The organism is Phenylobacterium kunshanense, from assembly GCF_003254525.1.
Classification (GTDB): domain Bacteria; phylum Pseudomonadota; class Alphaproteobacteria; order Caulobacterales; family Caulobacteraceae; genus Phenylobacterium; species Phenylobacterium kunshanense.
Genome location: NZ_QFYS01000014.1, coordinates 1 through 53,751 on the forward strand (window position 1 = coordinate 1; position 53,751 = coordinate 53,751).

General features: G+C 69.5%; 53 protein-coding genes, 1 tRNA gene and 1 riboswitch. Of the genes, 33 read left to right on the forward strand and 21 right to left on the reverse strand.

What is annotated here, in order from left to right; all coding sequences use genetic code 11:
- Positions 1 to 349: 349 nt before the first annotated feature.
- The 3 genes from DJ019_RS20060 to DJ019_RS20070 all read right to left on the reverse strand — a co-directional run bounded on the left by DJ019_RS20060 (position 350) and on the right by DJ019_RS20070 (position 3,420).
- Positions 350 to 424 (reverse strand) — tRNA-Val (locus tag DJ019_RS20060).
- Positions 425 to 458: 34 nt separating this feature from the next.
- Positions 459 to 1,172, reverse strand: coding sequence for a phosphoglycolate phosphatase (gph, locus tag DJ019_RS20065; RefSeq protein ID WP_111278561.1), 714 nt, complete (start codon positions 1,170 to 1,172; stop codon positions 459 to 461).
- A complete protein-coding gene (locus DJ019_RS20070; protein ID WP_111278563.1) occupies positions 1,162 to 3,420 on the reverse strand; it encodes a transferrin receptor-like dimerization domain-containing protein in 2,259 nt (752 codons plus the stop codon). The genes gph and DJ019_RS20070 overlap by 11 nt, the downstream gene beginning before the upstream one ends.
- Before the next feature lie 111 nt (positions 3,421 to 3,531).
- Here DJ019_RS20070 and glmU point away from each other — a divergent pair, with 111 nt between their 5' ends.
- The 7 genes from glmU (at position 3,532) to DJ019_RS20105 (ending at position 13,321) form a co-directional block, all read left to right on the forward strand.
- A complete protein-coding gene (gene glmU / locus DJ019_RS20075; protein WP_111278565.1) occupies positions 3,532 to 4,884 on the forward strand; it encodes a bifunctional UDP-N-acetylglucosamine diphosphorylase/glucosamine-1-phosphate N-acetyltransferase GlmU in 1,353 nt (450 codons plus the stop codon).
- Positions 4,881 to 5,567 (forward strand): ribose-5-phosphate isomerase RpiA, encoded by a 687-nt coding sequence (rpiA, locus tag DJ019_RS20080; protein WP_111278567.1) that lies wholly within the window; start codon positions 4,881 to 4,883, stop codon positions 5,565 to 5,567. The genes glmU and rpiA overlap by 4 nt, the downstream gene beginning before the upstream one ends.
- 10 nt (positions 5,568 to 5,577) lie before the next feature.
- Positions 5,578 to 6,957: a glutathione-disulfide reductase gene (gene gor / locus DJ019_RS20085; protein WP_111278569.1), complete on the forward strand. Its 1,380-nt coding sequence runs from the start codon at positions 5,578 to 5,580 to the stop codon at positions 6,955 to 6,957.
- A 27-nt stretch (positions 6,958 to 6,984) separates the two neighbouring features.
- Positions 6,985 to 8,166 carry an O-antigen ligase family protein gene (locus tag DJ019_RS20090; RefSeq protein WP_111278571.1) on the forward strand — a complete coding sequence of 394 codons (1,182 nt, stop codon included), beginning with the start codon at positions 6,985 to 6,987 and terminating at the stop codon, positions 8,164 to 8,166.
- Positions 8,167 to 8,248: 82 nt separating this feature from the next.
- The gene (locus DJ019_RS20095) at positions 8,249 to 9,634 is read left to right on the forward strand and encodes a class II 3-deoxy-7-phosphoheptulonate synthase (RefSeq protein ID WP_111278572.1); all 1,386 of its coding nucleotides are present in this window, start codon (positions 8,249 to 8,251) and stop codon (positions 9,632 to 9,634) included.
- Between the two features lie 123 nt (positions 9,635 to 9,757).
- A complete protein-coding gene (locus DJ019_RS20100; protein WP_111278573.1) occupies positions 9,758 to 11,842 on the forward strand; it encodes a catalase in 2,085 nt (694 codons plus the stop codon).
- Between the two features lie 123 nt (positions 11,843 to 11,965).
- Positions 11,966 to 13,321: an MATE family efflux transporter gene (locus DJ019_RS20105; RefSeq protein WP_111278575.1), complete on the forward strand. Its 1,356-nt coding sequence runs from the start codon at positions 11,966 to 11,968 to the stop codon at positions 13,319 to 13,321.
- Here the strand turns inward: DJ019_RS20105 and DJ019_RS20110 are convergent.
- Together DJ019_RS20110 and DJ019_RS20115 are read right to left on the reverse strand one after the other, a co-directional pair.
- Positions 13,318 to 14,220 carry a cobalamin biosynthesis protein CbiG gene (locus DJ019_RS20110; RefSeq protein ID WP_111278577.1) on the reverse strand — a complete coding sequence of 301 codons (903 nt, stop codon included), beginning with the start codon at positions 14,218 to 14,220 and terminating at the stop codon, positions 13,318 to 13,320. The genes DJ019_RS20105 and DJ019_RS20110 overlap by 4 nt on opposite strands.
- Before the next feature lie 70 nt (positions 14,221 to 14,290).
- Positions 14,291 to 15,292, reverse strand: a complete 1,002-nt coding sequence (locus DJ019_RS20115; RefSeq protein ID WP_111278579.1) for an NADP-dependent oxidoreductase — start codon at positions 15,290 to 15,292, stop codon at positions 14,291 to 14,293.
- Between the two features lie 84 nt (positions 15,293 to 15,376).
- On the opposite strand from DJ019_RS20115, the gene DJ019_RS20120 reads away from it, so the two are divergent.
- Positions 15,377 to 16,300 (forward strand): Gfo/Idh/MocA family protein, encoded by a 924-nt coding sequence (locus DJ019_RS20120; RefSeq protein ID WP_111278581.1) that lies wholly within the window; start codon positions 15,377 to 15,379, stop codon positions 16,298 to 16,300.
- Between the two features lie 53 nt (positions 16,301 to 16,353).
- Here DJ019_RS20120 and DJ019_RS20125 read toward each other — a convergent pair whose 3' ends face one another.
- Entirely contained in the window at positions 16,354 to 19,095 is a 2,742-nt protein-coding gene (locus tag DJ019_RS20125) for a TonB-dependent receptor (RefSeq protein WP_111278583.1), read from the reverse strand.
- A gap of 518 nt (positions 19,096 to 19,613) precedes the next feature.
- Between DJ019_RS20125 and DJ019_RS20130 the strand changes: the two genes are divergently transcribed.
- Positions 19,614 to 20,303, forward strand: a complete 690-nt coding sequence (locus DJ019_RS20130; protein ID WP_111278585.1) for an aspartate/glutamate racemase family protein — start codon at positions 19,614 to 19,616, stop codon at positions 20,301 to 20,303.
- Here DJ019_RS20130 and DJ019_RS20135 read toward each other — a convergent pair.
- The 3 genes from DJ019_RS20135 to xth are packed head-to-tail and all read right to left on the reverse strand — an operon-like array spanning position 20,296 to position 22,488.
- Entirely contained in the window at positions 20,296 to 20,991 is a 696-nt protein-coding gene (locus DJ019_RS20135) for an NnrU family protein (RefSeq protein WP_111278587.1), read from the reverse strand. The genes DJ019_RS20130 and DJ019_RS20135 overlap by 8 nt on opposite strands.
- Positions 20,992 to 21,035: 44 nt before the next feature.
- On the reverse strand, positions 21,036 to 21,659 hold the full coding sequence (locus DJ019_RS20140; RefSeq protein WP_111278589.1) for a hypothetical protein: 624 nt from the start codon (positions 21,657 to 21,659) through the stop codon (positions 21,036 to 21,038).
- Positions 21,660 to 21,708: 49 nt separating this feature from the next.
- Positions 21,709 to 22,488 (reverse strand): exodeoxyribonuclease III, encoded by a 780-nt coding sequence (xth, locus tag DJ019_RS20145; RefSeq protein WP_111278591.1) that lies wholly within the window; start codon positions 22,486 to 22,488, stop codon positions 21,709 to 21,711.
- A 114-nt stretch (positions 22,489 to 22,602) separates the two neighbouring features.
- On the opposite strand from xth, the gene DJ019_RS20150 reads away from it, so the two are divergent.
- Positions 22,603 to 23,253 (forward strand): glutathione S-transferase family protein, encoded by a 651-nt coding sequence (locus DJ019_RS20150; protein ID WP_111278593.1) that lies wholly within the window; start codon positions 22,603 to 22,605, stop codon positions 23,251 to 23,253.
- 6 nt (positions 23,254 to 23,259) lie between these two features.
- Entirely contained in the window at positions 23,260 to 24,093 is an 834-nt protein-coding gene (locus DJ019_RS20155) for a hypothetical protein (protein ID WP_111278595.1), read from the forward strand.
- Positions 24,094 to 24,095: 2 nt separating this feature from the next.
- On the opposite strand, the gene erpA is transcribed toward DJ019_RS20155, so the two are convergent.
- Complete coding sequence (erpA, locus tag DJ019_RS20160) at positions 24,096 to 24,428, reverse strand: iron-sulfur cluster insertion protein ErpA (RefSeq protein ID WP_111278597.1); 333 nt, start codon at positions 24,426 to 24,428, stop codon at positions 24,096 to 24,098.
- A gap of 82 nt (positions 24,429 to 24,510) precedes the next feature.
- Here erpA and DJ019_RS20165 point away from each other — a divergent pair, with 82 nt between their 5' ends.
- From DJ019_RS20165 to DJ019_RS20225, 13 genes are all read left to right on the forward strand, one after another.
- On the forward strand, positions 24,511 to 25,689 hold the full coding sequence (locus DJ019_RS20165; protein ID WP_111278599.1) for a deoxyguanosinetriphosphate triphosphohydrolase: 1,179 nt from the start codon (positions 24,511 to 24,513) through the stop codon (positions 25,687 to 25,689).
- Positions 25,690 to 25,695: 6 nt separating this feature from the next.
- On the forward strand, positions 25,696 to 25,929 hold the full coding sequence (locus DJ019_RS20170; protein ID WP_111278601.1) for a hypothetical protein: 234 nt from the start codon (positions 25,696 to 25,698) through the stop codon (positions 25,927 to 25,929).
- Positions 25,930 to 26,032: 103 nt separating this feature from the next.
- Positions 26,033 to 26,860 (forward strand): cell division protein FtsN, encoded by an 828-nt coding sequence (ftsN, locus tag DJ019_RS20175; protein WP_111278603.1) that lies wholly within the window; start codon positions 26,033 to 26,035, stop codon positions 26,858 to 26,860.
- Positions 26,857 to 27,882 (forward strand): beta-N-acetylhexosaminidase, encoded by a 1,026-nt coding sequence (nagZ, locus tag DJ019_RS20180; RefSeq protein ID WP_111278605.1) that lies wholly within the window; start codon positions 26,857 to 26,859, stop codon positions 27,880 to 27,882. Before ftsN ends, nagZ begins: the two co-directional genes overlap by 4 nt.
- Positions 27,879 to 28,709 carry a segregation and condensation protein A gene (locus tag DJ019_RS20185; RefSeq protein ID WP_111278607.1) on the forward strand — a complete coding sequence of 277 codons (831 nt, stop codon included), beginning with the start codon at positions 27,879 to 27,881 and terminating at the stop codon, positions 28,707 to 28,709. Before nagZ ends, DJ019_RS20185 begins: the two co-directional genes overlap by 4 nt.
- The gene (gene scpB, locus DJ019_RS20190) at positions 28,706 to 29,353 is read left to right on the forward strand and encodes an SMC-Scp complex subunit ScpB (protein WP_111278609.1); all 648 of its coding nucleotides are present in this window, start codon (positions 28,706 to 28,708) and stop codon (positions 29,351 to 29,353) included. The genes DJ019_RS20185 and scpB overlap by 4 nt, the downstream gene beginning before the upstream one ends.
- A 105-nt stretch (positions 29,354 to 29,458) precedes the next feature.
- Entirely contained in the window at positions 29,459 to 29,659 is a 201-nt protein-coding gene (gene tatA / locus DJ019_RS20195; RefSeq protein ID WP_111278611.1) for a twin-arginine translocase TatA/TatE family subunit, read from the forward strand.
- A 70-nt stretch (positions 29,660 to 29,729) separates the two neighbouring features.
- Positions 29,730 to 30,242, forward strand: a complete 513-nt coding sequence (gene tatB, locus DJ019_RS20200; protein WP_111278613.1) for a Sec-independent protein translocase protein TatB — start codon at positions 29,730 to 29,732, stop codon at positions 30,240 to 30,242.
- The gene (gene tatC / locus DJ019_RS20205; protein WP_111278615.1) at positions 30,239 to 31,132 is read left to right on the forward strand and encodes a twin-arginine translocase subunit TatC; all 894 of its coding nucleotides are present in this window, start codon (positions 30,239 to 30,241) and stop codon (positions 31,130 to 31,132) included. Before tatB ends, tatC begins: the two co-directional genes overlap by 4 nt.
- 71 nt (positions 31,133 to 31,203) lie before the next feature.
- Positions 31,204 to 32,484 (forward strand): serine--tRNA ligase, encoded by a 1,281-nt coding sequence (gene serS, locus DJ019_RS20210; protein ID WP_111278617.1) that lies wholly within the window; start codon positions 31,204 to 31,206, stop codon positions 32,482 to 32,484.
- On the forward strand, positions 32,481 to 33,254 hold the full coding sequence (gene surE, locus DJ019_RS20215; protein WP_111278619.1) for a 5'/3'-nucleotidase SurE: 774 nt from the start codon (positions 32,481 to 32,483) through the stop codon (positions 33,252 to 33,254). Before serS ends, surE begins: the two co-directional genes overlap by 4 nt.
- Before the next feature lie 2 nt (positions 33,255 to 33,256).
- Positions 33,257 to 33,913: a protein-L-isoaspartate(D-aspartate) O-methyltransferase gene (locus DJ019_RS20220; RefSeq protein WP_111278621.1), complete on the forward strand. Its 657-nt coding sequence runs from the start codon at positions 33,257 to 33,259 to the stop codon at positions 33,911 to 33,913.
- 109 nt (positions 33,914 to 34,022) lie between these two features.
- The gene (locus tag DJ019_RS20225) at positions 34,023 to 35,840 is read left to right on the forward strand and encodes a LysM peptidoglycan-binding domain-containing protein (protein WP_111278623.1); all 1,818 of its coding nucleotides are present in this window, start codon (positions 34,023 to 34,025) and stop codon (positions 35,838 to 35,840) included.
- Here DJ019_RS20225 and DJ019_RS20230 read toward each other — a convergent pair.
- Positions 35,837 to 36,676 carry an ATP-binding protein gene (locus DJ019_RS20230; RefSeq protein ID WP_111278661.1) on the reverse strand — a complete coding sequence of 280 codons (840 nt, stop codon included), beginning with the start codon at positions 36,674 to 36,676 and terminating at the stop codon, positions 35,837 to 35,839. The genes DJ019_RS20225 and DJ019_RS20230 overlap by 4 nt on opposite strands.
- A 109-nt stretch (positions 36,677 to 36,785) precedes the next feature.
- On the opposite strand from DJ019_RS20230, the gene yajC reads away from it, so the two are divergent.
- The 6 genes from yajC to DJ019_RS20260 all read left to right on the forward strand — a co-directional run bounded on the left by yajC (position 36,786) and on the right by DJ019_RS20260 (position 41,470).
- Positions 36,786 to 37,088 carry a preprotein translocase subunit YajC gene (gene yajC, locus DJ019_RS20235; protein ID WP_111278625.1) on the forward strand — a complete coding sequence of 101 codons (303 nt, stop codon included), beginning with the start codon at positions 36,786 to 36,788 and terminating at the stop codon, positions 37,086 to 37,088.
- Positions 37,089 to 37,109: 21 nt separating this feature from the next.
- Positions 37,110 to 38,711, forward strand: a complete 1,602-nt coding sequence (gene secD, locus DJ019_RS20240) for a protein translocase subunit SecD (RefSeq protein WP_111278627.1) — start codon at positions 37,110 to 37,112, stop codon at positions 38,709 to 38,711.
- Positions 38,712 to 38,725: 14 nt separating this feature from the next.
- Positions 38,726 to 39,688, forward strand: coding sequence for a protein translocase subunit SecF (gene secF, locus DJ019_RS20245; protein WP_111278629.1), 963 nt, complete (start codon positions 38,726 to 38,728; stop codon positions 39,686 to 39,688).
- Positions 39,689 to 39,692: 4 nt separating this feature from the next.
- Positions 39,693 to 40,055, forward strand: a complete 363-nt coding sequence (locus DJ019_RS20250) for an Mth938-like domain-containing protein (RefSeq protein WP_111278631.1) — start codon at positions 39,693 to 39,695, stop codon at positions 40,053 to 40,055.
- Between the two features lie 74 nt (positions 40,056 to 40,129).
- On the forward strand, positions 40,130 to 40,747 hold the full coding sequence (locus DJ019_RS20255; protein ID WP_111278633.1) for a hypothetical protein: 618 nt from the start codon (positions 40,130 to 40,132) through the stop codon (positions 40,745 to 40,747).
- 60 nt (positions 40,748 to 40,807) lie between these two features.
- Positions 40,808 to 41,470: a squalene/phytoene synthase family protein gene (locus DJ019_RS20260; RefSeq protein WP_111278635.1), complete on the forward strand. Its 663-nt coding sequence runs from the start codon at positions 40,808 to 40,810 to the stop codon at positions 41,468 to 41,470.
- A 3-nt stretch (positions 41,471 to 41,473) separates the two neighbouring features.
- Here DJ019_RS20260 and trmFO read toward each other — a convergent pair whose 3' ends face one another.
- Entirely contained in the window at positions 41,474 to 42,880 is a 1,407-nt protein-coding gene (gene trmFO / locus DJ019_RS20265; RefSeq protein ID WP_111278637.1) for a methylenetetrahydrofolate--tRNA-(uracil(54)-C(5))-methyltransferase (FADH(2)-oxidizing) TrmFO, read from the reverse strand.
- Between the two features lie 192 nt (positions 42,881 to 43,072).
- On the opposite strand from trmFO, the gene DJ019_RS20270 reads away from it, so the two are divergent.
- Complete coding sequence (locus DJ019_RS20270; RefSeq protein ID WP_133255340.1) at positions 43,073 to 43,897, forward strand: hypothetical protein; 825 nt, start codon at positions 43,073 to 43,075, stop codon at positions 43,895 to 43,897.
- Between the two features lie 4 nt (positions 43,898 to 43,901).
- On the opposite strand, the gene DJ019_RS20275 is transcribed toward DJ019_RS20270, so the two are convergent.
- The 6 genes from DJ019_RS20275 to DJ019_RS20300 form a co-directional block, all read right to left on the reverse strand.
- The gene (locus DJ019_RS20275) at positions 43,902 to 44,513 is read right to left on the reverse strand and encodes a glutathione S-transferase family protein (protein WP_111278641.1); all 612 of its coding nucleotides are present in this window, start codon (positions 44,511 to 44,513) and stop codon (positions 43,902 to 43,904) included.
- 163 nt (positions 44,514 to 44,676) lie between these two features.
- Positions 44,677 to 47,577 (reverse strand): excinuclease ABC subunit UvrA, encoded by a 2,901-nt coding sequence (gene uvrA / locus DJ019_RS20280; protein ID WP_111278643.1) that lies wholly within the window; start codon positions 47,575 to 47,577, stop codon positions 44,677 to 44,679.
- A gap of 162 nt (positions 47,578 to 47,739) precedes the next feature.
- Positions 47,740 to 48,354 carry a DUF4893 domain-containing protein gene (locus DJ019_RS20285; RefSeq protein ID WP_111278645.1) on the reverse strand — a complete coding sequence of 205 codons (615 nt, stop codon included), beginning with the start codon at positions 48,352 to 48,354 and terminating at the stop codon, positions 47,740 to 47,742.
- A 10-nt stretch (positions 48,355 to 48,364) separates the two neighbouring features.
- Positions 48,365 to 48,688 carry a hypothetical protein gene (locus DJ019_RS20290; protein WP_111278647.1) on the reverse strand — a complete coding sequence of 108 codons (324 nt, stop codon included), beginning with the start codon at positions 48,686 to 48,688 and terminating at the stop codon, positions 48,365 to 48,367.
- A gap of 191 nt (positions 48,689 to 48,879) precedes the next feature.
- Positions 48,880 to 49,350: a DUF1203 domain-containing protein gene (locus DJ019_RS20295; protein WP_111278649.1), complete on the reverse strand. Its 471-nt coding sequence runs from the start codon at positions 49,348 to 49,350 to the stop codon at positions 48,880 to 48,882.
- A gap of 80 nt (positions 49,351 to 49,430) precedes the next feature.
- Positions 49,431 to 50,126, reverse strand: a complete 696-nt coding sequence (locus tag DJ019_RS20300; RefSeq protein ID WP_205854218.1) for a 2OG-Fe(II) oxygenase — start codon at positions 50,124 to 50,126, stop codon at positions 49,431 to 49,433.
- A 174-nt stretch (positions 50,127 to 50,300) separates the two neighbouring features.
- Here DJ019_RS20300 and DJ019_RS20305 point away from each other — a divergent pair, with 174 nt between their 5' ends.
- Complete coding sequence (locus DJ019_RS20305; RefSeq protein ID WP_111278653.1) at positions 50,301 to 51,908, forward strand: ABC-F family ATP-binding cassette domain-containing protein; 1,608 nt, start codon at positions 50,301 to 50,303, stop codon at positions 51,906 to 51,908.
- A 1-nt stretch (position 51,909) separates the two neighbouring features.
- Here the strand turns inward: DJ019_RS20305 and DJ019_RS20310 are convergent, their stop codons facing one another.
- Genes DJ019_RS20310 through DJ019_RS20320 form a run of 3 tightly spaced genes read right to left on the reverse strand, consistent with a single transcriptional unit; the run spans position 51,910 to position 53,125 of the window.
- Positions 51,910 to 52,200: a DUF1330 domain-containing protein gene (locus DJ019_RS20310; protein WP_111278655.1), complete on the reverse strand. Its 291-nt coding sequence runs from the start codon at positions 52,198 to 52,200 to the stop codon at positions 51,910 to 51,912.
- Positions 52,197 to 52,625: a PaaI family thioesterase gene (locus DJ019_RS20315; RefSeq protein ID WP_111278657.1), complete on the reverse strand. Its 429-nt coding sequence runs from the start codon at positions 52,623 to 52,625 to the stop codon at positions 52,197 to 52,199. Before DJ019_RS20315 ends, DJ019_RS20310 begins: the two co-directional genes overlap by 4 nt.
- Positions 52,625 to 53,125 carry a 6,7-dimethyl-8-ribityllumazine synthase gene (locus DJ019_RS20320; RefSeq protein WP_111278659.1) on the reverse strand — a complete coding sequence of 167 codons (501 nt, stop codon included), beginning with the start codon at positions 53,123 to 53,125 and terminating at the stop codon, positions 52,625 to 52,627. The genes DJ019_RS20315 and DJ019_RS20320 overlap by 1 nt, the downstream gene beginning before the upstream one ends.
- 86 nt (positions 53,126 to 53,211) lie before the next feature.
- Positions 53,212 to 53,384, reverse strand: a riboswitch (FMN riboswitch).
- A gap of 91 nt (positions 53,385 to 53,475) precedes the next feature.
- On the opposite strand from DJ019_RS20320, the gene DJ019_RS21075 reads away from it, so the two are divergent.
- Positions 53,476 to 53,628 carry a VOC family protein gene (locus DJ019_RS21075; protein ID WP_165844099.1) on the forward strand — a complete coding sequence of 51 codons (153 nt, stop codon included), beginning with the start codon at positions 53,476 to 53,478 and terminating at the stop codon, positions 53,626 to 53,628.
- The last annotated feature ends 123 nt before the right edge of the window (positions 53,629 to 53,751 follow it).

The following is a 53,751-nucleotide window of genomic DNA, read 5'->3' on the forward strand; positions in this document are numbered from 1 at the left end:
GAGAATCCTCGTCCCGTGCGGTTCAAGCGGAGCTCTGAATCATGGCGCAGCGGGACGCGTTGGTAGCAGTGTTGGTACGTGGCGTTCCAATAGAGCAATCACCGAGGGAAATTTGAGTCCTGCCGGGTCTACGATCGGCGAGAGCGTCGTCGTCGGGGTGGTTTCGATGTCCTTGTCTGCGCTCGCGATGCAATGCGGGTAGGAGGCGAACACCCTCCAGCCGTCACAGCCGATTCGCAGGGGGCTCCCAACGGCAGCTTCTCTGCCCCCCTATTGCCCCCCTAAACGACCGCACAATCCGCCTGAGTGGGAGTCGAAGTGGTAAATCGCTGAATTTTCTGGGAGAAAATGGTGGATGCGACAGGGATTGAACCTGTGACCCCCTCGGTGTGAACGAGGTGCTCTCCCGCTGAGCTACGCATCCGCCGGCCACGCCTCGCGGCGCGGGAAGGCGGGGGCTATAGCCGACCGGATCGCGGGCCGCAAGCGGTCAGGAGCCGCAGGCACGCACTCGGCAGGTCGTCAAAACTGTGGATGAGTTCGTCAGGGTCGAGGTCGGCCACGGGGATCTCGGTGTAGCCGAAGCTGACCAGGATCAGGCCGGCCCCGGCGCCCCGGGCCGCGCCGGCGTCGGTCGCGGCGTCGCCGACCATGATGGTGCGCCCGAGATCGCCGCCCACGGCGTCCACGGCGACCTGAAGGTGGCGCGGGTCGGGCTTGATCGCGGGGGCCATGTCGGCCCCGACGATGGCGTCGAAGCGGCGCGCGAGGTCCAGGCGCTCCAGGAGGGCGATCGAGAGGTCGGTGCGCTTGTTGGTGCAGACGCAAAGCCGGGCGCCCGCGGCGGCGAGGGTGTCGAGCGCCGCCTCGCAGCCGGGGAAGGGCCGGCTCTCGTCGGCGATCCGCTCGCGGTAGTGGAGGATGAAGCGCTCAAACAGCGCCTGCGAGCGCGTCGGATGCAGGTGCTCGCCCGCCGCCTCGAAGCCGCGCTCGATCATCCACCGCGCGCCGCGGCCGATAAATGGACGGGCGTCGGCAAGCGGCAGGACCGGCAGGCCCTCGTCCTTCAGCAGCACGTTGAGCGTGCCGATCAGGTCGGGGGCCGTGTCGACCAGGGTGCCATCGAGGTCGAAGGCGACGACGGCCCCTTTGAGCGAAGCGTCAGCCGCCATTGACCACCGCCGTCGCCGCGTCGAGGCCGGCCGCATAGTCCGTCAGGGCCTCGGAGGTGAGGGCGATGTAGGTGGTGGCGTCTTCGAACCGGCGCTCCTCGATCGCCTCGCGGATGCCCGGCAAGGTCTTGGCGCCGTAGCCGGTGAAGCGGCCGGGGGCGTAGATCATGTGCTTGTACCAGGCGCGGAAGGGCAGGCCCTTGTCGCGCAGGAGGCGCTGCTCCTGGGTCAGCAGCAGGGCGTCCAGCTTCTTCCGCTGCGCGGCGCCCAGAGTGGCGCCCTTGGCGGCGAGGGCCTGGTCGAAGGCCGCCGCGCTGGCCTTGAGCTTCGCCAGACTGGCGTCCATGGGGGCGAAGTCCAGGGCAGGCGAGGCCGGCAGCGCGGGCGGGTCGCCCCGGGGGATCGTCGGGTCGTCGGCCAGCCTGTAGGCGCCCGCCGCCAGCAGCCGGGCGCGGGTCTGGGCCTGATCGCGCGTGGTATCGGCGAGCTTCTTCACCTCGTCGAGATAGACCGCGACCGTGTCGGCGAGGTCGCCATACCGCTGGACCGGCGTATCGGCGTCGGCCATCCGGAGCACCATACGGCCGGCCACCTTGGCGAGCGCGCCGGCGTAGGCGTGGCCGGGATCCACGAAGCGGCTGTGGTGCTCGTAGGTGTCGTAGGCCGAGTGGTAGACGCCGCCGGAGTCACCCTCGCCGCCGAAGCCCACGTTCAGGGTCGCGAGGCCCAGGTGCTGCAGGAAGGCGGAATAGTCCGAACCCGAGCCCAGCGGATCGAGGGGCAGGTCGCGGGCCGGGTCGGCGGCGATCTTGCCCCGCGCCACGGCTCGGGCGCTGGCGCCGGGCGCCTCGCCCTGGACCGTCAGGCCGGCCCGGGCGCGGTCTCGCACCGAGACGCCCGTCTGCGGGTCCTTAACGTCGGTCGCCACCTCGTTGACGAAGCGCTGCAGCGCATGGCTGCCGCCAACATCCAGGAAGCCCCGGCCGTTGGAGTCGGAGTTGATGTAGACGAGGCCCTTCTTCTTCAGCTCCGCGGCGTGGGTCTCGGCCCATTCGGTTGAGCCCAGCAGCAGGGGTTCTTCGGCGTCCCACGAGAGGTAGACGATGGTCCGGTCGGGCCGCCAGCCGGCCTTGTAGAGCGCGCCCAGGGCCTTGGCCTCGGCCATCATGGCCACGTGGCCCGAGAGCGGGTCCGTGGCGCCGAAGACCCAGCCGTCGCGGTGGTTGCCGCGCAGCACCCACTCGTTCGGCCTCGTCTTGCCCTTGAGGGTGGCGACCACGTTGTGGGCCGGTTTCAGGCTCCAGTCGGAGAGGACCTTCAGGCGGACCTTCGCCGCCTCCCCGCCGCCCACGTGGTAGGTCAGGGGCAGGGCGCCGCGGAACGAAGCCGGCGCGACCGGACCGTCCAGCGCCTTCAGGATCACCTGGGCGTCGCCGTAGGAGATCGGCAGCGTCGGGATCTTCAGGATCGCGGGGCTCTCCTCGCGGCTCATCCGCTTGCCGTCCTCGGACGAGCCGTAGCCTGGCGTCGTCGGGTCGCCCGGGAAGATGGTCATGTCCGCGACCGAACCGCGCTGGAAGCCCTGCGGCGGGCGCGCAGGACCCGCCGGATAGACGTCCTCGACCGCGTAGCCGTCCTCTCGCGGGTCGGAGTAGATGATCGCGCCGACCGCGCCCTGCTCCTGCGCCAGCTTCGGCTTCAGGCCGCGCCAGCCCTGGCCGTAGCGGGCGATCACGATCTTGCCCTTCACCGACACGCCCAGCCGGGCCAGCGCCTCGTAGTCGGCGGGAAGACCGTAGTTCACGTAGACGACCGGGGCGGTGACGTCGCCGTCGCCCTGGAAGGCGACATAGGCGGGCAGCTGATCCTTGGTGCGGGCCGAGCTCTCGTCGCCCGCCACGGGCGCCTCGGTCAGCGTGGCCTTGAACGGCGCGCCGGCCCCGGCCACCAGCTCGAGCGAGACCTCCTTGGGCGTCGGATAGAGCACGGGAATGGTCTCGATCTTCGCATCCCAGCCCCAGGCCTTGAACTGGGCCAGGGTCATCTCCGCGTTCTTCCTGTTGTGCGGCGCGCCGACGTGGATCGGCTCGGCGGACATTGTCTTCAGCCAGGCGCCCATCTCGGCCGGATCGATGGCCGCGTCGAACTTCGCCTCCAGCGCCGCGTCGGCGGACTGGGCGGCGGCCGGCGCCAGCGCGGCGAGGGCGGTGGCGGCAAGAAGGGCGGCGAGACGCGAGCGAGACGGCATGGAGATTTCCCCGACTGGAAGGGCGGCACGCTAGCCATGTGTCGCGCGCCGCCACAAGGCTTGCTAAGCGGGGGCGACACCCGAGACTCGATCTGATCCCAGGAGCGCCGAATGACCGCCAGAGCCGCCGTGATCATGGCCGCCGGCCACGGCACGCGGATGAAGTCGCGCACGCCTAAGGTGCTGCACAAGGTGGGCGGCCGGACCCTCCTGGACCGCATCATCGACACGGTGCAGGCGGCCGGCTGCGACCGCATCCACGTGGTGGTGGGCCTGATCCCGGAGGTCCGCGCGCTCGTCGAGAAGCGCCTGGGCCCGCAGGCAGTGGTCGTGCAGGACCCGCCCATGGGCACCGGCCACGCCGTGCTGTGCGCCAAGGACGCCCTGGCGGACTTCGACGGCGACGTGCTGATCGTCAATGCCGACCCGCCGCTTCTGACCGCCCAGGACCTGGAGCCGCTGTTCACCCTGCGACGGGGCGGGGCGGCGCTGGCGCTGCTGGGGTTCGAGCCGGTGGACCCGCTGCTCTACGGGCGCGTGCTCCGCGGCGCGGACGGCCACGTGATGCGGATCGTCGAGCCCAGCGAGGCGAGCGAGCAGGTCAGGCAGGTCAAGCTGTGCAACGCGGGCATGTACCTGGCTGGCCGCGAGGACCTGTTCCGCTGGCTGTCGCGCCTGACCAACGACAACCCGAAGAACGAATACTTCCTCACCGGCATCGTCGCCGAGGCGGTGAAGGAGGAGAAGCTGGTGCGGGCGCATATCGCCCCCGAGACGGCAGTGATGGGCGCGGACACGCCGATGCAGCTCAGTCAGGCCGAGGCCGAGTTCCAGAAGCGCCGGCGGGCGCACTTCCTGGCCGAGGGTGTCGCCATGACCGCGCCCGAGACGGTGTTCTTCGCCTGGGACACGGAGATCGCCGCCGGCGCGACGGTAGAGCCCTATGTGGTCTTCGCGCCCGGCGTGAAGGTGGAGACCGCGGCGGTGATCCGCGCGTTCAGCCACCTGGAGGGCTGCGTGGTGCGGGAAGGCGCGCTGATCGGGCCCTACGCGCGGCTGCGGCCCGGCGCCGACATCGGCGAGGAGGCCCACATCGGCAACTTCGTCGAGGTGAAGAAGGTGACGGTCGGCAAGGGCGCCAAGGCCAACCACCTGGCCTACCTGGGCGACGGCACGGTGGGCGCGGGCGCGAACATCGGCGCCGGGACGATCTTCTGCAACTACGACGGCTTCTTCAAATACGACACCCATGTGGGCGACGGCGCGTTCATCGGCTCGAATTCGTCGCTCGTGGCGCCGGTGCGGATCGGGGCAGGGGCCTACACCGGCTCTGGCTCGGTGATCACCGAGGATGTGTCGGACGACGCCCTGGCGCTGGGCCGTGGTCGCCAGGCCGAGAAGGAAGGCTGGGCGGCGAAGTTCCGCAAGAAGATGGCCGCCAGGAAGGCCGGGAAGAGCAAATGAACGACGCAGACGCCCAGAAGAGGGCCGCAGGGGAGGCCGCGGCCGCCCTCGTGCAAAGCGGCATGGTGGTGGGGCTCGGCACCGGCTCGACGGCCGCCTGGTTCGTGAAGGCCCTGGCCGCGCGCAAGCTGGACATCATCGGCGTCCCGACGTCGCAAGCCACCGCCGACCTGGCGACCAGCCTCGGGATCCGGATCGGCGAACTGGGCGAGACCCGGGCCATCGATCTGACCGTCGACGGGGCGGACGAGGTCGGGCCGGGCCTGTCGCTGATCAAGGGCGGCGGCGCGGCGCTGCTTCGCGAGAAGCTGGTCTGGGAGGCCTCGAAGTCCTGCGTCGTCATCGCCGATGCGGCCAAGCAGGTGAAGACGCTGGGAAAATTCCCCCTGCCGATCGAGGTCGTGGCGTTCGGACACAAGACCACGGCGCTGCGGATCTGCGACGCCCTGGCCGAGTGCGACATCGGCATTGCGCCGGCGCTGCGCCGCAAGGACGGCGAACCGGTGAGAACCGACGGCGGCAACCTTATCTATGACGCCCACTGCGGCCGGATCGAGGAGCCTGCGGTCCTGGCGGCGGCGCTGAAGAGCGTCACTGGCGTCGTGGACCATGGCCTGTTCCTCGACCTGGCCGACCGGGCCCTGATCGGCACGCCGGACGGGGTGATCGAACTCGAACCGTAAGGAGTGTCCCTTGGCGGACTACGACCTCTTCGTCATCGGCGCCGGCTCTGGCGGCGTGCGCGCGGCCCGTGTGGCGGCCATGAGCGGCGCCCGGGTGGCGGTGGCCGAGGAGCATCGCGTCGGCGGAACCTGCGTCATCCGCGGCTGCGTGCCCAAGAAGTTCATGGTCTACGCCTCTGAATTCTCGAAGGCTTTCGAGACAGCGCGGGGCTATGGCTGGGAAATCGGCGAGACGCGCTTCGACTGGCCGCGCTTCCTGATGGACAAGGACAAGGAGATCGCCCGGCTGTCGGGGATCTATGTCCGCAACCTGCAGAACGCCGGCTGCGAGCTGGTGCACGGCAAGGCGCGGCTGAAGGACCGGCACACCGTCGAGATCGAGGGCGTGGGCACGGTGACTGCCGACAAGATCCTTATCGCCACCGGCGGGCGCCCGTGGATGCCGGCTGACCTGCCGGGCGTGGAGCATGCGATCACCTCGAACGAGGCGTTCCACCTGGAACAGCTCCCGAAGCGGATCGTGATCGCCGGCGGCGGCTATATCGCGCTGGAGTTCGCCTGCATCTTCAATGGTCTCGGCGTGGATACGACGGTGGTGCACCGGGGCCCGAACGTGCTGCGCGGCTTCGACGATGACGTCCGTATCCACGTGGCCGAGGAGCTGAAGCAGGCCGGCGTCAAGGTGATGCTGGGGACCCAGCACGCCCGCATCGAGAAGACCGCCATGGGGCTCGTCAGTCACTGCACGGGCGGCCACGGCGTCGAGTCCGACGTGGTCATGTTCGCCCTGGGCCGCGAGCCCTACACCGAGGGGCTCGGGCTGGCCGAGGCGGGGGTGGAACTGGCCGAGAACGGCGCGGTGAAGGTGGACGCCTTCTCGCGCTCCAACGTCGAGAACATCTGGGCCGTGGGCGACGTCACCAACCGCATCAACCTGACGCCGGTGGCCATCCGCGAGGGCGAGGCCTTCGCCCGCACCGAGTTCCACGGCACGCCCATGAGCTTCGACCACGAGATGGTGGCCGCGGCGGTGTTCACCCAGCCGCCGGTCGGGACGGTGGGGCTGTCGGAAGCCGACGCGCGCCGCCAGCACCACGGCAAGGTGGACATCTACATGGCCAAGTTCCGCGCCATGAAGGAGACCTTCTACGGCGGCCAGCAGCGCACCCTCATGAAGCTGGTGGTGGAGCAGGGCAGCGAGAAGATCCTCGGCTGCCACATCGTCGGCCCCGACGCGCCCGAGATCATCCAGATGGCGGCGGTGGCCCTGAAGATGGGCGCGACCAAGCCGCAGTGGGATTCCACCTGCGCCGTGCACCCGACCCTGGCCGAGGAGCTCGTCACCATGCGCGAGAAGCATATCCCGCCCGCCATGGGTCAGGTGGCCTAAACCTCCGAAGCCCCGTATGGGGCAGGTATGAGCGAAGCGGCAGGCGAGATCCGCGACCGGCTGGGGGCCTGGTGCGGCTGGGTGCTGGTGGGCCTGGCCGGCCTGACGCCGCTGCTCGCCTGGCTCAGCCCGATCAGCTTTGCGCCGGTGGTCGGTCTCGCGGGGCTGCTGTGCCTACCGGCCCTCAGGATCGGACCCCAGGAAAGGCCGCTGGCCATCGTCCTGCTCGTGGCCTCCGCCTGGGCGTCTCTGTCGACCCTGTGGAGCCCGCATCGCCCGGCGCTGGAGGACAGCGTCGCCCTCAAGCTCTTCCTGCAGATCCCGCTTTACTGGGCGGCCTGGTGCGGCGCGCGGCGGGCCGATCCGGCCCTGCGGCGGCTGGCGTTGAAGGTTCTGGCCTGGGGCTTGGCGGCTTATGGCGTGGTGCTGCTGATCGAGGCCTTCACCGGCGGCGCGCTCTACCTCGGCCTGCGTCAGGCGATCGGCGACCCCATCCGGCCCGACCTCGGCCGCAAGAACATCGCCCAGGGCAGCTTCGTCCTGGCGCTGCTGTGGCCCGTGGCGGCCGCGGCCGGGGCGCGGGCGGGCGCCCCGAAGGCGCTGGCGATCCCGATGGCGCTGGGGACGGCGATCCTGGCCAGCCGGTTCCTCTCGGACGCCCCGACGATCGCCGTGGGGCTGGCGATCCTCGCCGGAGCGCTGGCCTGGATTTGGCCGCGCTCAGCGCCGCCCGCGATGGGCCTCGCCACGGCCGCCGGGATCATCCTCATGCCCCTGGTCTTCCTGCTGATGGCAGGCCTCGGGCTGCGCGTCAGCCTGCCACTCTCGTGGGCGGAACGCATGAGCTACTGGATGTACGCCACCGCCCAGATCGGCGCGCACCCCTGGCGCGGCTGGGGCCTGGACGCCAGCCGGGCGTTCAGCCCGCACATCCAGCTTCATCCGCACAACGGCCCGCTACAGCTCTGGCTCGAGCTGGGGCTGCTGGGTGCGGTGCTTGCCGGGCTGATCTGGATCTTCGCCTTCCGGCGGCTGGCCCGTGACGAGCGCGGCCTGCTGGCCGCGGCGACCGTCGGCTCGGCAGCGGTCTACGTGTTCTTCGGCCTGATCAGCTTCGGGGTCTGGCAGGAGTGGTGGCTGGCGCTGGGCGCCCTGGTGGCTGTGACCGGGGCGCTGGGTGACGCAGAGGATACGTCTCGTCGCAGCTAGGCCGCGGGGAATCGACGCTGCGCCGCAATGTCGTTAAAACGCCCGGCCCGCCTAACGTCAGGCGGTTTCCGAGTGCAACACGATGACCCAACACTGGACGCCCGCATCCTGGAGATCGAAGCCCGCGAAGCACATCCCGTCCGACTATCCGGACATGGCCGAGCTGTCGCGAGTCGAGACCACCCTTCGGAAGATGCCGCCGCTGGTGTTTGCGGGCGAGGCGCGCCGCCTGAAGGGTCTCCTCGGCGACGTTGCGGCCGGCAAGGCCTTCCTGCTCCAGGGCGGCGACTGCGCCGAGAGCTTCAAGGAATTCCACGCGGACAACATCCGCGACACCTTCCGCCTGATCCTGCAGATGGCGGTGGTGCTGACCTTCGCCGGCGGCAAGCCGGTGGTTAAGGTCGGCCGCATGGCCGGCCAGTTCGGCAAGCCGCGCTCGTCGCCGGTGGAGACGGTCGACGGCGTGGAGCTGCCTAGCTACCGGGGCGACAACATCAACGGGATGGACTTCACCCCGGAGAGCCGCACGCCGGACCCGCAGCGCCTGATCCAGGCCTACAGCCAGTCGTCGGCGACGCTGAACCTGCTGCGCGCCTTCGCGGGCGGCGGCTATGCCGACCTCTACAACATCCATCGCTGGACCCTGGGCTTCGTGAATGACAGCCCGCAGGGGGCGCGATACCGCGAACTGTCGGAAAAGATCTCCGAGGCCCTGACCTTCATGGCGGCCATCGGCGTCACGCCCGAGACCCACCCCGAGATGCACCGGGTGGAGTTCTTCACCTCGCACGAAGGCCTGCTGCTGGGCTTCGAGGAGGCGATGACCCGCGTCGATAGCACCTCGGGCGAGTGGTACGACACCTCGGCCCACCTGCTGTGGATCGGCGAGCGCACCCGCCAGCTCGACGGGGCGCACGTGGAGTTCTTCCGCGGCATCAGGAACCCGATCGGCGTGAAGGTCGGCCCGACGCTGGAGTCGGACGAACTGCTGCGCCTCATCGACACCCTGAACCCGCGGGACGAGCCAGGCCGCCTGACGCTGTACGGCCGCTTCGGCTACGACAAGATCGAGCAGCGGCTGCCGAACCTGCTGCGCGCGGTGAAGGCTTCGGGCCGGACCGTCGTCTGGGCCATCGACCCGATGCACGGCAACACCCTGACGGCCAACACCGGCTTCAAGACCCGGCCGTTCGACCGCATCCTCTCGGAGGTGAAGTCCTTCGTCGACATATGCAAGGCCGAGGGGGTCCATCCCGGCGGCGTGCACCTGGAGATGACGGGGCAGAACGTCACCGAGTGCCTGGGCGGCGCCCGCGCGCTGACCGAGGGCGAGCTCGGCGACCGCTACCACACCCACTGCGATCCGCGGCTGAACGGCGAGCAGGCCCTGGAACTGGCGTTCCTGGTGGCCGAGAAGCTGAAGGACGACCGGGTCGACCTGGCCGACCGCGTGGCGGCCAATATCTGACGCGAGGTTTCCCGGGCGGCGGCGCTGCCGTGGCCCGGGACGCCGTCAGCGCCGATTTCGGCGGCTCCCCCCTGAACTTCTTCGTCCGGCGGCAGTTGGGCGGGGGACAGGAGGGATGCTCACATGTCCAACGACATCTATGACCGCCGCAATCCGGGTTCGGGCGGCGAGACGCACCAGCGCGCCGAGGGCGATACGCCGGTCCTGACCACCCAGCAGGGCGTGCCGGTCGCCGACGACCAGAACACGCTGAAAGTCGGCCCTCGTGGCCCCTCGTTGATCGAGGACTTCCACTTCCGGGAGAAGCTGTTCCACTTCGACCATGAGCGGATCCCCGAGCGGGTGGTTCACGCCCGCGGCTTCGGCGTCCGCGGCTACTTCGAAACCACGCAGTCGCTCGCCGACGTGACCCGCGCCGACCTGTTCCAGCGGGTGGGGGAGAAGACCGAGGTCTTCGTCCGCTTCTCGACGGTCGCCGGCAACAAGGGCTCCTTCGACCTAGCCCGCGACGTCCGGGGCTTCGCGGTGAAGTTCTACACGAAGGAGGGCAACTGGGACCTGGTCGGCAACAACATCCCGGTGTTCTTCATCCAGGACGCCATCAAGTTCCCCGATGTGGTCCACGCCGCCAAGCAGGCGCCGGACCGGGACTTCCCCCAGGCCCAGACGGCGCACGACAACTTCTGGGACTTCATCACGCTCACGCCCGAGTCCATGCACATGATCATGTGGACCATGTCGGATCGGGCGATCCCGCGATCGTTCCGGTTCATGGAGGGTTTCGGCGTCCACACCTTCCGGTTCATCGACGCCCAGGGGCGGTCGTCTTTCGTCAAGTTCCACTGGAAGCCCAAGCTGGGCCTGCAGTCGGTGTTGTGGAACGAGGCGGTGAAGATCAACGGCGCCGACCCGGACTTCCACCGCCGGGACCTGTGGGATGCGATCAAGCTGGGCGATCCGCCGGAATGGGAGCTCGGCGTGCAGGTGTTCGACGACGCCTTCGCCGACAGCTTCCCGTTCGACATCCTGGATCCCACCAAGCTCATCCCGGAGGAGCTGGTTCCGATCCGGATCGTGGGCCGGCTGGTCTTGGACCAGACCGTGGACAACTTCTTCGCCGAGACGGAGCAGGTCGCCTTCTGCACCCAGAACGTCGTCCCCGGCATCGGATTCACCAACGACCCGCTGCTGCAGGGGCGGAACTTCTCGTATCTCGACACCCAGCTGAAGCGCCTGGGCAGCCCGAACTTCACCCATATCCCGGTGAACGCCCCGCGCTGTCCCGTGATGAATTTCCAGCAGGATGGCCACATGGCCATGCGGAACCCGGTGGGCCGCGTGAACTACGAGCCGAACAGCTGGGGCGGTCCGCGCGAGTGCCCGACCCGCGGCTATCCGCACTTCCCCGCCGCGGAAGCCGGCGAGATGCGGCAGGTGCGGTCCGAGAGCTTCGCCGATCATTACAGTCAGGCCCGGCAGTTCTACCTGAGCCAGCTTCCGGTGGAGCAGAAGCACATCGGCGACGCCTTGGTCTTCGAGCTCAGCAAGTGCGAGCGTCCCGACATCCGGGCGCGCATGGTGGCGCACCTGCGCAACATCGACGAGGGGCTGGCGGCGAGGGTGGCGAATGGTCTTGGCCTGGCCGCCATCCCCGAGGCCCTGCCGCCGGCAAGGCCGGTGGTGGCCGATCTGGCGCCGTCCGACCCGCTCAGCATCCTGAAGCGCCTGCCGCCCAGCTTCCGCGGCCGCAAGGTCGGCATCCTGATCGCCGATGGGTCGCCGTCCGACCTGCTGGCGTCGCTGGTCGCCGCGATCGAGGCCGAGGGCGCGGTCTATGAGATCATCGCCCCGAAGGTCGGGGGCGCGGTGCTGGATGACGGGGCGCTGCAGCCGGCCAAGCAGAAGATCGATGGCGGGCCGTCGGTGCTCTACGACGCCGTCGCGGTCCTGCTCTCGCCAGAGGGGGCGGAACTGCTCAGCATGGACAAGCCGGCGAAGGACTTCATCAACGACGCCTTCGCCCACTGCAAGGTGATCGGCCACACCGAGGCGGCCCTGCCGTTCTTCGAGAAGGCGGGGCTCTCCCTAGCGGAGCTGGACGAGGGCTTCGTCGGCGTGGCGGATGGCGGCAAGGCCTTCATCGCGGCCTGCCGGAACGGGCGCGTCTGGGCGCGAGAACTGAAGACCGACCTCGACGCCATCGGCTGATCCAAGCTGTGCCCTGCGGGTCACGGAGGCCCGGCGGAAGTCCGGAACGGCGGAGCTGGCCCTTGCCCAAAGTCTGGGTGGGCGCCAGTCTCCGCGCCTCTTTGAAACCCGGGACCCGTCGTCATGGACCGCCCTGCGGCCCAAGAGCCTTCGCCTGTCCGCAAGGACCTCACGACCCTGCTGACGCTGTCGGGGCCGGTGGTGCTGTCGCGCCTGGGCATCATGGCCATGGGGCTGACCGACGCCGTGGTCGTCGGACGCTATTCGGCGACTGAGCTCGGCTATCACGCCCTCGGCTGGGCCCCGACCAGCGTGGTGCTGACCGCCGTCGTCGGCCTGCTCACGGGCGTGCAGGTGATGACTGCCCGCGCCGTGGGCGAGGGGCGGCGGGACAAGACCGGCGCGGTGCTCCGGCGTGGCCTCGTCTACAGCTTCTGGATCGGCCTGGTCTCGACGGCGGTCCTGGCCGCGGTTGGCCCGCCGTTCCTGCATGCGATCGGCCTGGAGAAGGATCTGGCGGACGGCGCCAGCCGGGCGCTGCTGGTCTTCGCCCTGTCCCTCACCGGTTACGCGATCAGCGTCGCGTGCAGCTTCTGGCTGGAGGGGTTGTCCCGGCCGGGACCGGCGGCCACCGCCATGTGGGCGGCCAATGTCGTCAACCTGGCCCTGGTGCTGCTGTTCGTGCCCGGAACCTTCGGCCTGCCCGCTGGCGGGGCCGTGGGCGCGGCCTGGGCCACCTTCGGCGCGCGGACCTTCCTGGCCCTGGCGATGCTGGGCTTCATCGTCCGCATGGGGGAGGCGCGGGCGCTCGGCGTGTTCACGAAGCCGGAGCCGGACCGAGCCGCCGCCACCGAGCAGCGGCGGATCGGCTACGGCGCGGGCGTCTCGAACTTCCTGGAAGTCTCCGCCTTCGCCAGCATGAACGTCATCGCCGGCTGGATCAGCGGCCTGGCCGTCGCCGCCTGGGCGATCGTCCTGAACGTGGCGGCGATCGTCTTCATGGTGCCGCTCGGCCTGGCGACGGGGGCCGCGGTCCTGGTCGGCAAGGCCTATGGCGCGCGCGACCCCGCGGGCGTGAACCGGGCCGGCGCCGTAGCGTTCGCGGTGACCGGCGTGTTCGGGCTGATTATTTCACTCGCCATCTGGCCGACCGCGGGTCTGATCGCCCAGGGCTACACCACCGATCCGGCGACCATCGCGATGGCCGCGCCGGCTCTGGTCCTGGCCTGCCTGTTCTTCTTCCCGGACTGCCTGCAGGTGGTCGCGGCCCAGGCGCTCAGGGCGCGGGGCGACGTGTGGCTACCCACCTATACGCACCTCGCCAGCTACATCCTGGTGATGACGCCGCTGGCCTGGTGGTTTGCGATCCCGCTGAAGATGGGCATCGACGGCATCGTCTGGGCGGTGGTGATCGCCAGCTTCCTCTCGGGCGGCCTGCTGCTGGGCCGCTTCTGGATGCTGAGCCGGCGCGAGCGCTAGACGCCCGCACCCAGGATCCAACCCTCCTCGCGCTCGGCGTCCAGCACGACGTCGGCGGCGGTGTCCTTCGGCGGCGCGAAGAGGGCGCCCAGCTTGTTCGCCTCATCCAGGCGGGCGAAGTGCTCGGCGGTCGTGCGCACCTGGGTCAGGTCCTTGACCTCGCCGGGCGCGCCCTGCGGCTTCAGCATCGACGGATAGACCTCGGCCACCACGGCCTCAACGCCGTTGAGATCCGCCTCGGTCAGCGCCTTGAAGCCCGTCTCGAACGGCCAGACCTTCACGGCCTCGCCGCGCGCGTCCTTCAGGCGCCGCACGAACGGGATGCCCAGGATCGCCTGACCTCCCACCGAGCCGTTGTAGTAGAGCTTCCAGATCGAGGCGGCGCCCTTGGCCGCCAGGTCGCCATGACGGAACTCGGGCAGGTCGTCCGGCCCGTGGTTCCGTGTCCGCTTGGGCTGCAGGGTGGTGAGGGCGTCCTTCGGCGGGCAGCCCCAGAAGGGGAACGGGCCACCGGTCAGGCGCCGGTTGATCTCGGAGCCCACGCCGAAGCGGTTGTTGGTGTTGTCGGCCTTGTCCTTGACCATCTTGGCGAGCTGGTCCCAGGTCGCGCGCCAAGGCTGCTCGCCCGGGAGGTTCAACGCCGTCGCGAAGCCGCGCGGGAAGCCCAGCGGGAAGTCGAAGCCGATCAAGGCCCGCTCGCCGCGCTTCTTCAGGTCATCGAGGATGGCCGCCAGCCGCGTCTCGGCCTCGGCCCGGGTCGAGGGATTGTAGCTCTCGAAGGCCATGCGGAAGCGGATGTCGCGCTTCAGCACGCCGATCCAGATGGAATCGGCCCCCGTCGTCGGCTTGGCCGCGGCGCTCCAGTCGACGATCACATAGGCGCTGAACAGGCGCGGCACGGCCAAACTCCAGGATAACTCGGGGGGAGGATGAGGGCTTTCTACGCCCTCATCCCGGGTGGTCCAACCGTCAGGCGAGCTTGACCAGCATCTTGCCGAGGTTCTCGCCCTTGAACAGGCCGACGAAGGCGTCGGGGGCCTTCTCGATCCCCTCCTTCACGGTCTCGCGCCAGGTGACCTTGCCTTCCTTGACCCATTGGCCGAGCTCGCGGTGATAGTCGGCCATCATGTCCCAGTGGGTGGAGACGATGAAGCCTTCCATGCGGAGCTGCTTGCCGACCATCTGGACCAGGTTGCGCGGGCCGGGCGGGAGCTCGGTGGCGTTGTACATCGAGATCGCGCCGCAGAGGGCGAAGCGCGCGAAGGGCCGGGCCGCTGCCAGGGCGGCTTCCAGGTGCTCGCCGCCGACGTTGTCGAAATAGACGTCGATGCCCTTGGGCGCGGCGCGGAGGAGGGCGGCGGTCAGGTCCTTCTCGGCCTTGTAGTCGATGACCTCGTCACAGCCGATCTCCTTCAGGAAGGCGACCTTCTCCGCCCCGCCGGCCGAACCGATGACCGTGTGCCCCTTGGCCTTGGCGATCTGCACCACCATCGAGCCCACGGCGCCCGCCGCGCCCGACACGAAGACGATGTCGCCGTCCTTCAGCGCCGCGACGCGCAGCAGGCCCGCGTAGGCGGTCAGGCCCGGCATCCCCGCCGCGCCGAGGAAGGCCTGGGGCGGCAGGCCGGCGGTCTCCAGCTTCTGCACGCTGGCGGCCGGGGCGTTGAAGCCCTCGCGCCAGCCGAGGTTGGACTGCACCAGATCGCCAGGCTTCAGGGACGGATCGTTGGAGAGGGTGACCTCGCCGATGGCCCCGCCTTCCAGCGGCGCGCCGAGCTGGAACGGTGGCACGTAGCTCTTCACGTCGTTCATGCGGCCGCGCATGTAGGGGTCGACCGTCATCCAGAGGTTCTTCACCTGCACCTCCCCCGGCCCGGGCGCGGGCAGGTCGACGGTGGCCAGCTCGAAATTGTCGTGGGTCGGCACGCCATTCGGGCGGCTCTTCAGGCGGATCTCTCGGACGGCGGTCATGGCTTCCTCCAGCTCGGTTTCAAACAGTTGTAAGAGGCCTGTCGGGTGGCGTCGATAGCGCGGCGCATGATAGGCCCCGACGCCATGAGCGAGACCTTGCGCGGCGGCGTCATCGGAGCGGGCGTGTTCGGCGGCTATCACGCCCGGCAGTATGCGCGTCTGCCTGGCGTGACGTTCGTCGGCGTCTACGATCCCCACCCTGAGCGCGCGGCCGGAGTCGCCATGCCCCTGGGTGGGCGGGCGTTCGCCGACCTCGAGGCGCTGCTGGCCGAGGTGGATGTCGTGACCGTGGCCTCCCCGGCCAGCCATCACGCCGAGCAGGCGCTGGCGGCGATCGCGGCGGGAAAGCACGTCTATGTCGAGAAGCCCGTCGCCATCTCCGTCCCAGACGGGGAAAAGGTGCGCGCGGCGGCCGACAAGGCCGGACTGGTCGTCGCCTGCGGACACCAGGAGCGGGTCGTGTTCCAGGCCATGGGCCTGCTGGACGTGACCGAGCAGCCGCTGCTGCTGGAGGCGCTGCGCCACGGTCCGCCATCGGACCGCAGCCGCGACGTCACGGCGGTGCTGGACCTGATGATTCACGACATCGACCTCGTCCTCGCCATAGCGGCGGCCGATCCGGTGACGGCCGAGGCCGAAGGGGAACGCGCGGCGGATGGGGTGTGGGACGCGGTGCGGGCCGAGGTCAGTTTCGACAGCGGGTTCACCGCGCGCTTCGACGTCTCCCGCATGGCGGAAGCGCGGCGGCGGACGATGAGGGTGGTCTATCCCTCGGGCGAGGTGGAGATCGATTTCGTCGCGCGGACCTTCCGCAACACCACGCCCTTCGCCCTCAACCCCGACTTCGCGGACACGCCGGCCGCCGCCGACCCGCTGGGGGCGAGCGTCGAAGGGTTCCTGCAGGCGGTGCGAGGCCTGGCCCCGCGACCTGTGGTCAGTGCGGGCGAGGCGATCGCGGCGCTGGACCTGGCGGTCGCGGTCGAGAAGGCCCTCGACGAGGCCAACTGAAGGCCGGGAGCAGACGGGCGCCGCGGGGTGCGTGCGGCGCCCGTCCTACGGCGTCAGAAGCGGTACTGCAGTTCCACGCCGTAGATGCGCGGCGGCGTCAGCTCATAGACCTGCGCGCCGTTGGGGAAGCGGTCCGACGCCACCGTGGCGCTGTTGTTGCGCTGGGACGCCGCCACGGCGGCGGCGTAGCCGTCGTCGTTGAGGACGTTCTTCACGTAGGCGATGACCGTGTACTTGCCGCCCTCGGGAGCCCAGATGGCCCGCAGGTCCACCTGGTCCCAGGACGGGGCCGAGTTGTACTCACGCTCGAAGACGTTGGCGTACGACTTCGATCGGTAGAGGTAGGTCGCGCCCAGGGTCAGGTCGCCCGGCTCGAAGTCGAAGGTGTAGGTGCCGTTCAGCGCGAACTTGTGCTTCGGCGCCTGGGGCAGGGCGTTGCCGACGATGCTGACGGCGCCGGTGTTGATGTTGTCGTTCACATCGACGAGCAGGAGGCTCTTCTTGATCTTCGTCGGGTTGTAGCCGTAGTCGACCGTCAGCCGCAGGGGATCGATGGGCCGCCAGATGACGCTGAGCTCGGCGCCCTTGGAGACCGATTTCTCGACGTTGACGAACTGGGTGACGTTGGTCGCGCCGACCCGCACGGCCACCGGCGCCTGCAGGTTCTTGTAGTCCAGGTAGAAGAGGGCGGCGTTGAACTGCAGGTTGGTCCCGAAGTTCTTCTTCAGGCCCACCTCATAGGCGTTGACGGTCTCGGCATCGGCCTTCGGGTCGGCCAGGAAGCCGCCGGCTGAGAAGCCGAACGCCTTGTAGCCGCGGCTGTAGCGGGCATAGGCCATGGTGTCGTCGTCCGGCTCCCACTGCACGCCGGCGGTGCCCGTGACGGCGTCGGAGGTGTCCTCCAGCTCGCGGCTGGCGATTCCGTTGGGCCCGATCACATACTGGCGGCAGACCTGCGCTGCGCCAGTCCCGGTGCAGACGGACGGCGTCTTCACGCCTTCGATCAGGCCGTTGGTGCTCTTGGGCGCCAGGGTGTCGGTGAGGTCCATGGCCCCGTTGCCCAGGCCGCCAAGGGGCGCCAACGCGTTCCCAAGGCCGAGAGCCTGGCCGACGGCCGGCAGGGCCGTGAGGTTGCCGAGCAGGCTGCCCCAGTTGGCGGCGGTGCCCGGTCCGAAGGCGCCGAGGCCCAGGGCCGGATAGAGGCCGGGATAGCAGGCGTCCGAGTTGCAGACGATGCGGCGGTACTCGGTGCCGAACTTCTTGTCCTTGGTGTAGCGCAGGCCGACCGTGAGCTTCACCTGTTCGGTCGCCTGCCAGTCGACCTGGCCGAACACCGCCTTGCTGCGGGTGGTCAGGGCGTAGTTGCCGGTGGACCAGTAGTTCTCCGGGTTCGGCCTGGCGCCCAGGATCGGCGTCTGCAGCGAGGACGGGCCGACGAGGAAGAAGTCGGCGGTGCTGCCGGTGCCGGTGTATTTCTCGTTGAAATAGAAGGCGCCGACGATCCACTGCAGAGGTCCGTCATGGGTCGACGAGATGTTGATCTCGTGGCTGAACCACTTCGGGTATTCGAAGTAGTGGTAGCCGTTGTTGGCGTTCACCGTCAGGGGTGAGCAGTTGACGCTCGATCGGCCGGCGGCGAACAGCGCTCCAACGGTTCCGCAGATGGAGCCTGGCGCCAGTGGGATCTGGTACGACTGGACGCTGGTGGCGTCGGTGTCGCCGTAGAGGTCGTACTTATACTCCTGAATACCGCCGACGTATTTCACGTCCACCGTGGGTAGGTGGTAGACGAAATTTGCGGTCAGCGAGTTCACGTCGCGCAGGCGCACGCGCTGCGGGATGTTGGTGTTGAAGGTGTGGTTGTCGACCAGCGCCGGGTTGGACGTGGTCGTCGAGCCGTTGAACTGGCGCAGGCTGCCCGGGACGATGCCGTTGACGCCGGTCTCGGGCGAATAGCCGTGGGCGGAATTGTAGACGATCGAGAAGTTGGGGTCGGTGCGTCCCGTCTCGTAGGGGCCGTTGAGGTAGCCCGCCCGGGCGCCGGGGCCGCCGCGGTTGTGCCAGACCAGCGTCTTGTATGAGACCCAGAGGTCCGCGTTCTCGCCCAGGTCGGCCTCGATCTGCGCCTGCACCTGGTATTCGTCGCGCTTGCTGCCTTCCGACGGCAGGCCGGCGTTGACGTTCTTGAAGTAGCCCTTGCGCTGGTCGAGCTTGTAGCCGGAGACCCTGAAACGCAGGCCATCGGTGATCGGGCCCGAGACCGCCATCTGCAGGTTGGTGAAGTCGTAGTTCTCGGCGATCGCCCGGACCTCGGCGTAGAAGTCCTCGGTCGGCCGCACGGAGATCACGTTCACGGTGCCGCCGATCGCATTGCGTCCATACAGCGTGCCCTGCGGCCCGCGCAGGATCTCCACCCGCTCCACGTCCAGCGGCGGGCCGCCGGCCAGCACGGTCGAGGTGGTGAACAGGCCATCGATGTAGATCGACACCGCCCCGTCCACCGCGTGGACGTTCGTCAGGCGGCCAATGCCGCGCATGCTCGAGCGGTCATTCGAGGACTGGTAGACGAAGCCGGGCGTGAAGTTCGTCAGGTCCTGGACGGTGCTGATGCCGACCAGGTCGCGTTGCTTGCTGGTGAAGGCCGAGATGGCGACCGGCACGTCCTGCAGGCTCTGCTCTCGTTTCTCGGCCGTGACGACAAGTTCCTCGATCACATTGACCTGGGCGCTCGCTGCGCTCGCCAGACTGACGCCCAGCAGCACGCTGGACACCATCAGATGGTGTTTGAATGTCATGAAACTGCCTCCCCGCAGCTTTTTTTGGGCGCTTATTGACTGCGCTTGAAGGCAGGCTGAGGCAGTGATGAAGCTGCTGTCAACGCAAATACCGATCGTGAACGTTGATAACTAAATAAGGGTCATATACACCTGCCGGCAGAGATAAGGTGGGATGCGTACGAGTCTTGTAACTGGTCGCCCGTTGAGCAATGATGTGGTAGCTACGGACTTTGTTCATCCCAGCAACAACCTATGGGCGCGCGCATTGCGCGCCCTATTTGTTTGGGGTGCGCCCTGATTCCGCCGCCTGAAGTCTGAAATTTCGCATTTGCGAAACATTGCGAAAGGCTTGCGGGACAAGAGAACGCCGGTCTCCGGTCTCGCTGAACATCGGCGCCGCAGCATGGTCGTCCCGGGGGCGGGCGTTGCTCGCTCAGGTGGAGCGCCAGCCGCGCCGAAGTGGCGCTTCCATCGGCCCGGAATGACTCCTAGAGAGCGCCGTCCGCCGGCTGGACCCGGCGCCCAGGAGGTGCGGCATGAAGACAATCGGCGTGCTCGGCGGGATGAGCGCGGAGAGCACGGCGCTCTACTACCGCGAGCTGAATCGCCTCGTCCGTGAGCGCAGGGGCGGCCTCCACTCGGCGGAGCTTCTCATCCGCTCCGTGGATTTCGCGCCTATCGCCGATCTTCAGGCGGCGGGCCGCTGGGACGAGACGGGACGTATCCTGGGCGAGGCCGCGCACCGTCTGGAGGGCGCCGGCGCGGATGTCATCATCCTGGCCACCAACACCATGCACCTGAACGCCGACGACATTCGGGCGGCCATCTCCGTGCCGTTCCTCCACATCGGCGACGCCACGGCCTCGGCGCTGAGGGCGCGGGGCGTGCGCCGGCCGCTGCTGCTGGCCACGCGGTTCACGATGGAGAAGGCGTTCTACCGCGAGCGGCTGTCGGCCGCCGGACTGGAGCCGATGGTCCCCGACCAGGCCGACCGGGATCGGCTCCACGCCATCATCTTCGACGAGCTGTGCCAGGGCGTCGTCCGGCCCGAGTCGACGGCGGCCGGGCTGGAGATGGTTGCGCGCGGCCGGGCCGCGGGCGCCGACGGGGTGATCTTCGGCTGCACCGAGGTGGGTCTGCTGCTTTCGCCCGACGCCCTCGACCTGCCGGCGGTCGACACCACCCTGGTGCACTGCGAGGCGGCGGTGGAGTTCGCCCTCAGCTAGGGATGGCCGGAACGCCGAACAGGAGCTGGTGGGACCAGGCGATCCCGGCCCACAGCAGGGTGGCGACCAGCACCCGCCACCAGCCGACCTCCTCGAGGTTTAGCTTCTGGCGGCCCGAGAGGATCGCGGCGAAGGGTACGTTCGAGGTCTGGGCGACAAACGCGTCCCACTCGGGCCCAAGGGCCCGCTTGCGCTTGGCGTCGATGCTGAGGGTCCCGAAGACGGCCAAGGCGAACATCGAGCCGAACAGGATCAGGGACGCCCACTCGCCGTTCACGAGCAGATGTCCGAGCGCCCAGATCGCCACCCCCCACAGGAACGGATGGCGGGTGATGCGCAGCATGCCCTTGACCACGTCCGGCCGCTGAAGCGCGCCCTCCTGCCGAACGCTGGTGGGATTCGGCGTGGTGAGGCCGGGGAAGATCAGCAGCAGCGCCAGGAGCTGGAACAGGAGCTGAGCGCCCCGTGTCGTCGAGCCGGGCGCCCAATAGGCCGTGTTCCAGGATGATGTCCGCGCCTCGCCGAACGCGAACCCGAGCCAGACAAGCCCCAGGACGGAGACCAGCGAGAACAGGCCCATGTAGGGGCCGGCGCCGAGCCGGGCGACGAGACCGTCCCGCATCCGGGTGCCGGACACGAGGAGATGGATCAGCACGAAGAAGCCGGCGGCGGCGATCAGATTGGCCATGGGTCGTTCCTCCGCCCTTGAGACTGGTGCAATAATTTACGCTGTCAAGTTATAGCGTCTTCAGGATCGGCCTTGAGGTCGTCGAAGAGCGGGCCGGCCGGAGCCGCCAGCAGGGGCGGGGCCTTTGCGACGGCTGCCTGTGGCGCCGTGCGCCGAAGCAGCGCCTCCATCCGCGCCATCCATCGGTTGGCTTCCCGCAGGGCCTCGCCGGCAGTGAGGCGGTCGCGCCACCCCTCGTCCTCCGGCCGCCAGAGATCCAGTTCGAAGTCGGGATGGGTCGCATCGTCGAATACGAACCTCAGCCGCACCAGCGTCTGCGGCTGGCCGAGGTCGTCCAGGCCCCGGCGGACGTCCCCGCGGAAGGCGCGCGCGGCCACCCGCTCGTCGACGATCACCTCGACGCCCACCACCTCCTCGAGCCGATAGTCGAGGCGCCAGCCGCCCCGGTCCCAGGTGACGCAGACCCGGCTCGTCGCCAGATCGAAGCCGATCCCCGTGCCGCGGCCCCGGGCGGTCAGCATGGGTTGCGGCGCCGCGCCGAGCGCTCGGGAGAGGGTGCGCTCCACCCGCCGCGTCTCGTCCAGGAAATAGGCGAACGCCGCGCCGATGATCGTCAGCGCGCCGCCCACCAGCGCGAGCAGGGCCAGGAGCCGCGCAACCTCGTCCATGGAACAACGATACGCGGATTTGTGAGTCGGCGGAACGCGGCCGTCCCGGTCAGGCGTCGAGCTCGATGACCAGCGGCACGTGGTCCGACGGCTTGTCCCAGCCGCGGACGTCGCGGTGGATCGAGACGCCGGTCAGCAGGTCGGTCGCCTCGGGCGACAAGAGCGCGTGGTCGATGCGGATGCCGTTGTTCCGCTGCCATGCGCCGGCCTGATAGTCCCAGAAGGTGTAGGCGCCCGGCGCGCCGTCGGCCTGCAGATAGGCTTCGGTCAGGCCCAGGTTCTTCAGCGCCCGGAAGGCCCGGCGGCTCTCGGGCTGGAAGAGGGCGTCGCCCTCCCAGTTCTTCGGGAATTCGGCGTCCCTGGGCTCGGGGATGACGTTGTAGTCGCCCATCAGCGCGAAGGGCTCTTCCCACGCCAGCAGCTCGCGGGCGTGGGCGTTCAGCCGGTCCATCCAGGCCAGCTTGTAGGCGAACTTCTCTGTGCCGACCGGATTGCCGTTGGGCAGGTAGATCGAGGCCACCCGCACTGGCTGCGGCCCTGAGACGACCGCCTCGATGTAGCGCGCCTGTTCGTCTCCATCGTCGCCGGGCAGGCCGCGTCGCACGTCCTCCAGCGGCCGCTTCGAGACCAGGGCGACACCGTTGTACGTCTTCTGCCCGTGGACGGCGACATTGTAGCCAAGCCGCTCAAAGGCTTCGGCGGGGAACTTCTCGTCGACGCACTTGATCTCCTGCAGGCACGCGACGTCGGGCTGGGCGGCCTCGAACCAGCGCAGGACTGTCTCCAGCCGCGCGTTGACCGAGTTCACGTTCCAGGTGGCGAGGCGCATCGGGGACTCCGCACTGACGGCGCGTGAAGCTAGTCGCGCCCGCTGTCCGGCTCAACGGGCTTGCCATGCCTCTTAGGCACGATACGGGTGAGCCAGACACGCAGGAGTCGCATCATGGCGCTGACGGTCCACGGCCATCCGCTGTCGTCCTATTGCTGGAAGGTGTTCATCGCGCTGGACGAGGCGGGCCTGCCGTACGAGCTCGCGCACATCGACCTCGCCGACGAGCAGGCCGCGGGCCGTTTCCGCCAGATTTCGCCCTTCGGCATGATGCCGGTCCTGGAAGACCCCGCGCACGGCGTCGCCACGCCGGAGGCGACGGTCATCATTCAGCATCTGGCCCGCGCCTATGCGTCGGCGGCGCACCTTGTTCCGCAAGGCGAGCATGCGCTCGACGTCGCGTTCTGGGACCGGGTGTTCGACCTGCACGTCCAAAATCACCTCCAGCGCGTGGTCGGTGACCGGCTGCGCGCGCCCGGAACCCGCGATCCGTTCGGGGTCGCCCAGGCGAAGGCGGCGCTGTCGCGCGCCTACGAGGTCGTCGAGGCGCGGATGGCCGACCGGGAGTGGGTGGCCGGTGGGTTCAGCATGGCGGACTGCGCCGCATGTCCGGCGCTGCACTACGCCCACAAGATCGTGCCCATCGGCGCGGCGTTCCCGAAGACGGCCGCCTATCTGGCGCGACTGGAGGCGCGGCCGTCGTTCGCCCGGGTGCTGGAGGCGGCGCAGCCTTACGCCCATTTCTTCCCGCAAGAGCCGGCCTGAACCGGCATGCGTGCCCGCCTCGTCCTCGCGCTTTCGCTCGTCGCCCTCTGCGCGGCCACGCCGCTGTCGGCGCAGGAACTCGCCCTGCCTCCAGTGCAGCCCTTGCCCCCCGTCGAGCCGCCGCCGGAAGCCCGCTCCCCGGCGCCGACGACGAGTTCCTCCGGCTGCGCGCCGGAGGCGCTGTTCCGCGCGACGCTACGCAATATCTCGCCGGGCCTGGCCGCGGCGGACCGGGCCGCGCAGCCGCGGACGCTATGGCGGTTCGGCCCGACATTTCTCCGCAGCGAAGAACAGCCGGACCCGGTGCGCGGCGACCAGGTGCTGACCATCGTGGCCGAGCCCGACATCTGGATGATCAACCTGGCCACGCGCGTGGGCCAGCACACGCTGGATCCCGGGCCAGACTACACGGTTCACGCGCCGATCCTGCCGCCGTCGCCGGATCTCCCTGGGCCGCTCCGCGCGCTGGAATACGGTTGCGAGCCCGAGTTCGTGGCCCGGCACGCCCCGCGGCCGCAGCAGCTCGTGAAGTGGGGGCAGATCCAGGCGGCGCTGCACGGCGCCAACTTCGGCGAGCACGCGGTGGCCGTTCTGATGGACCAGCGGCGCAACGAGCCGATCATGGTCAGCTACCTGCGCCAGGGACGACCCGTCTATGTGGTGCGCTACGACGACTGGCGGCGCGCCGGTCCGAACCGTCCGGAACTGTTCCAGCCGCCGAAGAATGTGGAGATCCGCGAGGCGCCGGCCCGGCCGCCGGGAGGCGCGCCGGCTGAAGGGAGCGACAGCTCGCCGCCGATCCCCCTGGGCAAGGGCGGCCGCACGCCGTTCACGGAGTAGGATCAGATCGAGAAGCTGACCCCGCAGCCGCAGCTCGACTTGGCGTTGGGGTTGCGGACGCGGAACTCGGCGCCCGCCAGCTCGTCCACGAAGTCGATCTCCGAGCCCTTGAGCAGGGCCAGGGACACCACGTCGACCAGCGCGGCGACCCCGTCGCGTTCGATCCGAAGGTCGTCGTCCTGCGCCGCGTCGACAAGCTCGAACTGGTACTGGAAGCCGGAACAGCCGCCGCCTTCGACCGCGACGCGCAGCATCACCGGCCGGCCCTCCTGGGCGCCGATGTGGCGGATCCGGGCTGCAGCCGCGGGGGAAAGGGTTACGTCCGCTGTGGCCATGCTCTGTTCGACGTTGCTGACGGCAGACTATATGAGGGCCTGACCGGCTTCGACCAAGGGGCCATGAGACAGATCAAGGCTGATGGTTTCCTTCATACCGCCGCGAGTCCCCTACGCCGAACAACCCGCCGCGTCGCGTGGACGCAAGGTTCCCGAGGCGCCCAGCCGTACGCGCACCGACTTCGCCCGCGACCGGGACCGCATCATCCACTCGACCGCCTTCCGGCGGCTGAAGGAGAAGACCCAGGTCTTCGTGGCGCACGAGGGTGATCACTTCCGCACCCGCCTGACCCACAGTCTCGAGGTCGCCCAGATCGCCCGCTCGCTGGCTACGGCCCTCGGCCTGGACGCCGATCTGGCCGAGACGATCGCCCTGGCGCACGACCTGGGCCACCCGCCGTTCGGCCACGCCGGCGAGGACGAGCTGCAGGTCCAGATGCAGGGCTACGGCGGCTTCGACCACAACGTCCAGACGTTCCGGGTCGTCACCAGGCTGGAGCGGCGCTACCCGCGCTTCGACGGCCTGAACCTGACCTGGGAGACGCTTGAAGGGGTGATCAAGCACAACGGGCCGGTCGTCGACCAACTCGCCAAGCCCTCCTGGAGCGCGATCTCCGAGTTCGACAGCCAGTACGCCCTGCGGCTCGACACCTGGGCGTCGGCCGAGGCCCAGGTCGCGGCGCTGTCCGACGACATCGCCTACAACAATCACGACGTGGACGACGGCGTGCTGGCCGGCCTGTTCAATCTCGACGAGCTGGCCGAGGTGCCGTTGATCGGGCCGCACATCAAGGCGGCCTGGGCCGACTATCCGGGTTGCGATCCGGGCATCCTGCGGCTGGAGGCGGTGCGCCGGATGATCGGCGCCATGGTCGACGACGTCATGGCCGAGACGCGTCGCCGCGCCGAGGCGGGCAGGGTGGACTCTCCCGAGGACGTGCGCCTGCTTGGCCACGCCCTGGTGTCGTTCTCCCGCGACATGGTCGAGGACCTGGCCGCGCTGCGCCAGTTCCTGATGGACCGGATGTACCGCTACTGGAAGGTCAACCGGACCCGGAGCCAGGCGCGCCGCATCCTGGCCGAGATGTTCCAGCTCTTCATGGCCGAGCCGGATGTCCTGCCCGCAGAGTGGGGCGCCCGGGCGCTGGGCCGCGACGAGGCGGGTCGCGCACGGGTGGTCTGCGACTACATCGCCGGCATGACCGACCGCTTCGCCATCGAGGAGCACCGCAAGCTGTTCCACCTCGACATCTGGAACTGATCCCGGATGGACGTGCTGGTGGTGCGCGGGCCGATGTATCATTCGCCCGGCGACGAGAACGCCTTCAACACCTGGCTGAAGCGGATCGGCGCGGTGAGCCGTGTCCAGTCGCGCGGCGCGGACCTGCATATCCAGTTGCGCCCCGGGCGGCTGACGGCCGACGAGCTGCGTGAGTTCCGGGCGCTGTTCCACCGCTACGGCATGGACACCTCGGAGATCGAGGCGCTGTCCCAGCGTTAGGTCGCCCACAGCTTTTGCGGCGGCGCCACACTCCGGACTCGGCGCGCTCCGATAGACTGGCCGGAAAAGCGCGATTCGCGCCTGATTTCGCGGAGCCCTCGCGATGACCGACCAAGAGCGCGGCGCCTATACGCCACCGACCGCCGATGCGCCGCTGAGCTTCGATCCGCGCCAGCCTGTGCGGGGCGCCCGGCCGATCCCCTTCACCTTGATCCTCAGCGTGCTGGTGCTGGCGGCCCTGGTGGCGGCGATCTTCATGTTCTACCAGCAGGGCGTGCGGCAGGCCGGTCAGGCGCCGCAGGTCGTCGGCGAGTCCATCGTGGGCATGAAGCAGGCCGCCCCGCCCGGCGCGCAGCCACAGGACCCGGCCGCGGGCCTGCAGATCTACCGCTCCGACGCCGGCGGTCCGATGGAGACCGTCCCCGCCGAGCCGACCTTCGCCCCGCCCCCCGAGCAGCCGCAGGCGCGGCCGACCACGCCGGTGGTGATCACCCAGGCGCCGCCCGCGCAGCCTGCGCCGACCTCCGCGCCGATCAAGGCCACCATTCCAGCCGAGCCTGTGCAGAAGGCGGAGGCTCCCGCGCCGGCCCCGAAGGTCGCCGCCGCGGCGCCCAAGGCCGCGCCACCGCCGCCCAAGGCGGCAGCGCCCGCGCCCGAGCCCAAGAAGGTCGCCGCGGCCGAGCCGAAGGCCTCCTCCGGCGCCGCCCGCGTGCAGGTGGGCGCGGTCTCGTCCACCGCCTTGGCCGACAAGGCGTGGAACGACGCCGTCTCCGCCGCGCCGGGCCTCGCCGCCGGCAAGGGCAAGGCCGTCGCGAAGATCGAGGGCGGCAGCCTCTACCGGACCTTCGTCACCGGCTTCTCCAGCCGCGCCGACGCCCAGGCGTTCTGCGCCAGGTTGCAGGCCGCCGGGAAGAGCTGCTTCGTCCGGTGACCGGGGCGGCCTGCATCCTGGGCTGTTCCGGACCTTCGCTGACGAAGGCGGAGGATGCGTTCTTCCGCCAGGCGCGGCCGTGGGGCTTCATTCTCTTCGCCCGCAACGTCGAGGAGCCCGGGCAGGTGCGTTCCCTCACCCAGCGGCTGCGCGAGACGGTCGGGCGGGCCGACGCCCCGGTGCTGGTCGACCAGGAGGGTGGCCGGGTCCAACGCCTCGGTCCACCGCACTGGCCGCGCTATCCCGCCGCGCGCGCCTACGCAGGGATCGCGCCGCATGATCCGTTTCTCCGGGCCGCCATCGTCCGCCTGGGGGCGCGCCTGATGGCGCACGACCTTGCGGAGGTTGGGATCACGGCGAATTGCCTGCCGGTGCTGGATGTGCCGGATCCCGGCGCGCACGCGGTGATCGGGGACCGCGCCTACGGCGAGACCCCCGACGAGGTGGGGATGCTGGGCCGCGCCGCGGCCGAGGGCCTGGTGGCGGGCGGGGTGCTTCCGGTGATGAAGCACATTCCGGGGCATGGCCGCGCCCGCGCCGACAGCCATGACACATTGCCGGTGGTGGACGCCACGACGGACGATCTGGACACTCGCGACTTCGCGCCGTTCCGGGCGCTCTCTGACCTGCCGATGGCGATGACGGCGCATGTCGTCTATGCGGCGATCGACGCCCGCCGGCCGGCCACCACCTCCCGCGCCGTCGTGCAGACGGTGATCCGGCGGCGCATCGGCTTCGATGGGCTGCTGATGAGCGACGACCTGTCGATGCGGGCCCTGTTGGGTGGCATGGTCGACCGCGCCCGGGCGGCCCGGCGCGCTGGTTGCGACGTCGTCCTGCACTGCAATGGTGACCTTGGCGAGATGCGGGCGGTGGTCGAGGGGGCGGGACCACTGGTCGGACGTTCCGCCCGCCGCGCCCAGGCGGCGATGGCCCGCCGGCCACGATCGGTGGAACCGTTCGACGTGGCCGCCGGCCGGGCTCGCTTCGCGGCCGCATTCGATGGAAGACTGGCGGCATGAGCGGCGCCTTCCAGCCCAGCCTCGACTTCTCCGCCGCGGCGTCGGCCGCCCAGGACGGCGAGGCGCTGATCGTCGACGTCGAGGGCTATGAAGGCCCCTTGCACGTCCTGCTGGCGCTGGCCCGCACCCAGAAGGTGGACCTGCTCAAGCTCTCGATCCTGAAGCTGGCCGAGCAGTACCTCGTGTTCGTGCAGGAAGCGCGGCGTCGGCGGTTCTCGCTGGCGGCGGATTACCTGGTGATGGCCGCCTGGCTGGCCTACCTGAAATCCCGCCTGCTGCTGCCCAAGCCCGAACAGCCGAAGGCTGAGGAACCCCCGGCCGAGGAGATGGCGCAGCGCCTGGCCTTCCGCCTCGCCAAACTGGAAGCGATGCGCCAGGCCGCCGAGTCGCTCCGGACGACCCCGCAGCTCGGTCGCGACGTGTTCGTCCGCGGTGACCCCGACGCGATCCGCGTGGTCCCCTCCGGCCGCATCGAGGGCGATCTCTACAGCCTGATGAGCGCCTACATCGGCCAACGCGAGAAGGAGCTGAAGCGCACCTACAAGCCCTACGTCCCGACGGCCTACGCACTGGAGGACGCCCGCGACCGCCTGCGCCGGCTGTTGCCCGACCTCGAGCGCTGGACGCCGCTGACCGGCGTCGCGCCCATGGGCTCGCCGACCGCGGGACCGAGCCGGGCGTCCTATGTGGCCTCGACCCTGTCGGCCAGCCTGGAGCTGGTGAAGGAGGGCGCGCTGGAAGCCCGCCAGCTCGAAGCCTTCGCCGACATCTACCTGCGGGCGCGGAAGGGCGAACCGGCGGACGGGCAGGGGAGCGTTTCCCGATGAGCGATCTCGCCCAGACCGTCCGCGAGGTGGAGGCGCTGCTGTTCGCGGCCGCGAGTCCCCTGACTGTCGAGGACCTGGCCGGGCGTCTGCCCGAGGGCGCCGATGTCCCGGCCGCCCTGGCCGAACTCGGGCGGCAGTATGAGGCGCGCGGCGTGGTCCTCGCCAATGTCGCCGGCGGCTGGCGGTTCCAGACCGCGGAGGACCTCGCCTGGCTGATGACCGAGGAGCGGGACGAGCCGCGCCGCCTCTCCAAGGCCGCGCAGGAGACCCTGGCCATCATCGCCTACCACCAGCCGGTCACGCGGGCCGAGATCGAGGCGGTGCGCGGCGTGCAGGCCAGCAAGGGCACCCTGGACGTCCTGCTGGAACTCGGTCTCGTGCGGATGCGAGGGCGCCGGCGGACGCCCGGCCGGCCCGTCACCTACGGCACGACCGACGCCTTCCTGGAACACTATGGCCTCGCCACGCTCGGGGACCTGCCGGGTATGGCGGAGATGAAGGCGGCCGGCCTCCTGTCCCTTGATCTGCCCGCCGACTTCGCGGTGCCCAATCCGGAGGCGCCGGCCCTGGACGAAGACCCCCTGGAGGGCGAGGCGCCCGAATTCCATGTCGATTTTCTGGGCGAGGACGAACCTGTCCGATGAGGACAATCGCCGCGTGGCGCGTCGGCGGCGGAGCGACTATATAGCCGCGTAAGAACAGCGGGCGGCGACGCGGTGGTCGCCACTGTCCCAAGGAGTGATCTGCGCATGGGCGCCCTCAGCATCTGGCACATTGCCCTCATCGTCGTCGTGGCGCTGCTGCTCTTCGGCGGCCGCGGCAAGATCTCCAGCATCATGGGTGACACCGCCAAGGGCATCCGGGCCTTCCGCGAAGGCCTGAAGGGCGAAGAGTCGTCCGAAGAGGCGAAGGTCCTGCCGAAGGACGAGAAGGACAGCGCGCGGAGCTGATCCCCGCGTCTGCAACGGATTTCGCGCCGGCCGCCTTGATGGCGCCGGCGCTTCTCATTAGGCGTCCCTGATGCTTCCGGAAATCGGCGGTCTCGAGTGGCTGGTGATCGCGGTGGTCGCGCTTGTCGTGATCGGCCCGAAGGACCTGCCTGTCATGATGCGCAAGGTCGGCCAGTTCATGGCCAAGCTGCGCGGCATGGCGAACGAGTTCCGCGCCAGCTTCGACGAAATGGCCCGGCAGTCCGAACTGGACGAGCTGCGCAAGGAGGTCGAGGCCATGCGCCGCGGCCAGTTCGCCGACATGGCCGCCCATGACGCAGAGCTGCGCCGGACCGTCAGCGACATCGAGCAGGGCATGGCCGACGTCGGCGTCCAGCTCCACCCGCCGATGAGCTACCAGTACGACACCACTACCGCGCCGCCCGAGGCGCCGCCGCTCGAAATCGCCGAGGCGCCGGCCAAGCCCGCGCGCAAGCCGCGTGCGAAGAAGCCGAAGGTCGAGGCCGTGGACGCCGCGCCGATCGTCGAGACGCCAAAGGCCCGCAAGCCCCGCAGCAAGAAGATCGTCGAGGCCGGCTCGTGAGCTACGACGCCGACGAAGCCGAGATCGAGGCCTCCCGCGCCCCGCTGCTCGACCACCTCATCGAGCTGCGCAAGCGGCTGATCATCTGCGTCGTGGCGGTGGTCGCGGGGTTCATCCTCTGCTTCTCGTTCGCCGACACGATCTACCAGTTCCTGCTGCACCCCTTCAAAATGGCCGCCCAGATCTACGCGGCCTCCAAGGCGGCCGGCCACTCGGCGGGGGCGTTCGACCTGCTGTTCGTGCTGGTGGGCCTCAAGGAGGCCCCCGCCGCGGCCGGGGACCTGCGGCTGATGTTCACCGCGCCGCTGGAATTCTTCTTCACCAAGCTGAAGCTGGCCGGCTTCGGGGCGGTGGTGCTGACGTTCCCGGTGCTGGCCTGGCAGGTCTACGCCTTCGTGGCGCCGGGCCTCTACAAGCGCGAGCGGCGGGCGTTCCTGCCGTTCCTGGTCGCCGCGCCGATGCTGTTCCTGATGGGCGCGGCGCTGGTCTACTACATCATCCTGCCGTTCGTGCTCTGGTTCTCCCTGTCCCAGCAGATCATGGGCGCGGGCATCGCGGTGGAGTTGCTGCCCAAGGTCTCGGACTACCTGACCCTGGTGACGACCCTGTTGCTGGCGTTCGGCCTGTGCTTCCAGCTTCCGGTGGTGCTGACCCTGCTGGGTCTGGCGGGGATCGTGAACTCCAGCATGCTGTGGAAGGGCTGGCGCTACGCCGTCTTCGCCGTGGTAGTGGTCGCCGCGATCGTGACCCCACCGGATCCGATCAGCCAGTTGCTGCTCGCGACGCCGATCATCCTGCTCTATTTCGTCTCGGTCGGGTGCGTGAAGCTGATCGAGCTCCGCCGCTCCAAGGACGATGCGTCGGCGGGCAAGGACATCGTTCCCACCTGAACCCGGGCCCAAAGGGTTGGCGCGCCTTCCGACGCGCTCTAGAGAAAGCCCGCCTAGCCTAGCGGACCCCCATGCACGACATCCGAGCCATTCGCGACAATCCCGAGCTGTACGAGGCGGCGTGGGCGGCGAAGGGGAACTCCGGCCGGGTGGCCGAGATCCTGGCGCTGGACGCGAAGCTGCGCGCCGCCCAGACGGCGGGGCAGGCGGCCCAGGCGGAGCGTAACGACGCCTCCAAGAAGATCGGCCAGGCCAAGGCCCAGAAGAATGAGGATGAAGCCCAGCGCCTGATGGCTCAGGTAGAGGCTCTCAAGACCACGCTCGCCGAACAGGCCGAGGCCGAGCGGGCCGCCGGCGAGGCGCTGCGGAATCTGCTGGCTGCGCTGCCGAACATCCCGTTCCCCGACGTGCCGAAGGGCGCCGACGAGCACGACAACGTCGAGGTCCGCCGCTGGGGCGAGCCGTTCGCGATCAGCAATCCGCGCGACCACGTCGACATCGGCGAGGGTCTGGGGCTGGTGGACTTCGAAGCCGCCGCCCGCATGAGCGGCGCGCGGTTCACGGTGCTCAAGGGCCAGCTCGCGCGGCTGGAGCGCGCCATCGGCCAGTTCATGCTGGACCTGCAGACGCAGGAGCACGGCTACACCGAGGTCTCGCCGCCGCTGCTGGTCAACGACGCGGCCGCCTACGGCACCGACAAGCTGCCGAAGTTCGCTGAGGATCTGTTCCAGACCACCGATGGCCGCTGGCTGATCCCGACCGCCGAGGTGCCGCTGACCAGCCTCGTCATGGGCCAGATCGTGGCCGAGGAAGAGCTGCCGATGCGCGTCACCGCGCTGACCCCGTGCTTCCGTTCGGAGGCGGGCGCCTCTGGGCGTGACACCCGAGGCATGATCCGCCAGCACCAGTTCTACAAGGTGGAGCTGGTCTCCATCACCACGCCCGACCAGAGCGAGGCCGAGCACGAGCGCATGGTGAACTGCGCCGAGACTGTGCTGAAGCGGCTCGAGCTGCCGTTCCGCACCATGCTGCTGTGCACCGGCGACATGGGCTTTGGCGCCCGCAAGACCTATGACCTCGAGGTCTGGCTGCCCTCGCAGGGCAAGTACCGCGAGATCAGCTCGTGCTCGAACTGCGGCGACTTCCAGGCCCGCCGGATGGACGCCCGCTGCAAGAAGGCCGGCGAGAAGGGCACCCGCTACGTCCACAGCCTGAACGGCTCGGGCCTTGCCGTCGGCCGGACCCTGGTGGCGATCATGGAGAACTACCAGGACGAGGGCGGCCGCATCGCCATCCCGCAGGCGCTGCATCCCTACCTGCCGGGCCTGACCCACATCGGGGGCGCGGCTTGAGGATCCTGCTGACCAACGACGACGGCATTCACGCCGACGGGCTGGAGGCCCTGGAGCGGATCGCCGCCGAACTCTCCGACGACGTCTGGGTGGTCGCGCCGGAATACGAGCGGTCGGGCGCCAGCCGGGCGCTGACCCTGGACGAGCCGATCCGGGTCCGGAAGGTGGGGGAGCGCAAGTTCTCGACGACCGGCACGCCCACCGACTGCGTGATGCTGGGCGTCCACGAGCTGGTGACCGGCAAACGCCCCGACCTGGTGCTCTCCGGCGTCAATCGCGGCGCGAACCTGGCCGAGGACGTGACCATGTCCGGCACCGTGGCCGGCGCGATCGAGGGCATGGCCCTGGGCATCCCGTCGATCGCCCTGTCGCAGATGGGCTTCTACGAGCCGGGGACGAGCTTCGAGGCGTCCGAGACCTTCGGTCCCGGAATCGTGAAGCGCCTCGTGGAGCTGGGCTGGCCCGGCGACGTGGTGTTGAACGTGAATTTCCCAAACGGTCCGGTCGACCGCATCACCGAGGTGGAAGTCACGCGCCAGGGATTCCGCGATGTCCACGTGCGCCATGCCGAGCGGCGCACCGACCTGCGCGGCAAGGAGTACTACTGGATGGGCTTCCGCATGGAGAAGTCCAGCCCGGCCGACGGCACCGACCTGCACGCCCTCTACAACGGCAAGATCTCGGTGACCCCGCTGCACATCGACCTGACGCACATGCAGACGGTCCGCGATCTCAAGGGACAGCTTGGCGGCGTCCCGCCGAAGGTCTGAGCATGGCCGAAGCGCACGACACGCCCGAGACCCAGATGGCGCGCCTGATCCTGGCGCTGCGCAGCCAGGGGGTGAGCGACCCCAAGGTCCTGAACGTCATCGAGAAGACGCCGAGGCCGCTGTTCACCCAGGAGCTGTTCAAGGAGCGGGCGTTCGAGGACTCGGCCCTTCCGATCGCCTGCGGCCAGACCATCAGCCAGCCGTTCATCGTCGGCCTGATGACCCAGGCCCTGAAGATCGACAAGCGCGACCGGGTCCTCGAGATCGGCACCGGCAGCGGCTACCAGACCGCGATCCTCTCGAAGCTGGCGCGGCTGGTCTACACGGTGGAGCGCTATCGCACGCTGATGAAAGAGGCCGAGGCGCGGTTCAAGGTCCTGGGCCTGACCAACGTCATCACCCGCTTTGGCGATGGCGGCGAGGGATGGCCCGAGCAGGCGCCTTTCGACCGCATTATGGTCACGGCGGCGGCGCCGGACGAACCTAAGGCTCTGCTTTCGCAGCTCAAACCCAACGGCATCCTGGTGGCGCCGATCGGCAAGGGACCTGTCCAGACGCTCCGCCGCTACACCGGCGACGGAAAGGGCGGGTTCGAGGTGGAGGACCTGATCGACGTCCGCTTCGTGCCCCTTCTCGACGGCGTGGCCAAGGAGCTCTGACGAGTTCGTGTTGCGAGGCGTTTGCGGGTTGGCGGGGGCGTCTCCCGGCCGTCATCATGTCATTTCACGCCCCGATGATTCCTTTGACTGAAACGCTACCGGAGCGGCGATGCCTCCTCACTTCGAACGCACGGCCCTGATCCTCCTCGCCGGCACGGCGCTGACCGCCTGCGCGAGTCCGCAGTATCCGATCACCGCGCCGCTCGTTCAGCTTCCTCCGCCGGCCGCGGCGCCGGCGTCGTCTCCGTCGCCCACGCCCCAAATGGCCGCCGCGCCCGAGGCGCCTGCGGTCGCGGCCCCCATCGCGCCGGTGGAAACGGCCACGCTCGCGCCCCTGGCTCCGGCTCGCCCCGCCCCGTCCATGCCGGACGCCGCGGCCACGACGCCTCCCACGGCCATGACGCCGCCCGCGGTCGATGCGGCCACCCGGTCCCGGTCCCGTGGGCCGGCCGCCACCTACACCGTCAAGAAGGGCGACACGCTCGCGAAGATCGCCGACAAGCTGGGCACGGACATCCAGGACCTGGCCAAGGCCAACGGGCTGAAGTCCCCCTATCGGATCAACCCCGGCCAGGTGCTGAAGAACCCCAAGGCTCCGGCCCCGGCCAGGCGGACCACCTCGCGCGCCGAGCGGGCTGAGGATGGCGCGGGCGAGGGCGGGCGCACCTACACCGTCCAGGCGGGCGACACCCTGTTCGGGATCGCCATGAAGTTCGGAACCACCGTGGACGCCCTGCGGGAGGCCAATGGCATCTCGGGGTCAGGGCTGATGCGCGGCCGGACGCTGAAGATCCCGGGCGGCGGGGCGGACGCGGCGCCCGCATCGGACGCGCCCGAGACCGTGCCTGGGCCCAAGGCCTCGTCGACCCGCGCGGAACCCGCGCCGGAGGCCGCGCCCGCGGAGCCGTCGGACAGTCGCACGGTGACGACCCGCCAGGTGACCGGTCGCGTCGTGGACATCTCGGTTCCCGGCCAGGCCTACAAGGTCAAGAGCGGCGACAATCTCGAACGGATCGCGCGCCGGCTGGACAGCGACGTCGAGGAACTGGCCAAGATCAACAAGCTGAAGAAGCCCTATCGGCTCCAGCCGGGCCAGACGATCCGTGGACCGGGCAGCTCGGCCAAGGGCTATGTGGTCGGTCGCGGCGACACCCTGGCCCTGATCGCCCGCCGGTTCGACGTCACGGTCGAGGAACTTCGCGCCGCCAACGGCCTCCGCCGCGGCGCCAGCGTGGCCCCGGGCCGCCGCCTGAAGCTCCCATCCGGCTATCGCGACAAGGGCCCGATCGTGACCCGCTCCACCGCCCCGGCGGAGCGGCCTGAGGCCCCGGCCCCGAAGCCGCCGTCGTCCTTCGACACGCCGCCCCCCGCGGGTCAGCGTCTGCCACCCCCGCGCTCTGCGCCCCGCCCGCCGGAGGTGGAGGGCTCTCGGCTCCCGTCGCGGCCGCAGCCCTACCAGCCCTCTGGTCCGATCCCGGGCGCGCCGGTGGCCAGCCCGCCGGTCAGCGACGCGCAGATCATGGAGATGGGCCGTGGCCGGTTTGCGTGGCCGATCCGTGGGGAGCTGATCTCGTCCTATGGCGCACGCGGCCCCGGCCAGCGCAACGACGGGGTGAACATCCGCGCCAACGCGGGCGATCCCGTCCGGGCGTCGGCGGCCGGCGACGTCGTCTATGCCGGCGACCAGGTGCCGGGTTTCGGCAACCTCGTGCTGATCAAGCACGCCGACGGCTGGGTCACCGCCTACGGCCACCTCGGCCGGGTCAACGTGCGGATGCAGCAAAGGGTCGAGCAGGGCCAGGAAATCGGCCAGGCCGGTTCCAGCGGCGGCGTCTCCGAGCCGCAGCTCCACTTCGAGGTCCGCTACGCCCCGACCCCGCAGGAGCGGGCGAGGCCGGTCGACCCGGCGCTGGTCCTGCCGCGCTAAAGCGGCAGCGGCTTGCCGAGCTCGCCCGCCAGGTCGCGGATGAACTGCCAGGCGACCCGACCCGATCGCGCGCCCCGAAGCTGGGCCCACTGCAGCGCCCTGCGGTCCAGGTCCATCGCCTGGAGCCCGTACCGCTCGGCGTAGGCGGCGACCGCGGCGAGGTAGGTCGGCTGGTCCATGGGCGGGAAGCCGATCCAGAGGCCGAAGCGGTCCGAGACGCTGACCTCTTCCTCGGCGTCCTCCGCCGCGGCGACGAGGCCGCGGTCTTCCTGGTGGCCCCGGGGCATCAGGTGCCTGCGGTTGGATGTGGCGACGAAGAGCACGTTCGCCGGCGGGCCCGACACACCGCCTTCCAGGGCCGATTTCAGCGCCTTGGCGGCGGCCGCGCCTTCCTCGAACGAGAGATCGTCGCACAGCACGACGAACCGTTCCGGACGGTCGCGCAGGGTGTCGAACAGGGCGGGCAGGGCCGTCACCTCGTCGCGGTCCACCTCCACCAGCTTCAGCGCCGGCGTGGCGTCGGCGACCGCCATGAACGCCGCCTTGGCCAGCGAACTCTTGCCCGTGCCCCGCACGCCCCAGAGCAGGGCGTGGTTGAACGGCAGGCCCGTCGCGAACCGCTGGAGATTTTCGAGGAACCGCGCCTTCTGGCGGTCGACGCCCATCAGGCTGTCCAGCGCCAGGGGGTAGTCGGGGGCGGGGTGAAAGGCGCCGGACCCGGGATCGTGCCGGAACAGGCGGGCGGTTTCGAAGACCGGCGTCGCGCGAGCAGGCGGCGCCAGTCGCTCCAGCGCCTCGGCGATACGGATCAGGAGGGGCGAAAGGTCGTTCTGCATCGCGCCCGCCATACACGAGGGGCGCGTTCCATTGCAAAAGCGGGTCGGCGCGCATAGCTTCCGCCGACCAAATTCCGGGCCCCTTCGGCCCCCGCCTTCCGGAGCTGTGATGAACGACCCGAATATGATCAGCACGATCGCGATGCCGATCCTCCTGATCGTGCTCTTCTACTTCCTGATGATCCGGCCGCAGCAGAAGCGGATGAAGCAGCACCAGAGCATGCTGGCGGCGCTGAAGCGCGGCGATCAGGTGGTGCTGTCCTCGGGCATGATCGGAAAGGTCGTTCGCGTCGAGGATTCGGAGGTCGGTCTCGAAATCGCCACCGGCGTCACCGTCAAGGTGGTCAAGGCGATGATCTCCGACGTCCGCGCCAAGGGCGAACCCGCCCCGGCGAACGACGCCAAGGCCTGAAGCTAGAAAAGACGCCTTCCGATGCTCACCCTCTCGCGCTGGAAGGTTCTCCTCGTCATCCTGTCGGTCGTGGCGGGGGTGCTCTTCGCCCTGCCGAACGCGCTGCCGAAGGACGTCCGGGAGAGCCTTCCGGGCTTCCTGCCCAAGCAGACCCTGAACCTCGGCCTCGACCTGCAGGGCGGCTCGTACCTGCTGCTCGAAGTCGACCTCAAGGCGCTCAAGGCCGAACGTCTCAACAACACGATCGAGGACGTCCGCACCCAGCTCCGTGAGGAGCAGATCGTCTTCAGCGATCTCGGCCTGGTGGGCGACACGATCAGCGTCCGCATCACCGATCCCGGGCAGTACGAGGCGGCGACGCGCCTCCTGAGGCAGAACATCGGCTCGGACCTGCCGGGCGCCGTGGGCGGCCGGGACATCCGCGTCACCACGGAAGCGGATCAGCGCCTGCGCCTCGCGCTCGCGCCTGAGGCCATGGACGCCGAGGGCCGCCGCGCTGTGGAGCAGTCGCAGGAGATCATCCGCCGCCGGATCGACGAACTCGGCACGCGCGAGCCTTCAATCACCCGCCAGGGCGCCAACCGCATCGTGGTGGCCGCGCCGGGCGAGAGCGATCCCGAGAAGCTCAAGGCGATCCTGGGCCAGACCGCGAAGCTGACCTTCCAGCTCGTGGACGAAACCGCCGACATCGTCGCCGCCCAGGAAGGCCGCGTGCCCCCTGGCTCAGTGCTCGTTCCCGGCGACCAGGTCCAACCGTTCTACGTGCTCAAGCGCCGCGCGCTGGTCACGGGCGAGATGCTGACGAACGCGTCGGCCGGCTTCGACCCTCAGACCGGCCAGCCGGTGGTGAATTTCCGGTTCAACGGCGAGGGCGCCCGGCGCTTCGCCAACGCCACCACCCAGAACGTCGGCAAGCGCTTCGCCATCGTCCTCGACGACAAGGTGATCTCCGCGCCCAACATCAACGAGCCGATCACCGGCGGCTCGGGCCAGATCAGCGGCAACTTCACCGTCGAGAGCGCCAACGACCTCGCCATCCTGCTGCGCGCCGGCGCCCTGCCGACCCGGCTAAACGTCGAGGAACAGCGGACCGTGGGCGCCGAACTGGGCGCCGACGCGATCAAGGCCGGCCAGATCTCCACGATCATCGGCTTCGCGGCCATCCTCGTCTTCATGCTGCTGGCCTATGGCCTTCTGTTCGGTGGCATCTCGATCGTGGCGCTGCTGGTCAACGGCCTGCTGATCATCGCGGCGATGAGCCTGACGCAGGCGACGCTGACCTTGCCGGGCATCGCCGGCCTGATCCTCACCCTGGCCGTGGCGGTCGACGCCAACGTGCTGATCTACGAGCGCATGCGCGACGAGGTGAGGGCGGGGCGGACCGTGGCCATGTCCATGGACGCCGGCTTCTCGCGCGCCATGAGCACCATCATCGACGCCAACCTGACGACTCTGCTGGCGGCGCTGATGATGTTCCAGTTCGGCGCGGGGCCCGTGAAGGGCTTCGCCTGGACGCTCTCCATCGGCGTGCTCACCTCGGTGTTCTCCGCCGTCCTCATCACCCAGGTGCTTCTGGCATGGTGGTATCGCGCCGCCCGCCCGAAGACCCTGCCGATCGCGTAAGGGAGAGCCTAGCCATGTGGCCTCTGATCAAGCTTCTCCCGATCAAGACGAACTTCCACTTCGTGAAGTTCGCGAGATACGCGGCGATCCTGTCTGCGATCGCCGTGATCGCGTCCCTGGCGCGGGCCCTCGTCCCGTTCGAGCCGCCCTGCGGCGGCCTGAACTGCGGCATCGACTTCAAGGGCGGCACCGTCCTTGAGCTGTCGACGGCCCCCAAGGCGGTGGACCTTGCCACGGCTCGGGGCGCACTGGAGCGGATGGACCTGGGGGATGTCCAGGTGCAGGCGTTCGGGTCGGCCGACCAGGCGATGGTGCGCTTCCAGACGCCCGCCGGCGCCAGCCCGGCTGAGACCGTCGATCGCGTGAAGGCGACGCTGACCCAGGCGCTGGGCAAGGTGACCTTCGTCCGGACGGACGTGGTCGGGCCCAAGGTTTCGGGCGAGCTGTTCAACGCCGGCCTGCTGGCGCTGCTGCTCTCGATCGGCCTGATGCTCGTCTACATCTGGTTCCGGTTCGAGCTGCAGTTCGGCGTCGGCGCCGTGGTGGCCCTGTTCCACGACGTGTTCCTGACCTTCGGGATCATCGCCTTCGCCGGGCTGGAATTCAGCCTGACGACCGTCGCGGCGATCCTCACCGTCATCGGCTATTCGATGAACGACACCGTCGTGGTGTTCGACCGGCTTCGCGAGAACTTGCGCAAGTACAAGCGGATGCCGCTGCGCGAGGTGATCGACCTGTCGATCAACGAGACCCTGTCGCGGACGGTGATCACCGGCGTCACGGCGCTGCTGGCGCTGGCCGGCTTGGCCGTCTTCGGTGGTCCCACCCTGTTCGGCATGTCGATCGTGCTGATGTTCGGCATCATCATCGGCACCTATTCGTCGATCTATGTCGCCGCTCCGGTGATCCTGCTCTGGGGCGTGAAGCGCTTCGACGAGCCGGCGGAGCCGCTGAAGACGGCCGTTCCGCGGCCCTGAGCCGATGGCGCGGAACGCTCCTTCGATCGACGCCTACGGCGAGGGCGGCTTCCGCCTGGCAGGAGGCGTCCGCCACGAGGGCTCGCTGCTGATCCTGGCGGACGAGCCCCGGGCGTGGCCCGTCGCCTCGATGGGGGAACTGACCCTGGCCTCGCTGGAGCCGGTCCTCGCGGCCGGCCCCGCCGAGGTCGAGGTGCTGCTGCTGGGCGCGGGCGCCCGCAACGCCCTGCCGTCGCGCGAGGTCCGCGATGGTCTGCGTGAGGCGGGCATCGGCTTCGAGTTTCTGGACACGCCGGCCGCGGCGAAACTCTACAACCTCCTCACCTATGAGGGCCGCAAGCTGGCCGCCGCGCTCATCGCTGTCTGAGCGTCACCTTTCGGCGCAGGGCGAAACGCCCTATACGTCGCCGCCAGGGCAGGGACTCACGAGGGCATAGTTAAATGGCTGGATTGCTCGCCAATTTCCGAAACACGTTGATCGTCAGCGTCATCCTGGCGCTGGTGATGATTGGCGCCTACTCGCAGGGGCCGCAGGGGACCGACGTGGCGTTCTGGCAGGCGGTGTTCCGTTGGCTCCACACCTTCTTCGGCATCCTCTGGATCGGACTTCTCTACTACTTCAACTTCGTCCAGATCCGGAAAATGCCCGAGATCCCGGCCGAGCTGAAGCCGGCGGTTTCGAAGTACATCGCCCCCGAGGCGCTGTTCTGGTTCCGCTGGGCGGCGCTGTTCACGGTGCTGATGGGCCTCATCGTCGCCTACCTTCGCGGCGTGGACTACGCCCACGAGGCGCTGACGTTGGGCCTGTTCAACGGCTACTCGGCCACCGACACGGGCTACACGCTGCTGGGCCTCGCCATGTGGCTGGCGATCGTCATGTTCATCAACGTCTGGGTCTTCATCTGGCCGAACCAGAAGATCGCCCTGGGCATCGTCGAGGGCGACGCCGACGCCAAGGCCAAGGCCGGCCGCACGGCGATGCTGTTCTCGCGCACGAACCTGCTGCTCTCGATCCCCATGCTGACGGGGATGACGATGACGCAGACGCTGTTCGGCTGATAGGGACCACAATTCCCGGAAAGGCCCGCCCCTCCGGCGGGCCTTTTTCGTTGAGGGACCATGGACGACGATCTCGACGACCTGATCCGGCGCGTTGACCCGGACCGCTGGCTCTCCAGCCGGTTCATCGGCGACACGGGCAAGCGCGCCGATGTGATCGCGATCTACGCCTACGACTACGAGCTGGCCCGCGCGCCCAAGGTCACATCGAACGCCTTGCTGGGCGAGATCCGGCTGACGTGGTGGCGCGAGATGCTGGACGAGGCCTACGAGGGGCGTCCCGTGCGCCGCCATCCGACCGCCCAGGCGCTGGCCGCGGCGATTGCCCGCCACAACCTGCCGCGTGAGCCGCTGGAGGCGATGATCGACGCCCGCTACCGCGAGCTGGACGCGACGCCGATGAAGCCGAACGAGGCGCTGGAGTGGGCCCGCGACACCGGCGGGCGGGCCGCGGAGTTGGCCGCGATGATCCTGGCGCCCGGTTCGGACACGGGCCCGGCGCGCGCCGCGGGCGCGGCGTGGGCGCTGGCGCGGCGCGCCGAGGGTGAGCGCCGGATCGCTGCGGTATCGGCTCGCGCGTCGATGGGCGCGAAGACCGCGGTCGCCAAGCTCGCCACGGACGCCTTCCCGGCGGTGGCCCATGCTGCGCTGACCGGCCGAAAGCGCTCACCGTTGCGCGACCGGCTCAGGCTGCTGTGGGCCGTGGCGCGTGGCCGGATCTGACGGCTATTCCGCCGGCTCCATCTGCGCCGGCGCGCCGTCGATCCAGGCCTTGAGATCGGCCAGGGCCCGCTCGCCCATGGCGCGCTTCTTCAGCCGGGTCTTCTCCTTGGCGCCGAGGCGGCGGCCCTCGGCGTCGCGCTTGGGCGGGGCCATGGGCGGCAGGAGGCCATAATTGATGTTCATCGGCTGGAACGAGCCGGCCCCGTGCTCCAGATGTCCGCCCGTGATGTGGCCCACCAAGCCGCCCAGCGCGGTGGTCGCGGGCGGCGCCTCGATCGGGCGGCCCAGCCGCTCGGCGGCGGCGAAGCGGCCCGCCAGCAGGCCCACGGCGGCGCTTTCCACATAGCCTTCCACGCCCGTCACTTGGCCGGCGAAGCGCAGGCGCGGATCCACCTTCAGCCGCAGCGAGCGGTCCAGCAGGCGCGGGCTGTTGATGAACGTGTTGCGATGCAGGCCGCCCAGGCGGGCGAAGACCGCCTTCTCCAGGCCCGGGATCATCCGGAAGATCTCGGTCTGGGCGCCGTGCTTCAGCTTGGTCTGGAAGCCGACCATGTTCCACAGCGTGCCTAGGGCGTTGTCCTGGCGGAGCTGGACGACCGCCCAGGGCTTCTCGTCCGGCTTGTGGGCGTTGGTCAGGCCGACCGGCTTCATCGGCCCGTGCCGCAGGGTCTCGCGGCCGCGCTCGGCCATTACCTCGATCGGCAGGCAGCCGTCGAAGTAGGGGACGTTCTCCCACTCCTTGAACTCGGACTTCGGCCCGGCCAGCAGGGCGTCGATGAACGCCTCGTACTGCGCCTGGGTCATCGGACAGTTGATGTAGGCCGCCGCGTCGCCGCCGGGGCCCTCCTTGTCGTAGCGCGACTGGCGCCAGGCCACGTCCATGTCGACGGACTCGAAGTTCACGATCGGCGCGATGGCGTCGAAGAACGAGAGCTGGCCCTCGCCGGTCAGCTTCAGGATCGCCTCCGACAGGGCGGGCGAGGTGAGCGGGCCGGTGGCGACGATCACGCTGTCCCACTCCGCCGGCGGCAGGCCCGCGACCTCGCCGCGCTCGATGGTCACCAGCGGGTGGGCCTCCAGTCGCCGGGTGACGGCCTGGGAGAAGCCCTCGCGGTCGACGGCCAGCGCGCCGCCCGCCGGCACCTGGTGCGCGTCGCCCGCCGACATGATGATCGAGTCCAGCGCGCGCATCTCGGCGTGGAGCAGGCCGACGGCGTTGCCGGTCCAGTCGTCGGCGCGGAACGAGTTGGAACAGACCAGTTCGGCGAGCTGGTCGGTCTGGTGGGCGTCGGTGCCGCGGACGGGCCGCATCTCGTGCAGCACCACCGGCACGCCCGCCTGGGCGATCTGCCAGGTGGCTTCTGAACCGGCGAGACCGCCGCCGACGACGTGAACAGGACGTAGGGACATGCGTTGCCTACTAGCAACTGTGTGGCTGTATCGCGAGCGGGGCCTTGCACGCGACGTGGGTCCCACGCACTTTGACGGTGAAGGAAGTGGCCCGATTCACCTGTCGGGCCGGGGGAATGGATGACTAGCTTCTCGGCGACGGACGCCGCGCTCGAAGGGTTTCGGATCACGCGCGAACGGCCTAGGGCGCTGATGGCATGGACCGCCTTCTGCTTCGCCATCAGCGTGGTCAGCGCCCTCATCACCGTGAACATGCCGGCCGAGGCCCGGGCGGCGCTGGAGTTTCTTCAGAACGACCCCAGCGCGACGCCTGACGCGGGCATGCTGATGCAGGCGCTGGCGATCCTTTCACCGATGCTGCTGTTCGGCCTCGTCGTGCAGTGCATCATGGGCGCGGCGGTCTACCGCATCATCCTGCGGCCGCAGGACGACAAGTTCAGCTACCTGCGCCTGGGTCGCGACGAGCTGCGGCTGATGGCCCTTACGCTCGTGTATCTCGTGCTGGCGCTGATGGCTGTGGTGGCGGTGCAGATCGTCGTGGCGATCATCGCGACCCTGGCCTCCTTCCTCGGCAACGCGGCGTTCTCGTTCGCCTTCGCCGCCGCCGAGCTCTTCGCGCTGGGACTCCTGGTCTTTGTGGCGGTGCGCATGTCGCTGGCGCCCGTCATGACCTTCGACCTCGGTCGGCTGGCGATCCTGGACTCCTGGAGCCTGACGCGCGGCCAGTTCTGGCGCCTCGTGGCCGCCTATGTCCTGGCGATCTGCTGCGTCTTCGTGGTCGCGATCCTATTCCTGATGCTGTTCATGGCGGTCTCGATGATCGTCACGATCGCCACCGGCGGGACGGTCGCCGAGCTGATGCGCATCTTCCAGCCGGACGAGACGACCCTGCGGACCTATCTGAACCCGTTCATGATCGCCTACATGGTGGTCGGCGGCCTGTTCACGGCGATCTACTACGCCGTGGTCGCCGCGCCGGGCGCGGTCGCCTACCAGCGCCTTTCGGCCCAGGCCTGATCCCTCAGGCCGAGGCGCTCGGCCGCGCGCTGACCCGCGTGTGCCAGGCTTTCAGGTTGGCGTGCTCGTCGGCCACAGGCAGGCCGATCCAGGTGGCGAAATCCACCGTCGAGAGCAGGCAGATGTCGGCCATGGTGTAGGCCTCGCCGGCCACGAACGGGCGATCGGCCAGCTCGCGGTCCAGCCAGCGCTGGGCGCCGGCATAGGTCTCGCGGTTGCTTTCGCCGAAGTCCTTGAACTGGGTCAGCAGCGCGGCGGTGAACGGGTGGGCGTGCCGCCAGAAATTGCCCACGGGCGACATCACGGTGAACTCGATCCGCCGGATCCACATGTCGACCAGCGCCTTTTCGACAGCCGTGGACCCGAACAGCGGCGGGTCGGGCTGGGTCTCCTCGAAGTAGCGGCAGATCGAGACCGTCTCGGAAATGCAGGTCCCGTCGTCCAACTCCAGCGTCGGGACCTGGCCGAGCGAGTTCCGCGCCCGATGCTCCGGGCTCTTGTGCTCGCGCTTCCGCATGTCGACCAGCGTCTCGGGCAGGTCGATGCCCTTCTCCGCAAGGAAGATGCGGACCCGCCGCGGGTTGGGAGCGGGCATCGGCGCGCCGTACAGGATCATGGTGGGCTTTCCTCGGTCGTGTGGAAGTCATCCCTCCTCTCAGGGGAGGGTGGCCGGCGCAGCCGGCCGGATAGGGAGTGTGGGTCTGTCCGGGCCCTCTCCGTCAAGGTCCCGGTCCGCGCTCTGCGCGGACCACCCTCCCCATAAAGGGGAGGGATTGTCCTCAGGCCCCCACCAGCGCCTTCTTCCGCGCGCCCTTGCGCTGGCGGTGGCGCTCCAGCAGCTCGTGCAGGTAGCGGCCGGTCCAGCTCCGGGGGTTGGCGGCGACGTCCTCAGGGCTGCCCTGGGCGACGATCTCGCCGCCGCCGTCGCCGCCTTCGGGGCCGAAGTCCACCAGCCAGTCGGCGGTCTTCACGACGTCGAGATTGTGTTCGATCACCACGACGGTGTTGCCCTGGTCGGCCAGCTCGTGGAGCACCTCGAGCAGCTTCTTCACGTCCTCGAAGTGGAGGCCCGTCGTCGGCTCGTCGAGGATGTAGAGCGTCTTGCCCGTGGCGCGGCGCGACAGCTCCTTCGAGAGCTTCACCCGCTGAGCCTCGCCACCGGACAGTGTGGTCGCCTGTTGGCCGACCTTCACGTAGCCGAGACCGACGCGCTTCAGCGTCTCCATCTTCTCGCGGATCGGCGGCACCGCCTTGAAGAAGTCGGCTGCCTCCTCGACGGTCATGTCGAGCACGTCGGCGATGTTCTTGCCCTTGAACATCACCTCCAGCGTCTCGCGGTTGTACCGGCGGCCGTGGCAGACGTCGCAGGTGACGTACACGTCCGGCAGGAAGTGCATCTCGATCTTGATCAGGCCGTCGCCCTGGCAAGCCTCGCAGCGGCCGCCCTTGACGTTGAAGCTGAAGCGGCCGGGGCCGTAGCCGCGCGACTTGGCCTCGGGCAGGCCGGCGAACCAGTCGCGGATGGGCTGGAAGGCTCCAGTGTAGGTCGCGGGGTTGGATCGCGGCGTGCGGCCGATCGGGCTCTGGTCGATGTCGATGACCTTGTCGAAGTGCTCCAGCCCCTCGATCCGCTCGTGCGGGGCCGGGGCGTCCGAGGCGTTGTGCAGCCGCCGGGCGGCCGCCTTGTAGAGCGTTTCGATGGTGAAGGTGGACTTGCCGCCGCCGGAGACGCCGGTGATGCAGGTGAAGGTGCCCACCGGGATCTCGGCAGTGACGGCCTTCAGGTTGTTGCCGGTGGCGCCGACGACGCGGATGACCTTCTTCTTCGAGATCGGCCGGCGGTCCTCGGGCACGGCGATCTCCCGAACGCCCGACAGGTACTGGCCGGTCACGCTGTTCGGGTTGGCCATGATGTCGTCGGGCGTGCCCTGGGCGATGATCTCGCCGCCGTGGACGCCGGCGGCGGGGCCCATGTCGATCACATGGTCGGCGGTGAGGATCGCCTCCTCGTCATGCTCGACCACGAGCACCGAGTTGCCGAGGTCGCGCAGGCCCTTCAGCGAGGTGAGCAGGCGAGTGTTGTCCCGCTGGTGCAGCCCGATCGACGGCTCGTCCAGCACATAGAGCACGCCCGTCAGCCCCGAGCCGATCTGGCTGGCCAGTCGGATGCGCTGGCTCTCGCCCCCTGACAGGGTGCCCGAACTGCGCGACATGTTCAGGTAGTCGAGGCCCACGTTGACCAGGAATCGCAGCCGGTCGTTGATCTCCTTCAGGATCCGGCGGGCGATCTCCATCTGCTTGTCGGTGAGCTGGCCGTCCAGGCTCTCGAACCACTCCTGGGCGTGGCGGATCGACAGGCGCGAGACGTCGCCGATGTGCCGGCCGGCGATCTTCACGGCGAGTGACTCCGGCTTCAGGCGGTAGCCCTCGCACGCCAGGCAGGGCGTCTCGGACTGGTAGCGGCCCAGCTCCTCGCGCACCCATGAGCTGTCGGTCTCGCGCCAGCGGCGCTCCAGGTTCGGCAGCACGCCTTCGAAGGTCTTGTTGACCTCGTACTTGCGGGCGTTGTCGTCATAGACGAAGCGGATCTTCTCGGATCCGGAGCCGTAGAGCACCACATTCTTCGCCGGCTCGGGCAGCTTCCACCACGGCTCGTCCATCGAGAAGCCGTAGTGCCGCGAGAGGGCCTGCAGGGTCTGGGTGTAGAGCGGCGAAGGGCCCTTGGCCCAAGGGGCGATGGCGCCCTTGTGCAGGCTCTTTTCCTTGTCGGGCACGACCATGTCGGCGTCGAAGGCCAGCTTGGCGCCCAGGCCGTCGCACACCGGGCAGGCGCCGTAGGGGTTGTTGAACGAGAACAGGCGCGGCTCGATCTCGCTGATCGTGAACCCGGAGACCGGGCAGGCGAACTTCTCGGAGAAGACCAGCCGCCGGGGCTCGGTCTCTCCCTCGGCCAGGTCGGCCCATTCGGCCACGGCTATGCCGTCGGCGAGCCGCAGCGCCGTCTCCAGGCTATCGGCGTAGCGCGCCTCCAGCCCCGGCTTGGTGACGATCCGGTCCACGACGATGTCGATGTCGTGCTTGAACTTCTTGTCGAGGGCCGGCGCATCCTCGATCAGCATCAGCTCGCCGTTGACCTTCACCCGCTGGAAGCCGGCCTTCTGCCACTCGGCGAACTCCTTGCGGTACTCGCCCTTGCGACCGCGCACGACGGGCGCGAGCAGGTTGAGGCGCGTGCCCTCCGGCAAGGCGTTCAGCTTGTCGACCATCTGGCTGACGGTCTGGCTCTCGATCGGCAGCCCCGTCGCCGGCGAGTAGGGAACGCCCACCCGCGCCCAGAGCAGGCGCATGTAGTCGTGGATCTCGGTCACCGTGCCCACGGTGGAGCGAGGATTGCGGCTGGTGGTCTTCTGCTCGATGGAGATCGCCGGCGACAGGCCCTCGATGAGGTCCACGTCGGGCTTGCTCATCAGCTCCAGGAACTGGCGGGCATAGGCCGAGAGGCTCTCGACATAGCGGCGCTGGCCCTCGGCGTAGATGGTGTCGAACGCCAGCGAACTCTTGCCCGAGCCGGACAGGCCCGTCAGCACGACAAGCTCGCCCCGCGGGATGTCGACGTTGACGTCCTTGAGATTGTGCTCGCGCGCCCCGCGCACGCGGATGAGGTTGTGCTGGTCGGCCATGTTGTCCCGGAACGCGAGATCGCCCGGGAAAGGTCCCGGGCGAGACCGCCTAATGTAGGAAACCGGCGACTCTCATAACACGGGAACGAGTCGTGAACAAAGGCCCCGCGGCCTTGTGCGCGCATGGGCTGCTGACACCACGTTGGCAGCAGGTCGTGGCGGCTACCAGCGCCGGACGTGCTTCAGCTCCAGGATGTCCAGCTTGGATTCATAGGCGGGCCACGGAAACGCCACCCGCCAACGCTCGTCGCCAATGCGCTGCACGAGTCCGACCAGGTCGCGCTCGGGATCGGCCCCGTACCTGGGAGTCCGGGTCTCGTCGCCCAGCTCCAGGACGCCGACGAACCGCGCCGTCCGCCGCTCGCCGGTGGGGCAGATGAGTCCCACCGGCCGTTGCGAGCCGCTGACCTTGCGCAGCTCCAGGTCGCCGCCCGGGGAGAGCGTCACCTGGCAGCGGAACCAGCCGTAGGCGATGTACGGCAGCATCCCCTCCTGCGCGGCCCCGAGCTTGAGGGTGCGGCACAGGTATCGGCCCGGCGTGGGCTGCGGCCGGTTGAGGTCGACTCGCGGGTCGGCGACGGGCCCCAGCCGGCGAAGATCGTCGCCGTGGCCGTTGCGGATGGCGTCGGCGCGAGCCTCCTTCCAGGCGAGGTCGAGGCGCTTCATCCGGTCGGCGTCCGCCCGCGTCGGGGTGCAGGTGAGCGGCTGAGACGCCGCGGCGTCCGCGAGAGCGCTGAACGCCAGGAAACTCAGCGCAATGAGGGGACGTGCGAGCATGGGGCTCCGATCAGAAGCGACGCTTGAAGGCTACGCGGGTGGGCGTCACCCGGAAACCCTCGTCGTCCGACCATTCCGAACGGGCGCGCAGGTCGATGTCGGGCAGCGTTCCGGTCTCGATCGTCGGCGTCAGCTTCAGCGTGCGGAGGTCAGCGGCGCGGCGGAGTTCGGCCAGGCGCAGGCTGGACGGCCGGGCCGGCGCCTTGTGGGCGGTCTTGAGGGGCGTCACCCTCGGCGCTCCCGCGACCGTGCTCGCCGGCCAGGTCTGGGCGGCGGCGGCTGATGCCTGGCCGGCGACGAGCGTGGCGATCAGGAGCGTGAGCAGGCGGGGCAAGGGATGTTCCTCCAGCGTGTGACCGCCGGCGAGAACCCTCTCACATCGCTTTGGTTTCCGACCTCACGGGATCGTCACGCGTCCGTCGTCGAAGCCCACGAGCACGGCGGCTTCGTCCACGGACTTGCGGCGGGAGACCACCGCATTGCCGGCGGAAGATGGCGCTGGGGCAGGGAAACGCCCGTCGGCGTTCAGGCCCGGTCGATCCGCGCCGCGTAGCAGCCTGCCCCGGCGTAGTGGGCGTGCAGATAGGCCGCCTTGGGCACGGCCAGTAGCCGCTCGATCGCCGCCGGCAGGTCCATGGTCGCGGCGAGCTCCGCGTCGATCATCATGCCCTTGGCGTCGAAGGCCCGTAGCGACAGGTGGCTGCGGTTGCGGAACACCGGCGGCAGCTCGCCCGGCGCGAAGCGGGTGTCCTCGGCGGTCTCGCGCACGAAGATCGCGTGACGCGACCGGAACGGCGTGTCCGCCGGCTGATGCTCATAGTTCAGCAGCAGGACGGTCTCGCCGACCGGCGCGTCCTCGAGCGTGACGCGGCAGGGCGAGCCGACGGGGGCCTCGACCCGGCGGCGCTGGACACCGCGGGCGGCCAGGGCCTCGTCCGACAGCCTGAAGAGCGGACGGAACTCGGCGACGGGCAGGGCGGAAACGACGAAAGACATGGCGGTTCTCCTTTGCCCGTCAGATCGTCCTGCGACCGCCGCCATCCAATGTGGCGATCCCAACACATGTCCGAATGCCGCTAGAGGGCGTCGTGGAAGATGACGCCCAGGGTGTGCCGCCGGCCGGACCTCAGGCGGCTGACGCCGTGGCGCATGTTGACCCGGTAGAGGCCCCGGCTCCCGCGCACCGGCCGCTGGCTGACCGGGAAGACCACGGCGTCGCCCTGGCCCAGCGGCACGACCTCGACGCGTGACTGCATCCGCGGTCGCTGTTCGGTCAGGACGAACTCGCCGCCCTCGAAATCCCGGCCCGGCTCCGACAGCAGCACGGCCACCTGCAGCGGGAAGACGTGCTCGCCATAGAGATCCTGGTGCAGGCAGTTGTAGTCCCCCGCCACGTAGCGCAGCACGAGGGGCGTCGGCCGGATCTGGCCGGCGGCGTGACAGCGGGCGAGGTAGTCGGCGTGCTCCGCCGGATAGCGCACGGGCTCGCCCAAGGCCGCGTTCCAGGCGTTGGCGATCCGCGCCAGCGGCGGATAGAGCGCCGCGCGGAGACTCGCGACGGGCTCGGGGAGCGGATAGGCGAAGTAGCGGTACTCGCCGCGTCCGAACCCGTGCCGGGCCATGACGACCGTCGAGCGGAAGCCCGCCGGCGCGTCGTAGAGCGCGGCGAGGGCCTCGCAGTCGGCGGCGGGCAGCAGCCTCGGAATGATCGCGCACCCGTGGGTGTCGAGGTCTTGGGCGAGGGCGGTCCAGTCGATGTCGGGCAGGGTCATGGGGCGCAGATGACCGCCCGGCCGGGGCGCTGCAACGGCCGGCCTCATGCCGCGTCCGGATTGCGCGAGGCGCCGGCGACCCCTAGATAGCGGCCATCGCAAGAAGGAGCAGGCCGATGCGGCTCGCGCTGGACATTCCGACCACCCCGAACGTCCACGCCGCGATGACCCTTCATGCCCGCACACATCACCCTCGACGGCCTCAGCTACGCGACGCCTGACGGCCGCGTCCTCCTCGACAACCTGACCCTCGCGTTCGGCGCCGAGCGCACCGGCCTCGTCGGCCGCAACGGCGTCGGCAAGTCCACGCTCGTGCGGCTGATCCTGGGCGAGCTGGCCCCCGGCGCCGGGACGTTGACCGTCCGCGGCCGCCTGGGCGTGCTGCGTCAGGCCCTGGCCCCGCCGCCGGGCGCGAGCGTCGCCGACCTGCTGGGCGTCGCGGCCCCGCTCGCGCGCCTGCGCCGGATCGAGGCGGGGGAGGGGAGCGAGGACGACCTCGCCGAGGCGGACTGGACGCTGGAGCCCCGGCTCGACGCGGCCCTGGCGGAGGTCGGGCTGCCCGGCCTCGACCTCGCGCGGCCCGCCGCCAGCCTCAGCGGTGGTCAGTCCACGCGCGCAAGCCTCGCTGGCCTGCTCGCCGCCGAGCCGGACCTGCTGATCCTGGACGAGCCGACCAACAACCTCGACGCAGCGGCGCGCGACCTGGTGGCCGAGGTGCTGGGGCGCTGGAAGGGCGGCGCCATCGTCGTCAGCCATGATCGGACTCTGCTGCGCCGGATGGACCGTATCGTCGAGCTCTCCAGCCTGGGGGCGGAGGTCTATGGCGGCGACTATGACCTCTATGCCGCGCGCAAGGCCGAGGCCGAGGCCGCCGCCGTCCGTGACCTCGCCGACGCCCAGCGCGGCGCCCTGCGGGCCGCGCGGGAAGGGCAGGTGGCCCTGGAGCGGCAGGCCCGCCGCGACGCCGCCGGCAAGCGCAGCCGCGCCCGCAATGACGCCCCCAAGATCCTGCTGGATGCGCGTCAGGACCGCGCGGAGGCCACCGGCGGCCGCATCCGCCACCTCGCTGATCGCAAGGCCAGTGAAGCCGCCGAGGCGGTGAGCGCCGCCGAGGCCCGGGTCGAGCGGGTGCGCCGACTGGCGTTCGATCTCCCGCCCTCGGGCCTGCCGGCGGGCAAGCTCGTGCTCTCCATGGAGCAGGCGGCGTTCGCCTGGCCCGGGGGACCGGCTCTCCTGGCGGGCGTCGATCTGCGGATCACGGGCCCTGAGCGGGTCGCCGTCAGCGGCCCGAACGGCAGCGGCAAGACGACCCTGCTGCGTCTCGCCGCCGGCGAGCTCGCGCCGACCGCAGGCCAGGTCACGCGCGGCGCGCGCACCGCCTTCCTGGATCAGCAGACTGCGCTGCTGGGCCAGGACGCCAGCCTGGTAGAGGCCTTCCGACGGCTGACTCCGGCCGCGAGCGAGAACGCCGCCCGCGCGGCCCTGGCCCGCTTCCTGTTCCGCAACACCGCCGCCGACAAGCCGGTCGCCAGCCTGAGTGGCGGCGAGCGGTTGCGCGCTGCCCTGGCCTGCGTGCTGGCGGGCGAGGCGCCGCCACAGCTCCTGATCCTGGATGAGCCGACCAACCATCTCGACCTGGACTCGATCGGGGCCGTGGAGGCCGCCCTGCGCGGCTACGACGGCGCCCTGCTGGTCGTCAGCCACGACCAGGACTTCCTGGAGGCCGTGGGCGTGGAGCGGACGCTCCGCCTCCCCGACATGGCCGAGGAGGCGAAGCGCTGACCTAGGCGAACCCTTCCGCCAGCACGACGATCGCGTCGGAGCCGGCGATGCGGTCCTTGGCGATCTCGCGATACTCGGGGGAATTCGCCCAGGCGAGAGCCGCATTGCGGCTGTCGAAGGCGAGCAGGACCAGCTTGCGGCCGTCCCAGTCGCCCTCGAGCGGCTCCGGATTCTCTTCCGACACCAGCAGCCGGCCGCCGTACTGCTTCAGCACCGGCATGAACGCAGCGGCGTAGCGGCCGTAGCGTTCGCGGTCGTGGATCGCGATGCGTCCGACGAGGTAGCAGGTCATGCCGCCATCGCCTTCTTCACGACCCGGAACACCGCGTTGGCCCGTGCGCACGGCTGGCCGTCGGCGGTGACGAAGGCCTGGGTAAAGCAGAGCGTGCCGCCCGGCTTCACGAACACCGTGTCGAACTCCAGCCACTGGCCGGTGTGGGCCGAACCCAGGAAGTCGACCGTGAGGTTCACGGTCACGAGGCTCGCCACCTCGCCCAGGCGCCGCACGCACGACAGGCCCATGGCGTTGTCGGCGAGGGTCGAGATCAGCCCTCCGTGGACGAAGCCGCGGCTGTTGCAGTGCGGCGGCCCGGCCCGCAGGCCGAGCACCACGGTGTCGCCCGAGAGCCGGCGGTAGAGCGGCTCCCAGGGTTCGGTCATGGGGCTGCGGCGGTCATGCCGCTCGAAGCCCGCGGGAATCCCGAGCGCGGCGTCCATCACGCCGCCCCCGCGAGCTGGGCCAGGCTCTGCAGCGTGCCGTGGCAGGCGCGGGCCGCCTCCGCCCCCTTCACCCGGAAGTGGGCGTGGAAGAAGCCCTGGTGCACGTCGTGTTCGTGGAAGTGGTGCGGCGTCAGCACCACCGAAAACACCGGCGTCTCGGTGGCGAGCTGCACCTGCATCAGCGCCTGGACCACCGTCTGGGCGACGAAGTCGTGGCGGTAGATGCCTCCATCGACGACGAAGCCCGCCGCCACGATCGCGGCGTAACGGCCCGTGCGCGCCAGTGTCTGTGCGTGCAGGGGGATTTCGAACGAACCGGGCGTCTCGAACTTCTCGATCGCCGAGGCGGGGATGCCCAGCGTGGCCATCTCCTCCACGAAGCCGTCGTAGGCCTCGCGGACGATCTCGGCGTGCCAGAGCGCATGCACGAAGGCGATGCGGCCGGCGCGGAACGCGCCGTTGGCGGTGGGGAATTCGAGGGTGTTCAGTTGGGTCATGGTCTTCTCCCTGACCGGGTTCAAAGGACCACGACTCAGGGGGCAGGCCGCGCGCACGGGTGACGGATTCCGCCCACCGCGAACACGACCGTTCTCATAACCGGACTATGACCGTCGGTCCCGGGATCGCACCGGGTCTGCTCGTCCCTGGCCCCACCTATGACGAGGAGCCAGGCGCCCGCGGACTCGTCCCTCCTTGGCCGAGGCTTCGGAGGGCATTACCGCCGGTGGGGAGTTGCACCCCGCCCTGAGAACGCAGACCGCCGGACTTTCCGACGGCGCGAGCAACATAGGCAGTTTCCGTCGCGGCAAACAAGCGTTTGAATTGCGGCCGGTCCACTTGGGCGGCGGTGGACGCGGCCTACGCATCAGCGATGGCGCAGGGCGCGACGACGATCCGCCCGGCCGGTCCGCACCTCGACATCGCGCCCACCTATTACGGCTGCGTGATCCTGGATCCGGACGGCGCCAAGCTGGAGATCGTCGCCGGCACGATGCACTAGGGTCTGTACTCATAACCCTTGCTGAGTGGGGCGACGCTTGATTCAAGGCTACCGAAAGGAGCCTTGGTATGGCGCGTTACGATCTGAGCGAGGCGGAGTGGCGGCTGATCGAGCCGTTGTTGC

What these genes read in the sequence shown, in the direction of transcription:
- DJ019_RS20140 (WP_111278589.1), bottom strand. Translation starts at nt 21,659, where the DNA reads ATGGACGAGGTTGCGCGGCTCCTGGCCCTGCTCGCGCTGGTGGGCGGC.
- DJ019_RS20150 (WP_111278593.1), top strand. Translation starts at nt 22,603, where the DNA reads ATGGCGCTGACGGTCCACGGCCATCCGCTGTCGTCCTATTGCTGGAAG.
- serS (WP_111278617.1), top strand. Translation starts at nt 31,204, where the DNA reads ATGCACGACATCCGAGCCATTCGCGACAATCCCGAGCTGTACGAGGCG.
- DJ019_RS20300 (WP_205854218.1), bottom strand. Translation starts at nt 50,126, where the DNA reads ATGACCCTGCCCGACATCGACTGGACCGCCCTCGCCCAAGACCTCGAC.
- DJ019_RS20105 (WP_111278575.1), top strand. Translation starts at nt 11,966, where the DNA reads ATGGACCGCCCTGCGGCCCAAGAGCCTTCGCCTGTCCGCAAGGACCTC.
- DJ019_RS20310 (WP_111278655.1), bottom strand. Translation starts at nt 52,200, where the DNA reads ATGACCTGCTACCTCGTCGGACGCATCGCGATCCACGACCGCGAACGC.
- tatB (WP_111278613.1), top strand. Translation starts at nt 29,730, where the DNA reads ATGCTTCCGGAAATCGGCGGTCTCGAGTGGCTGGTGATCGCGGTGGTC.
- DJ019_RS20170 (WP_111278601.1), top strand. Translation starts at nt 25,696, where the DNA reads ATGGACGTGCTGGTGGTGCGCGGGCCGATGTATCATTCGCCCGGCGAC.
- erpA (WP_111278597.1), bottom strand. Translation starts at nt 24,428, where the DNA reads ATGGCCACAGCGGACGTAACCCTTTCCCCCGCGGCTGCAGCCCGGATC.
- secD (WP_111278627.1), top strand. Translation starts at nt 37,110, where the DNA reads ATGCTCACCCTCTCGCGCTGGAAGGTTCTCCTCGTCATCCTGTCGGTC.
- DJ019_RS20225 (WP_111278623.1), top strand. Translation starts at nt 34,023, where the DNA reads ATGCCTCCTCACTTCGAACGCACGGCCCTGATCCTCCTCGCCGGCACG.
- glmU (WP_111278565.1), top strand. Translation starts at nt 3,532, where the DNA reads ATGACCGCCAGAGCCGCCGTGATCATGGCCGCCGGCCACGGCACGCGG.
- DJ019_RS20270 (WP_133255340.1), top strand. Translation starts at nt 43,073, where the DNA reads ATGGCATGGACCGCCTTCTGCTTCGCCATCAGCGTGGTCAGCGCCCTC.
- DJ019_RS20255 (WP_111278633.1), top strand. Translation starts at nt 40,130, where the DNA reads ATGGCTGGATTGCTCGCCAATTTCCGAAACACGTTGATCGTCAGCGTC.
- DJ019_RS20115 (WP_111278579.1), bottom strand. Translation starts at nt 15,292, where the DNA reads ATGACCGCCGTCCGAGAGATCCGCCTGAAGAGCCGCCCGAATGGCGTG.
- gph (WP_111278561.1), bottom strand. Translation starts at nt 1,172, where the DNA reads ATGGCGGCTGACGCTTCGCTCAAAGGGGCCGTCGTCGCCTTCGACCTC.
- DJ019_RS20100 (WP_111278573.1), top strand. Translation starts at nt 9,758, where the DNA reads ATGTCCAACGACATCTATGACCGCCGCAATCCGGGTTCGGGCGGCGAG.
- scpB (WP_111278609.1), top strand. Translation starts at nt 28,706, where the DNA reads ATGAGCGATCTCGCCCAGACCGTCCGCGAGGTGGAGGCGCTGCTGTTC.
- DJ019_RS20130 (WP_111278585.1), top strand. Translation starts at nt 19,614, where the DNA reads ATGAAGACAATCGGCGTGCTCGGCGGGATGAGCGCGGAGAGCACGGCG.
- DJ019_RS20305 (WP_111278653.1), top strand. Translation starts at nt 50,301, where the DNA reads ATGCCCGCACACATCACCCTCGACGGCCTCAGCTACGCGACGCCTGAC.
- secF (WP_111278629.1), top strand. Translation starts at nt 38,726, where the DNA reads ATGTGGCCTCTGATCAAGCTTCTCCCGATCAAGACGAACTTCCACTTC.
- DJ019_RS20230 (WP_111278661.1), bottom strand. Translation starts at nt 36,676, where the DNA reads ATGCAGAACGACCTTTCGCCCCTCCTGATCCGTATCGCCGAGGCGCTG.
- DJ019_RS20260 (WP_111278635.1), top strand. Translation starts at nt 40,808, where the DNA reads ATGGACGACGATCTCGACGACCTGATCCGGCGCGTTGACCCGGACCGC.
- DJ019_RS20250 (WP_111278631.1), top strand. Translation starts at nt 39,693, where the DNA reads ATGGCGCGGAACGCTCCTTCGATCGACGCCTACGGCGAGGGCGGCTTC.
- xth (WP_111278591.1), bottom strand. Translation starts at nt 22,488, where the DNA reads ATGCGCCTCGCCACCTGGAACGTGAACTCGGTCAACGCGCGGCTGGAG.
- DJ019_RS20135 (WP_111278587.1), bottom strand. Translation starts at nt 20,991, where the DNA reads ATGGCCAATCTGATCGCCGCCGCCGGCTTCTTCGTGCTGATCCATCTC.
- DJ019_RS20285 (WP_111278645.1), bottom strand. Translation starts at nt 48,354, where the DNA reads ATGCTCGCACGTCCCCTCATTGCGCTGAGTTTCCTGGCGTTCAGCGCT.
- ftsN (WP_111278603.1), top strand. Translation starts at nt 26,033, where the DNA reads ATGACCGACCAAGAGCGCGGCGCCTATACGCCACCGACCGCCGATGCG.
- DJ019_RS20185 (WP_111278607.1), top strand. Translation starts at nt 27,879, where the DNA reads ATGAGCGGCGCCTTCCAGCCCAGCCTCGACTTCTCCGCCGCGGCGTCG.
- DJ019_RS20315 (WP_111278657.1), bottom strand. Translation starts at nt 52,625, where the DNA reads ATGGACGCCGCGCTCGGGATTCCCGCGGGCTTCGAGCGGCATGACCGC.
- tatA (WP_111278611.1), top strand. Translation starts at nt 29,459, where the DNA reads ATGGGCGCCCTCAGCATCTGGCACATTGCCCTCATCGTCGTCGTGGCG.
- yajC (WP_111278625.1), top strand. Translation starts at nt 36,786, where the DNA reads ATGAACGACCCGAATATGATCAGCACGATCGCGATGCCGATCCTCCTG.
- rpiA (WP_111278567.1), top strand. Translation starts at nt 4,881, where the DNA reads ATGAACGACGCAGACGCCCAGAAGAGGGCCGCAGGGGAGGCCGCGGCC.
- DJ019_RS20295 (WP_111278649.1), bottom strand. Translation starts at nt 49,350, where the DNA reads ATGTCTTTCGTCGTTTCCGCCCTGCCCGTCGCCGAGTTCCGTCCGCTC.
- DJ019_RS20120 (WP_111278581.1), top strand. Translation starts at nt 15,377, where the DNA reads ATGAGCGAGACCTTGCGCGGCGGCGTCATCGGAGCGGGCGTGTTCGGC.
- uvrA (WP_111278643.1), bottom strand. Translation starts at nt 47,577, where the DNA reads ATGGCCGACCAGCACAACCTCATCCGCGTGCGCGGGGCGCGCGAGCAC.
- DJ019_RS20090 (WP_111278571.1), top strand. Translation starts at nt 6,985, where the DNA reads ATGAGCGAAGCGGCAGGCGAGATCCGCGACCGGCTGGGGGCCTGGTGC.
- DJ019_RS20165 (WP_111278599.1), top strand. Translation starts at nt 24,511, where the DNA reads ATGGTTTCCTTCATACCGCCGCGAGTCCCCTACGCCGAACAACCCGCC.
- DJ019_RS20320 (WP_111278659.1), bottom strand. Translation starts at nt 53,125, where the DNA reads ATGACCCAACTGAACACCCTCGAATTCCCCACCGCCAACGGCGCGTTC.
- DJ019_RS20070 (WP_111278563.1), bottom strand. Translation starts at nt 3,420, where the DNA reads ATGCCGTCTCGCTCGCGTCTCGCCGCCCTTCTTGCCGCCACCGCCCTC.
- DJ019_RS20220 (WP_111278621.1), top strand. Translation starts at nt 33,257, where the DNA reads ATGGCCGAAGCGCACGACACGCCCGAGACCCAGATGGCGCGCCTGATC.
- DJ019_RS20125 (WP_111278583.1), bottom strand. Translation starts at nt 19,095, where the DNA reads ATGACATTCAAACACCATCTGATGGTGTCCAGCGTGCTGCTGGGCGTC.
- DJ019_RS20095 (WP_111278572.1), top strand. Translation starts at nt 8,249, where the DNA reads ATGACCCAACACTGGACGCCCGCATCCTGGAGATCGAAGCCCGCGAAG.
- DJ019_RS20275 (WP_111278641.1), bottom strand. Translation starts at nt 44,513, where the DNA reads ATGATCCTGTACGGCGCGCCGATGCCCGCTCCCAACCCGCGGCGGGTC.
- trmFO (WP_111278637.1), bottom strand. Translation starts at nt 42,880, where the DNA reads ATGTCCCTACGTCCTGTTCACGTCGTCGGCGGCGGTCTCGCCGGTTCA.
- DJ019_RS20155 (WP_111278595.1), top strand. Translation starts at nt 23,260, where the DNA reads ATGCGTGCCCGCCTCGTCCTCGCGCTTTCGCTCGTCGCCCTCTGCGCG.